General features: G+C 61.4%; 56 protein-coding genes (1 of these 56 running past the window's edge). 31 read left to right on the forward strand and 25 right to left on the reverse strand.

Annotated features, from left to right (window positions below):
• The 5 genes from mnmC to BFQ04_RS07345 all read left to right on the forward strand — a co-directional run.
• On the forward strand, positions 1-1199 hold a 1199-nt coding region (gene mnmC / locus BFQ04_RS29940), incomplete at its 5' end, for a bifunctional tRNA (5-methylaminomethyl-2-thiouridine)(34)-methyltransferase MnmD/FAD-dependent 5-carboxymethylaminomethyl-2-thiouridine(34) oxidoreductase MnmC (protein WP_256544561.1).
• 135 nt (positions 1200-1334) lie between these two features.
• Positions 1335-3107, forward strand: coding sequence for an N-acetylglutaminylglutamine amidotransferase (locus tag BFQ04_RS07330; protein WP_065950232.1), 1773 nt, complete (start codon positions 1335-1337; stop codon positions 3105-3107).
• 3 nt (positions 3108-3110) lie between these two features.
• Entirely contained in the window at positions 3111-4856 is a 1746-nt protein-coding gene (ngg, locus tag BFQ04_RS07335) for an N-acetylglutaminylglutamine synthetase (protein ID WP_065950233.1), read from the forward strand.
• 172 nt (positions 4857-5028) lie between these two features.
• On the forward strand, positions 5029-6228 hold the full coding sequence (locus tag BFQ04_RS07340; RefSeq protein WP_065950234.1) for an osmoprotectant NAGGN system M42 family peptidase: 1200 nt from the start codon (positions 5029-5031) through the stop codon (positions 6226-6228).
• A 75-nt stretch (positions 6229-6303) separates the two neighbouring features.
• Complete coding sequence (locus tag BFQ04_RS07345; RefSeq protein ID WP_065950235.1) at positions 6304-6531, forward strand: YheU family protein; 228 nt, start codon at positions 6304-6306, stop codon at positions 6529-6531.
• Positions 6532-6539: 8 nt separating this feature from the next.
• Here BFQ04_RS07345 and csrA read toward each other — a convergent pair whose 3' ends face one another.
• Together csrA and BFQ04_RS07355 are read right to left on the reverse strand one after the other, a co-directional pair.
• Positions 6540-6743: a carbon storage regulator CsrA gene (csrA, locus tag BFQ04_RS07350; protein WP_065950236.1), complete on the reverse strand. Its 204-nt coding sequence runs from the start codon at positions 6741-6743 to the stop codon at positions 6540-6542.
• 128 nt (positions 6744-6871) lie between these two features.
• Entirely contained in the window at positions 6872-7687 is an 816-nt protein-coding gene (locus BFQ04_RS07355) for an SDR family oxidoreductase (RefSeq protein WP_065950237.1), read from the reverse strand.
• A gap of 329 nt (positions 7688-8016) precedes the next feature.
• On the opposite strand from BFQ04_RS07355, the gene BFQ04_RS07360 reads away from it, so the two are divergent.
• Positions 8017-8169 (forward strand): DUF3309 family protein, encoded by a 153-nt coding sequence (locus BFQ04_RS07360; protein ID WP_003192767.1) that lies wholly within the window; start codon positions 8017-8019, stop codon positions 8167-8169.
• A 61-nt stretch (positions 8170-8230) separates the two neighbouring features.
• On the opposite strand, the gene BFQ04_RS07365 is transcribed toward BFQ04_RS07360, so the two are convergent.
• The 4 genes from BFQ04_RS07365 to BFQ04_RS07380 form a co-directional block, all read right to left on the reverse strand.
• Positions 8231-10318, reverse strand: coding sequence for an LTA synthase family protein (locus BFQ04_RS07365; RefSeq protein WP_065950238.1), 2088 nt, complete (start codon positions 10316-10318; stop codon positions 8231-8233).
• Positions 10319-10712: 394 nt separating this feature from the next.
• On the reverse strand, positions 10713-10904 hold the full coding sequence (locus BFQ04_RS07370; protein WP_003172956.1) for a PLDc N-terminal domain-containing protein: 192 nt from the start codon (positions 10902-10904) through the stop codon (positions 10713-10715).
• Positions 10905-10972: 68 nt separating this feature from the next.
• The gene (locus BFQ04_RS07375; RefSeq protein ID WP_065950239.1) at positions 10973-11503 is read right to left on the reverse strand and encodes a hypothetical protein; all 531 of its coding nucleotides are present in this window, start codon (positions 11501-11503) and stop codon (positions 10973-10975) included.
• Positions 11504-11544: 41 nt separating this feature from the next.
• Positions 11545-12060 (reverse strand): ankyrin repeat domain-containing protein, encoded by a 516-nt coding sequence (locus tag BFQ04_RS07380; RefSeq protein WP_065950240.1) that lies wholly within the window; start codon positions 12058-12060, stop codon positions 11545-11547.
• A gap of 397 nt (positions 12061-12457) precedes the next feature.
• Between BFQ04_RS07380 and BFQ04_RS07385 the strand changes: the two genes are divergently transcribed.
• Complete coding sequence (locus tag BFQ04_RS07385; RefSeq protein WP_003172952.1) at positions 12458-12736, forward strand: DUF3509 domain-containing protein; 279 nt, start codon at positions 12458-12460, stop codon at positions 12734-12736.
• Positions 12737-12796: 60 nt separating this feature from the next.
• Here BFQ04_RS07385 and BFQ04_RS07390 read toward each other — a convergent pair whose 3' ends face one another.
• The 4 genes from BFQ04_RS07390 to aroC form a co-directional block, all read right to left on the reverse strand.
• Complete coding sequence (locus BFQ04_RS07390; protein ID WP_065950241.1) at positions 12797-13066, reverse strand: response regulator transcription factor; 270 nt, start codon at positions 13064-13066, stop codon at positions 12797-12799.
• Between the two features lie 208 nt (positions 13067-13274).
• Positions 13275-13802: an acireductone dioxygenase gene (locus tag BFQ04_RS07395; RefSeq protein WP_065950242.1), complete on the reverse strand. Its 528-nt coding sequence runs from the start codon at positions 13800-13802 to the stop codon at positions 13275-13277.
• Complete coding sequence (locus tag BFQ04_RS07400) at positions 13799-14959, reverse strand: MFS transporter (protein ID WP_065950243.1); 1161 nt, start codon at positions 14957-14959, stop codon at positions 13799-13801. Before BFQ04_RS07400 ends, BFQ04_RS07395 begins: the two co-directional genes overlap by 4 nt.
• Before the next feature lie 10 nt (positions 14960-14969).
• Positions 14970-16061, reverse strand: a complete 1092-nt coding sequence (gene aroC / locus BFQ04_RS07405) for a chorismate synthase (RefSeq protein ID WP_065950244.1) — start codon at positions 16059-16061, stop codon at positions 14970-14972.
• 143 nt (positions 16062-16204) lie between these two features.
• On the opposite strand from aroC, the gene BFQ04_RS07410 reads away from it, so the two are divergent.
• Positions 16205-17167, forward strand: coding sequence for an alpha/beta hydrolase (locus BFQ04_RS07410; protein WP_065950245.1), 963 nt, complete (start codon positions 16205-16207; stop codon positions 17165-17167).
• Between the two features lie 99 nt (positions 17168-17266).
• Positions 17267-18070 (forward strand): hypothetical protein, encoded by an 804-nt coding sequence (locus BFQ04_RS07415; protein WP_065950246.1) that lies wholly within the window; start codon positions 17267-17269, stop codon positions 18068-18070.
• A 118-nt stretch (positions 18071-18188) separates the two neighbouring features.
• Here the strand turns inward: BFQ04_RS07415 and prmB are convergent, their stop codons facing one another.
• Positions 18189-19097 (reverse strand): 50S ribosomal protein L3 N(5)-glutamine methyltransferase, encoded by a 909-nt coding sequence (gene prmB / locus BFQ04_RS07420; RefSeq protein ID WP_065950247.1) that lies wholly within the window; start codon positions 19095-19097, stop codon positions 18189-18191.
• Positions 19098-19335: 238 nt separating this feature from the next.
• On the opposite strand from prmB, the gene BFQ04_RS07425 reads away from it, so the two are divergent.
• The 3 genes from BFQ04_RS07425 to BFQ04_RS07435 all read left to right on the forward strand — a co-directional run bounded on the left by BFQ04_RS07425 (position 19336) and on the right by BFQ04_RS07435 (position 21022).
• Positions 19336-19926: a cysteine hydrolase family protein gene (locus BFQ04_RS07425; protein WP_065950248.1), complete on the forward strand. Its 591-nt coding sequence runs from the start codon at positions 19336-19338 to the stop codon at positions 19924-19926.
• A gap of 142 nt (positions 19927-20068) precedes the next feature.
• Positions 20069-20389, forward strand: a complete 321-nt coding sequence (locus tag BFQ04_RS07430) for a hypothetical protein (protein WP_065950249.1) — start codon at positions 20069-20071, stop codon at positions 20387-20389.
• A gap of 75 nt (positions 20390-20464) precedes the next feature.
• The gene (locus BFQ04_RS07435; protein ID WP_065950250.1) at positions 20465-21022 is read left to right on the forward strand and encodes a Smr/MutS family protein; all 558 of its coding nucleotides are present in this window, start codon (positions 20465-20467) and stop codon (positions 21020-21022) included.
• A 52-nt stretch (positions 21023-21074) separates the two neighbouring features.
• Here the strand turns inward: BFQ04_RS07435 and BFQ04_RS07440 are convergent, their stop codons facing one another.
• Together BFQ04_RS07440 and BFQ04_RS07445 are read right to left on the reverse strand one after the other, a co-directional pair.
• The gene (locus tag BFQ04_RS07440) at positions 21075-21263 is read right to left on the reverse strand and encodes a hypothetical protein (protein ID WP_065950251.1); all 189 of its coding nucleotides are present in this window, start codon (positions 21261-21263) and stop codon (positions 21075-21077) included.
• Between the two features lie 29 nt (positions 21264-21292).
• Positions 21293-21991 carry a zeta toxin family protein gene (locus BFQ04_RS07445; RefSeq protein ID WP_065950282.1) on the reverse strand — a complete coding sequence of 233 codons (699 nt, stop codon included), beginning with the start codon at positions 21989-21991 and terminating at the stop codon, positions 21293-21295.
• A 183-nt stretch (positions 21992-22174) separates the two neighbouring features.
• Here BFQ04_RS07445 and folE point away from each other — a divergent pair, with 183 nt between their 5' ends.
• Together folE and BFQ04_RS07455 are read left to right on the forward strand one after the other, a co-directional pair.
• A complete protein-coding gene (gene folE, locus BFQ04_RS07450; protein WP_057721411.1) occupies positions 22175-22720 on the forward strand; it encodes a GTP cyclohydrolase I FolE in 546 nt (181 codons plus the stop codon).
• 101 nt (positions 22721-22821) lie between these two features.
• Positions 22822-23193, forward strand: coding sequence for a glutathione S-transferase N-terminal domain-containing protein (locus tag BFQ04_RS07455; protein ID WP_065950252.1), 372 nt, complete (start codon positions 22822-22824; stop codon positions 23191-23193).
• A 48-nt stretch (positions 23194-23241) separates the two neighbouring features.
• On the opposite strand, the gene BFQ04_RS07460 is transcribed toward BFQ04_RS07455, so the two are convergent.
• The 3 genes from BFQ04_RS07460 to BFQ04_RS07470 are packed head-to-tail and all read right to left on the reverse strand — an operon-like array spanning position 23242 to position 26192.
• On the reverse strand, positions 23242-23562 hold the full coding sequence (locus tag BFQ04_RS07460) for an AtuA-related protein (protein ID WP_065950253.1): 321 nt from the start codon (positions 23560-23562) through the stop codon (positions 23242-23244).
• Entirely contained in the window at positions 23559-24884 is a 1326-nt protein-coding gene (locus BFQ04_RS07465) for an acyclic terpene utilization AtuA family protein (RefSeq protein WP_065950254.1), read from the reverse strand. Before BFQ04_RS07465 ends, BFQ04_RS07460 begins: the two co-directional genes overlap by 4 nt.
• A gap of 15 nt (positions 24885-24899) precedes the next feature.
• Entirely contained in the window at positions 24900-26192 is a 1293-nt protein-coding gene (locus tag BFQ04_RS07470; protein ID WP_065950255.1) for a CitMHS family transporter, read from the reverse strand.
• Positions 26193-26317: 125 nt separating this feature from the next.
• Here BFQ04_RS07470 and BFQ04_RS07475 point away from each other — a divergent pair, with 125 nt between their 5' ends.
• Positions 26318-27214 (forward strand): LysR family transcriptional regulator, encoded by an 897-nt coding sequence (locus tag BFQ04_RS07475; protein ID WP_065950283.1) that lies wholly within the window; start codon positions 26318-26320, stop codon positions 27212-27214.
• 164 nt (positions 27215-27378) lie between these two features.
• Here BFQ04_RS07475 and BFQ04_RS07480 read toward each other — a convergent pair whose 3' ends face one another.
• Positions 27379-27981 carry a glutathione S-transferase family protein gene (locus tag BFQ04_RS07480; protein ID WP_065950256.1) on the reverse strand — a complete coding sequence of 201 codons (603 nt, stop codon included), beginning with the start codon at positions 27979-27981 and terminating at the stop codon, positions 27379-27381.
• 308 nt (positions 27982-28289) lie between these two features.
• Here BFQ04_RS07480 and BFQ04_RS07485 point away from each other — a divergent pair, with 308 nt between their 5' ends.
• Together BFQ04_RS07485 and BFQ04_RS07490 are read left to right on the forward strand one after the other, a co-directional pair.
• On the forward strand, positions 28290-29636 hold the full coding sequence (locus tag BFQ04_RS07485; RefSeq protein WP_065950257.1) for an NCS2 family permease: 1347 nt from the start codon (positions 28290-28292) through the stop codon (positions 29634-29636).
• Positions 29637-29816: 180 nt separating this feature from the next.
• Positions 29817-30452 (forward strand): LysE family translocator, encoded by a 636-nt coding sequence (locus tag BFQ04_RS07490; protein WP_065950258.1) that lies wholly within the window; start codon positions 29817-29819, stop codon positions 30450-30452.
• Here the strand turns inward: BFQ04_RS07490 and BFQ04_RS07495 are convergent.
• Complete coding sequence (locus BFQ04_RS07495; RefSeq protein ID WP_256544562.1) at positions 30433-35601, reverse strand: dermonecrotic toxin domain-containing protein; 5169 nt, start codon at positions 35599-35601, stop codon at positions 30433-30435. The two genes, BFQ04_RS07490 and BFQ04_RS07495, sit on opposite strands and share 20 nt — an antisense overlap.
• Before the next feature lie 145 nt (positions 35602-35746).
• Positions 35747-36100 (reverse strand): hydroxyisourate hydrolase, encoded by a 354-nt coding sequence (gene uraH / locus BFQ04_RS07500; protein ID WP_065950259.1) that lies wholly within the window; start codon positions 36098-36100, stop codon positions 35747-35749.
• A 439-nt stretch (positions 36101-36539) separates the two neighbouring features.
• On the opposite strand from uraH, the gene puuE reads away from it, so the two are divergent.
• The 7 genes from puuE (at position 36540) to BFQ04_RS07535 (ending at position 43515) form a co-directional block, all read left to right on the forward strand.
• Positions 36540-37466, forward strand: coding sequence for an allantoinase PuuE (gene puuE / locus BFQ04_RS07505; RefSeq protein ID WP_065950260.1), 927 nt, complete (start codon positions 36540-36542; stop codon positions 37464-37466).
• Positions 37463-37978, forward strand: coding sequence for a 2-oxo-4-hydroxy-4-carboxy-5-ureidoimidazoline decarboxylase (uraD, locus tag BFQ04_RS07510; RefSeq protein ID WP_065950261.1), 516 nt, complete (start codon positions 37463-37465; stop codon positions 37976-37978). Before puuE ends, uraD begins: the two co-directional genes overlap by 4 nt.
• 41 nt (positions 37979-38019) lie before the next feature.
• Positions 38020-39015, forward strand: coding sequence for an allantoicase (gene alc, locus BFQ04_RS07515; protein WP_065950262.1), 996 nt, complete (start codon positions 38020-38022; stop codon positions 39013-39015).
• Positions 39016-39139: 124 nt separating this feature from the next.
• On the forward strand, positions 39140-39643 hold the full coding sequence (locus tag BFQ04_RS07520) for an ureidoglycolate lyase (RefSeq protein WP_065950263.1): 504 nt from the start codon (positions 39140-39142) through the stop codon (positions 39641-39643).
• A gap of 51 nt (positions 39644-39694) precedes the next feature.
• The gene (locus tag BFQ04_RS07525) at positions 39695-40978 is read left to right on the forward strand and encodes a urate hydroxylase PuuD (RefSeq protein ID WP_065894001.1); all 1284 of its coding nucleotides are present in this window, start codon (positions 39695-39697) and stop codon (positions 40976-40978) included.
• A gap of 176 nt (positions 40979-41154) precedes the next feature.
• Entirely contained in the window at positions 41155-42501 is a 1347-nt protein-coding gene (locus tag BFQ04_RS07530; protein WP_065950264.1) for a nucleobase:cation symporter-2 family protein, read from the forward strand.
• A gap of 228 nt (positions 42502-42729) precedes the next feature.
• Entirely contained in the window at positions 42730-43515 is a 786-nt protein-coding gene (locus BFQ04_RS07535) for an outer membrane protein OmpK (protein ID WP_065950265.1), read from the forward strand.
• Positions 43516-43577: 62 nt separating this feature from the next.
• On the opposite strand, the gene BFQ04_RS07540 is transcribed toward BFQ04_RS07535, so the two are convergent.
• Entirely contained in the window at positions 43578-44708 is a 1131-nt protein-coding gene (locus BFQ04_RS07540; protein ID WP_065950266.1) for a patatin-like phospholipase family protein, read from the reverse strand.
• Between the two features lie 29 nt (positions 44709-44737).
• A complete protein-coding gene (locus BFQ04_RS07545) occupies positions 44738-45673 on the reverse strand; it encodes a lipid A biosynthesis lauroyl acyltransferase (protein ID WP_065950267.1) in 936 nt (311 codons plus the stop codon).
• A 119-nt stretch (positions 45674-45792) separates the two neighbouring features.
• Here BFQ04_RS07545 and minC point away from each other — a divergent pair, with 119 nt between their 5' ends.
• From minC to BFQ04_RS07575, 7 genes are all read left to right on the forward strand, one after another.
• Positions 45793-46530 (forward strand): septum site-determining protein MinC, encoded by a 738-nt coding sequence (gene minC / locus BFQ04_RS07550; RefSeq protein ID WP_065950268.1) that lies wholly within the window; start codon positions 45793-45795, stop codon positions 46528-46530.
• A 201-nt stretch (positions 46531-46731) separates the two neighbouring features.
• Positions 46732-47544 (forward strand): septum site-determining protein MinD, encoded by an 813-nt coding sequence (gene minD, locus BFQ04_RS07555; RefSeq protein ID WP_065887939.1) that lies wholly within the window; start codon positions 46732-46734, stop codon positions 47542-47544.
• Between the two features lie 3 nt (positions 47545-47547).
• Entirely contained in the window at positions 47548-47802 is a 255-nt protein-coding gene (gene minE, locus BFQ04_RS07560) for a cell division topological specificity factor MinE (protein ID WP_003175252.1), read from the forward strand.
• Between the two features lie 96 nt (positions 47803-47898).
• Positions 47899-48534, forward strand: a complete 636-nt coding sequence (locus tag BFQ04_RS07565; RefSeq protein WP_057721392.1) for an RluA family pseudouridine synthase — start codon at positions 47899-47901, stop codon at positions 48532-48534.
• 184 nt (positions 48535-48718) lie between these two features.
• Positions 48719-50008 (forward strand): M18 family aminopeptidase, encoded by a 1290-nt coding sequence (locus BFQ04_RS07570; RefSeq protein WP_065887937.1) that lies wholly within the window; start codon positions 48719-48721, stop codon positions 50006-50008.
• 215 nt (positions 50009-50223) lie between these two features.
• Entirely contained in the window at positions 50224-50391 is a 168-nt protein-coding gene (locus BFQ04_RS29620) for a hypothetical protein (protein ID WP_162515424.1), read from the forward strand.
• 66 nt (positions 50392-50457) lie between these two features.
• On the forward strand, positions 50458-52629 hold the full coding sequence (locus tag BFQ04_RS07575) for a mechanosensitive ion channel family protein (RefSeq protein WP_065950269.1): 2172 nt from the start codon (positions 50458-50460) through the stop codon (positions 52627-52629).
• 44 nt (positions 52630-52673) lie between these two features.
• On the opposite strand, the gene BFQ04_RS07580 is transcribed toward BFQ04_RS07575, so the two are convergent.
• The 4 genes from BFQ04_RS07580 to BFQ04_RS07595 form a co-directional block, all read right to left on the reverse strand.
• Positions 52674-52895, reverse strand: coding sequence for an MbtH family protein (locus BFQ04_RS07580; RefSeq protein WP_065950270.1), 222 nt, complete (start codon positions 52893-52895; stop codon positions 52674-52676).
• An 82-nt stretch (positions 52896-52977) separates the two neighbouring features.
• A complete protein-coding gene (locus BFQ04_RS07585) occupies positions 52978-54378 on the reverse strand; it encodes an aspartate aminotransferase family protein (RefSeq protein WP_065950271.1) in 1401 nt (466 codons plus the stop codon).
• 184 nt (positions 54379-54562) lie between these two features.
• Entirely contained in the window at positions 54563-55330 is a 768-nt protein-coding gene (locus BFQ04_RS07590; RefSeq protein ID WP_065950272.1) for an N-acetylmuramoyl-L-alanine amidase, read from the reverse strand.
• 123 nt (positions 55331-55453) lie between these two features.
• A protein-coding gene (locus tag BFQ04_RS07595; RefSeq protein WP_065950273.1) for an ATP-binding protein crosses the window boundary here: on the reverse strand, positions 55454-56393 show its 3' portion. Its footprint extends 383 nt past the window's final position; 940 of the gene's 1323 nt are visible here — the last part of the coding sequence; its start codon lies off the right edge, out of view; it ends in the stop codon at positions 55454-55456.

Here is a 56393-nt window from a genome sequence, read left to right on the forward strand (position 1 = left end):
GTGGCCTGGCCGGTTGCGCCACCGCCGCCAGCCTGGCGGCGCGGGGTTGGCGGGTCAGCCTGCTGGAACGGCATGCCGGCCTGGCTGCAGAGGCTTCCGGCAATCCCCAGGGCGTGCTGTACCTGAAACTGTCAGCGCACGGGACAGCACTGTCCCAGCTGATACTCAGCGGCTTCGGGCATACCCGACGCCTGCTCGAACAGTTGCACCGTGGCGTCGACTGGGACGACTGCGGCGTGTTGCAACTGGCGTTCGACGCCAGGGAGGGCGAGCGCCAGGCCCAACTGGCCGCAGCCTTTCCCCCGGAACTGCTGCACCTGGTCGATCGCGATCAGGCCCGGCAATGCGCCGGGATCGACGTGGCCCAGGGCGGTCTGTTTTTCCCCGAAGGCGGCTGGGTGCATCCACCGTCGCTCTGCCAGTGGCAGGCAACGCACCCCTTGATTAACGTGCTCACCCACCGCGAGGTGCTTGAACTCGACCGAGTGGATGATCAGTGGTGCGCGCGCGACGGTGAGCGGGTACTGGCCAGCGCCAGCGTGGTCGTGCTCGCCGGCGCTGCCGAGATCAAGCGGTTCGCACCCAGCGCCGACTTGCCGCTCAAGCGCATACGGGGGCAAATCACCTGCCTGGCGCAGACGCCGGCGAGTCAGGCGCTGGCCACCGTAGTCTGCGCTGAAGGTTATGTCGCACCGGCCCGCCTGGGCGAGCACACCCTGGGCGCCAGTTTTGATTTCAATAACCAGGACCTCGCCCCCACTCGCGCCGAACATGCCGGCAATCTGCAGAGGCTGCGCGAGATTTCCGAGGACCTGCTGCAACGCCTGGACGCCGACACAGTGGCACCGGAACACGTGCAGGGCCGTGCGGCCTTTCGTTGCACCAGCCCCGACTACCTGCCGATCGTCGGCCCGTTGGCCGACCGTGAGGCCTTTGCACAGGTGTACGCCGCACTGGGCAAAGACGCCCGGCAAGTTCCACACGTACCCTGCCCGTGGCTGCCGGGCTTGTACATCAACAGCGGCCACGGCTCACGCGGTCTGGTCACCGCGCCACTGTGCGGCGAACTGCTCGCAGCCTGGCTCTGTGACGAACCGCTGCCCTTGCCGAGCGTGGTGGCCGAGGCCTGTCATCCCAATAGATTTGCCCTGCGCGCCCTGGTTCGCGGCAAATCACAGGCCTCCAAAGTGCAGTCCTGATGACCTCATGGCAGTTTGCTTTATAACTTATTGATCTAAAACTCCGCGCATAGCACTGGGTCAGTTTCTGGGTACGCGCCCTTTAAGGCGTATTGAGTATTGACCCTCCCCAACGGAAAAACCGGTAAGGAACTTATGTGTGGATTAGCTGGCGAGTTACGCTTTGATCATCAACCTGCCGACCTGGCAGCCGTGGAACGCATCACGCATCACCTCGCCCCCCGTGGCCCCGACGCCTGGGGCTTTCATGCCCAAGGGCCGATTGCCCTGGGCCATCGCCGCCTGAAAATCATGGACCTGTCGGACGGCTCCGCCCAACCGATGGTCGACGCCCAACTGGGGCTGTCCCTGGCCTTCAATGGCGCAATCTACAATTTCCCTGAACTGCGGCAAGAGCTGGAAGCCCTCGGCTACGCCTTCTATTCCGGCGGTGACACCGAAGTGCTGCTCAAGGGCTATCACGCCTGGGGCGAAGCGCTCCTGCCCAAGCTCAACGGCATGTTCGCGTTCGCCATCTGGGAGCGCGATGCGCAGCGTCTGTTCATCGCCCGTGACCGTCTCGGCGTCAAACCACTGTACCTGTCGCGCACCGGCCAGCGCCTGCGCTTTGCCTCGGCCTTGCCGGCGCTGCTCAAAGGCGGCGATATCAACCCGATCCTCGACCCGGTGGCCCTCAATCACTACCTGAACTTCCATGCCGTGGTGCCTGCACCGCGCACGCTGCTGGCGGGCATTGAAAAACTGCCACCGGCGAGCTGGATGCGCATCGACGCCAGCGGCAAGACTGAACAGCAAACCTGGTGGACCCTGCCCTACGGCCCCCACGAAGATGAAAAACACCTGAGCCTGGAAGACTGGACCGATCGCGTACTCGACAGCACCCGCGAAGCCGTCGCGATCCGCCAACGTGCGGCCGTGGATGTCGGCGTGCTGCTCTCCGGTGGCGTCGACTCGAGCATGCTCGTCGGCCTGCTGCGCGAAGTGGGCGTAGAGGATTTGTCGACCTTCTCCATCGGCTTTGAAGATGCCGGCGGCGAGCGCGGCGACGAGTTCCAGTATTCTGACCTGATCGCCAAGCATTACGGTACCCGTCACCATCAGTTGCGCATCGCCGAAAGCGAGATCATCGAGCAACTGCCGGCAGCATTCCGCGCCATGAGCGAGCCGATGGTCAGCCATGACTGCATCGCCTTCTACCTGCTGTCGCGGGAAGTGGCCAAGCATTGCAAGGTGGTGCAGAGCGGCCAGGGCGCCGACGAGTTGTTCGCCGGTTACCACTGGTACCCGCAGGTGGACGGCGCCAGCGATCCGTATGCGGCTTATCGCGACGCGTTTTTCGACCGCAGCTACGACGACTACGCCGCTACCGTCGCGCCGAAATGGCTGACCGCCAACGACGCCGCCGGGGACTTCGTGCGCGAACATTTCGCGATGCCGGGGGCTGATGCCGCCGTCGACAAGGCCCTGCGCCTGGACAGCACCGTGATGCTGGTGGACGACCCGGTCAAACGCGTCGACAACATGACCATGGCCTGGGGTCTGGAAGCACGCACGCCATTCCTCGACTACCGCCTGGTGGAACTGTCGGCCCGCGTGCCGGGCAAGTTCAAGCTGCCCGACGGTGGCAAGCAGGTGCTCAAGGAAGCTGCGCGCCGGGTAATCCCCAGCGAAGTGATCGACCGCAAGAAAGGCTACTTCCCGGTGCCGGGCCTCAAGCACTTGCAAGGCGACACCCTGAACTGGGTGCGCGAGCTGCTGCTGGACCCGAGCCAGGACCGTGGCCTGTTCAACCCCGCCATGCTCGACCGCCTGCTGACGGACCCACAAGGCCAATTGACCCCGTTGCGCGGCTCCAAGCTGTGGCAACTGGCGGCGCTGAACCTGTGGCTCAGCGAACAAGGAATCTGATCAATGAAACCTAACGCCGCGGCGTACAGCCAACGCTTGCTCAAGGGCCAGGCGCCGACCTACGAGCGTCTGCAGGCGCGGCTTGCCGAAGACGGCAGCGCGCAAGGCCCCGAACCGATTGCCGTGCATTGCGGTTGGGGGCGTTTGTTGATCGGGCACACCTTCCCCGACCCCGCCAGCCTTGCCCTGGAACTGCTCAACGAACAGGCCGGCGAGCGCGATATTGCACTGTATGTGGCCGCGCCCCAGCAGATCCTCGGCATCGATCCACAGCAGTTGTTCCTCGACCCGTCCGACACCCTGCGCCTGTGGTTCAGTGACTACCGTCCCGCTACCCGTGTGTTCCGCGGCTTTCGGATCCGTCGCGTGCAGAGCGAAGCCGACTGGCAGGCGGTGAATCTGCTCTATCAGGGCCGCGGCATGCTGCCTATTGACGCCGAACGCCTGACGCCGCGCCATCAAGGCGGCCCGGTGTACTGGCTGGCCGAAGATGAGGACAGCGGCGCGGTCATCGGCAGCGTCATGGGCCTGAACCATCAGAAAGCGTTCCATGACCCGGAAAACGGTTGCAGCCTGTGGTGCCTGGCGGTAGACCCGCAGTGCACCCGGCCCGGCGTGGGTGAAGTGCTGGTGCGCCATCTGGTGGAGCACTTCATGAGCCGTGGCTTGAGCTATCTGGACCTGTCGGTGTTGCACGATAACCGCCAGGCCAAGAGCCTCTACGCCAAGCTGGGCTTTCGTGCGCTGACCACGTTCGCCATCAAGCACAAGAACGGCATCAACCAGCCGCTGTTTCTCGGCCCTGGGCCGCAGGCGGGGTTCAATCCTTATGCACGGATCATTGTCGAAGAAGCCCATCGACGCGGCATCGACGTGCAGGTGGACGATGCCGATGCCGGCCTGTTCACCCTCAGCCACGGCGGGCGCCGCGTGCGCTGCCGCGAGTCGCTGAGCGACTTGACCAGCGCCATCAGCATGACCCTGTGCCAGGACAAAAGCCTGACCCACAAGGTGCTCAAGGCCGCCGGTTTGAAGTTGCCGGCGCAGCAACTGGCGGGCAGCGCCGACGACAACCTGGAGTTTCTCGACGAACATCAACGCATCGTGGTCAAGCCGCTTGATGGCGAGCAAGGCCAGGGCGTGGCGGTGGATCTGCAGACTTTCGAGGAGGTGCAGCAAGCCATCGAAGCGGCGCGCCAGTTCGACAGCCGCGTGTTGCTCGAGAGCTTCCACGAGGGTCTGGACCTGCGCATTCTGGTGATTGGCTTCGAAGTGGTCGCCGCGGCGATTCGCCGCCCTGCCGAAGTGATGGGTGACGGTCAGCATTCGATTCGTGCCTTGATCGAAGCGCAAAGCCGCCGTCGTCAGGCCGCCACCGATGGCGAAAGCAAGATCCCCCTGGACGCGGAAACCGAGCGCACCCTCAAGGCCGCCGGCTACGACTACGACAGCGTGCTGCCCCGTGGCGAGCAACTGGCCGTGCGCCGCACCGCCAACCTGCACACCGGCGGGTGCCTGGAAGATGTCACGGCCATTTTGCATCCGACCCTGGTGGATGCGGCTGTGCGTGCAGCCCGCGCCCTGGATATCCCCATGGTTGGCCTGGACCTGATGGTCCCTGCCGCCGACCAGCCGGAGTACGTGTTTATCGAAGCCAATGAGCGCGCCGGGCTGGCCAACCATGAACCGCAACCGACCGCTGAGAAGTTTGTGGATTTGTTGTTTCCACACAGTCAGCCGGCCGCTTGAGGAATGTGTTGAATGTGAAACCGCTATCGGGGTCAAGCCCCCCTCCCACATCTGACGGTGTTCACCTATCAAAGGTGGGAGGGGGTTTGCCCCCGATGAGGCCGGTGAAGGCAACAACATTCCCCCTTACCTCATCGAAACCATCGATGCCCTCAACTCATCAGGAGTTTCCATGACCCGAACCATTCCCGAACCCGACCTGGCCTACCTGCAGAAAGTGCTGCTGGAAATGCTCGCCATTCCCAGCCCCACCGGCTTCACCGACACCATCGTGCGCTACGTCGCCGAACGCCTGGAAGAGCTTGGCATCCCGTTTGAAATGACCCGGCGCGGCACGATTCGCGCGACCCTCAAGGGCCAGAAAAACAGCCCTGACCGCGCCGTCTCCGCGCACCTGGACACCATCGGCGCCGCCGTGCGCGCCATCAAGGACAACGGTCGCCTGACCCTGGCGCCCGTCGGCTGCTGGTCAAGCCGCTTTGCCGAAGGCAGCCGCGTCAGCCTGTTCACCGACAACGGCGTGATTCGCGGCAGCGTGCTGCCACTGATGGCCTCCGGGCACGCGTTCAACACCGCCGTGGATGAAATGCCGGTGAGCTGGGACCATGTGGAACTGCGCCTGGACGCCTACTGTGCGACCCGTGCCGATTGCGATTCCCTGGGGATCAGCGTCGGTGACTACGTGGCATTCGACCCTCTGCCGGAGTTCACCGAAAGCGGCCACATCAGCGCACGTCACCTGGACGACAAGGCCGGCGTCGCCGCCCTGCTCGCTGCGCTCAAGGCCATCATCGACAGCGGCGAACCGCTGCTCATCGACTGCCACCCGCTGTTCACCATCACCGAGGAAACCGGCAGCGGTGCCGCCGCCGCCCTGCCCTGGGATGTGAGTGAGTTCGTCGGCATCGACATCGCCCCGGTCGCTCCGGGCCAGCATTCCAGCGAGCACGCGGTGAGCGTGGCGATGCAGGATTCCGGCGGGCCGTATGACTATCACCTGTCACGGCATTTGCTGCGCCTGGCGGCCGATAACGACCTGCCGGTGCGGCGCGATCTGTTCCGCTATTACTTCAGCGACGCGCATTCGGCGGTCACCGCCGGGCATGACATTCGCACCGCCCTGCTGGCGTTCGGTTGCGATGCCACCCACGGTTACGAGCGCACTCACATCGACAGCCTGGCGGCGCTGAGTCGGCTGCTCGGCGCGTATATCCTCAGCCCGCCGGTATTCGCCAGCGACGCGCAACCGGCACAAGGCTCCCTGGACCGCTTCAGCCATCAGATCGAACATGAGACGCAGATGGAGAGCGATACCCGGGTGCCGTCGGTGGACAGCCTGGTCGGGAACAAGGCCGACGCCGGCAACAGCTGATACTGGAAACGCCCGACACTGGAAACAAAAGTCCCGGCACAGTAGCATCGCCGGGACTTGACCCCTGAGGCTTATATGCTGATCCCCTACGACGCGCTTGAAGTCGACACCCTGACCCGCCTCATCGAAGACTTCGTCACGCGCGATGGCACCGACAATGGCGACGACACACCGCTTGAAACCCGGGTACTGCGCGTGCGTCAGGCACTGACCAAGGGCCAGGCGCTGATTGTGTTCGACCCGGAAAGCGAGCAATGCCAACTGATGCTCAAGCACGACGTGCCCAAGCAAATGTTTGATTGACGGGGACGCTACGGGTTGGGCACCGGCACCGCGCGAGCGGCCCTGGCCTGGCGTTCGAGGATTTTGCGGTACACCTCGGCGCGATGCACGCTGACGCCTGCCGGCGCTGCGATACCGAACTTCACGTGGTTGGCACTGACTTCAAGAATGTGCAAAGCGATATCATCGCCGATGGAAATGCTTTCGCCTAAAACCCGGCTCAAGACCAGCATGGCGGTTGTCCTTTTTCGAATATCAGGACCCTGACCTTGCGTGTTTGTAGCGCAACCAGCAATGGCTCGCGGCCAAATCAGGCATCACCTACAGGCATAGGTAATTTGCCTGACAGACCGCACCCCTATCAGCCCTTTAAGGCCTGCGCCTTGGCGCGCATCTTGTCCGCCATCAGCGTCATCTCGTCATACAGCAACTGCGGGTTTTTCTGCTTGAGTGTCCACGCCATTCGCCCCTGTTCGTGGGGCAGAATCATGAACTCGCCCTCACTCACGCGCTGATAAATATAGTCGGCGATATCCGTCGCCGAGATCGGCGAACTCTCGAGCAACTTGCCCACCTGCACCTTCATCGCCGGGGTCGGCCCACGAAATGAATCCAGCAGATTGGTCTGGAAAAACGACGGGCAGACCACATGCACGCCGATTTCCTGCTGCTTGAGTTCTACCAGCAAGCTTTCCGACAGCGCCACCACGCCGGCCTTGGCCACGTTGTAGTTACTCATGGCCGGCCCCTGCATCAGCGCGGCCATCGAGGCGATGTTGATGATGCGGCCCTTGCTCTGTTCCAGCAGCGGCAGGAACGCTTTGCAGCCCTTGACCACACCCATCAGGTTGATTGCGATCTGCCAGTCCCAATCCTCGAGCGACAGCTCGGCAAAGAACCCACCGGACGCCACACCGGCGTTATTGACGATCACATCGATGCCGCCAAGCTTCACTTCGCACGCCTGCGCCAGCGCCGTGAGCTGGCTGTAGTCACGCACATCGCAGCGCTGGATGAAACCGTCGCCACCGGCCTGGCGCACCAACCTCAGGGTTTCCTGCAAGCCGGGCTCGCTGACATCCGACAAGGCCAGCTGCCACCCCTCACGGGCCCAGCGCAGTGCGATTTCACGACCCAGACCGGACCCGGCGCCCGTGATCATCATGCGGTTTTGCATAGGAAGTAGCCTTGTGGTTCACGATGGAAGTGACCGGCAGTGTAGCGAAGGTTCCCGCCTCGCCCATGTACCATCAGAGTGATGAATGCCCCAGGCAAACCGCGGGCCCGGTCGGATACTTGCATATAGCCTAAGTTCAATCTTTTTCAACTAACTTGACGCATTTGCGCAGGTGTTAAAAGAAATAAGCGAGCGACCGAAATGCTTTAAAAAAATAAGGAATCTTTTATCAGGTGACAGAGTCGGAGTTGATAAGCCGTCCATTATCAGATGGACGAGACTCCCGCTGAATAACCGGTCTTTACAGAAGGCCTATAAGGAATAAAACCATGAGCCTGATTCTGATCATTATCCTGATCCTCCTGTTGGTCGGTGGCCTGCCGGTCTTCCCGCACTCGCGTAACTGGGGTTATGGCCCGTCGGGTATCCTGGGTGTGGTGCTCGTCGTTCTGCTGGTGCTGTTGTTGCTCGGCAAGATATAAGCCCCCTTCCAAGGGTAAAAAAAAGAGGCCTCAATGAGGCCTCTTTTTTATTGCCGATCCGTTAGTCCGGCTTACCGTCCACGACACCTGCGGTGTTATCCAACAGGCTCTTGGTGGCGGTTTGCAGGAACGACTCGAGTTTCTGCTTGAGTGCCGCTTCGTCCGGCGATTCAGCGATGACCTTGCCGGTCGGGTTGGCGCCCAGTTCGTATTGCCACAACTTCGGTGGCATTTCCTTGGGCAGGACCAGTACGCGGTCAGCCGTCAGCAAGGCGACGGTCTGGTCGCTGCCCGATGGCTTGATCACGCCGAAGCCCTTGTCGCCTTCCGGCAGGTTCAGCAGGTCACGGCCCCAGCACTGGTGCAGCGTGTCACCGCCGAGGCGGCCCATGATGGTCGGCACGATATCGATCTGGGTGCCCACGGTGTGGTCACGCTCACCGAACTTTTCCTGCATGCCCGGTGCGATCATCAGCATCGGCACGTTGAAACGGCCCAGGTCCATTTCGGTGATCTGCTGCTCGTTGCCGAAGCCGTGGTCGCCCACCACCACGAACAGGGTTTCCTTGAAGTACGGCTCCTTGCGGGCCTTCTCGAAGAATTGGCCCAACGCCCAGTCGGAGTAACGCATGGCCGTCAAATGCTCGTTGAGGCTGCCACGGTCGGTGACCTGCTCAACCGGCAATGGCGTCGGCAACGCGTACGGTGTGTGGTTGGACAGGGTCTGCAGCAGTGCATAGAACGGCTTGCCGCCTTCGCGGGCCTTCAGTTCCTCCAGGCCACGGTTGAACATGTCCTGGTCGGACACGCCCCATGTCGGGTCGGAAAACACCGGATCGACGAAGTCGTTGCGGCCAATGAAGTTGGTCATGCCCTGGTTGCTGAAGAAGCCCGACTGGTTGTCCCAGGCGAAGTCGCCGTTGTAGACGTACACGTCGTCGAAATCACGCGCACTCAGCAACTGCGGCAGGCCCGACAGCTTGTGGCTGCCTTCGGGGGTCTGCATCAGGTATTCGAACCCCGGCAGGTTGGGGAAACACGCCATGGTGGCGAACATACCCTGGTGGGTGTGGGTGCCGTTGGAGAAGAAGCGATCAAACAGCAGGCCTTCCTTGGACAACTTGTCGAAGTACGGCGTGATATTGCCTGGACGGCCCAGCGCGCCCACCGAGTGGCCGGCGAAGCTCTCCATCAGGATCACGACCACGTTCTTGATCGGCAGGGTTTTCTCGGCCGGCGGCGTGAAATCACGGCGCACGGCAGCGGTGTCGGTATCCACCAGTTTCTCGCTCGGCAGTACCAGCATGTCACGCACGGTCTGGGTGGCCAGCGGTTGTTCCAGGGTCGCTTTCCAGACGTTGTCGCGATGCGCGGAGAAACGCGCCTTGGCCGCGCCGATCAACGACAGCGTCCCGTTAAGGCCCAACTGGTTGGCGAAGTTCGAGTCGGTGGTGTACACGTCACCCCAACGCAACGGCGGGCCCTGGCGCAGGGTGCCACGGATGGCGACCACGGCGACCAGCAGGCACACCACGAATACCGCAATGCGGCTGTACCACGGCGCCACCTGGCGCGTACCGATGCTGCCGCCACTGAACGGGCCGCGCGGGCGCGTTGCGCGGTCGGCGCCCTTGAAGGCCATGCTCAGGATCAGCGTGCCCACGGCCCAGGCCAGCAGGTAGCGCACCACCGGGAAGCCGTACCAGAGCATGCTCACCACGGTTTTCGGGTCTTCCTTCACATACTGGAAGACCAGGCCGTTGAGGCGCTGGTGGAACTCGCGATAGAAGTCCATCTCCATCAGGCCCAGGAACAGCGCAATGCTGGACGCAACGGTCAGCCACAACCGGAAAAACCCGCGCGCCGCCATGGCCCGGACGCTGAACAACGCCAACAGCAGCGGGACCAGCAGGTACATCACCAGGCGGATATCCAGGCGCAGGCCGTTGGCGAACGCTTCCAGGAAGGTGGAGGCCGGTGTGTCGAGGATCATCTCGCGGTTGTAAACCAGCAACGCCAGGCGCAGCAGGGAGAACATCACCATCATGACCAGTGCGCAGAGCAGCGTGTACGCCAGATGGGATTTGACGGTCGGTTGCAGCAGGCGATTTGAAGCTCGCTGCTGATTCAGGGCGTCCGGGTTTGCCATGTCGTTTTAGGACCCATTGGAAGTTGAAGTTGCGAAATAAATGCAGTGGCGTCCGCCCTCGCCCAGGCTGGCCGGGGTGGGTGGTTAACGCGGCGGGGCAAATGGTGCCCGATCAAGGCCGGCAAGGCTATTAATTACTGAACGTGCGAGCTTGCCACCGCTTTAAATGCCCCAGGGATTGGGGCCCTGGCAGAGGCACAAAGCGGGCGAATTGTCTTGGACGGGATGTGAAAATTTCGTGCAGCGAATACTTTCGACACACAAATTCAGCGGCGGTAATCAAAACCAATGTGGGAGGGGGCTTGCCCCCGATTAGCGGTGGGTCAGCACTGTATCCGTTGCTGACTCACCGCGATCGGGAGCAAGCCCCCTCCCGCATTGACCGAGTGCGGCGTTAGATTCGCACGTTACCGCGTGGCCCGGCGATCGCCCAGATGATCAGGCCCAGTACCGGCAGCAGCAGGATCAACAGAATCCACAACACCTTGGCGCCCGTGCTCGCGCCGCTTTTGAACACGTTGATGATCGCCCAGATATCCAGCGCGAGGATGATCAGGCCAATCAGGCCATTGAAAGTCGAACCCATGGTGTCGCTCCTAAGTGTGGGGGCATGCCCTTGTAGGATAGTCAGCCCTGGCGGGGGTTCCGTATTATTTAAACGTGAACGGCAATCTTCAGGGCTTCCAGCGACGGCTCAGCCTTGATGCCGACCTCGGCGCACAATTCCAGCACCCGCGGCAGGTCGTTGCCGAACACCAGGACGGCCTGGATTTCGTCATCGAGCAGTTGGCTGAAGTTGAGCAGCACGTAGCCACCGTCTTCCGGGCTCAGGGCGCTCATCTGGATCTGGATGCGATTGAGCGCCGTCAGGTCTTCGGTCTTGGCCAATTGCTTGGGCTTGAGGTTGAACGCCACGCCCGGGCCGAACGAGGCAACGATCTGGGCAAACAGATCGGCGTAGGTATCGGCCTGGAACAGCACAGTGTCCGGCAGGCTGCCGACCACCACCCACTCCCCCAGGGGAATCGGAAAGCTGTCGTCGTAGTTGATATCCGGATTGGCCGCCAGAAAAGCCGCAGGATCTGCGTAGGCCTGAGCCGCCTCATCGGCGATACGCGCCACCTCGTCCGTCCCCATGACGCCGCTGCTGATTTTGCTGATGAGTTCGACGAGAACGGTTTTCATGGGCGGGTCCTGTGGGGGGCGGGTTTTCGAGGGCGCGTAGCCTACACCAGTTTTTGCAACAGCGCCCCGGTATCCACGGCCCCCATGGTCTGCGCCGCCGCCAGCGCCGTCGCGCCCTGGGCATCGGTCGCCTTGGGATTGGCACCCTGGCCGAGCAGGTATTCGAGCATTTCGACACGGTTGAACATGGCTGCCATCATCAACGCCGTGCGCCCATCCGAAGACGCCGCCTCAACCGGGGTGCCGCCTTCGATCAGCGCCTTGACCACAGCCAGGTGGCCCTTGAATGCCGCACCGGCAATCGGCAGTTGGTTCTTGTCGTTGGCAATCAGGGGATCGGCCTTGAACTCCAGCAGCACTTTTACCGCCTCGGCATGACCGTGATAGGCGGCGAGCATCAACAGCGTGTCGCCATTGTGGTTACGAAAGTTGGCCGGCAAGCCTTTGGCCAACAGCGCTGCGAGCATGGCGGCGTCGCCTTTGCGGGCGACGTCGAAGACTTGCTCGGCAAATTCGGCGGCTTCGTCTTCGGTCATCTGTTTGGGCTGGGTCGACATGTAAGGCTCCTTCTTCTGATGCTTTATATGGCGCCCAGTGTCGCGATGGAGTTCCCCGCTGTCATGGCTTTTTTGTCGAAAGCGCCCATAGCCAGAATCAATAGTGGCAGTCCGCTCACCGGTATCTCGGACACCGCCAGCAGCCGGAATGGAATTTATCCGGGAATAATGCGGTCTGAATCGTCAGGAAAAGGGGACCTGCGCGTAAGAATTAACCGCCTGGATAACGCAAAATGCAGGATGCACGATGGCCTTTCATGCAAATTGCACGAAAATGAAAATCTGAAGAATTTATAACTCACTGATTTATAAAGATTTTTTATAAGACTCAATACTGGCACAATCGCTGCACCTATCACTCCATGCTTGCCAACTTGAGCCAATGGAGCTGATAGACATGAGCCTGATCCAAGATAAATTCGCTTCGGTATTTTCCAACTACGACGTCACTACCCAACCACGTCCGGACGGCGGCATTCTGTTGACCCTGCGTAACAGCGAAGGCAAACAAGTCAAGCGCTCGATCTCGTATCAGCAGCTGCACACCGCCGACCAACTGACCTGGGTGATCAGCGCCATCCGCCGCGACCTGGCAGAACAGGCCAGTGAGCTGCCGCAAATTTCGATGCTGCAAAGCCAGAACCGCTTTGCTCTGCCGACTTACCATTCGGCATAAGCTGCACCTTTAAAAAAGGGCCGCGACGCCGTTGAGCGTCGCAGCCCTTTTTTTATGCCGTCAGCACAGCCCCTGACGCGTCGCCTCATTCATCGCCTGCACCCGGTTATTCACGTCGAGCTTGCCGTAGATATTGCGCAGATGGAATTTGACCGTGGCCTCCGAGGTGCAGCGAATCCTGCTCATCTCCCAAATGGTTTTGCCCTCGGAGGCCCATCGCAGAATCTCCAGCTCCGTCCGGGTGAGGGGCTTGCCGAGCAGACTCAAGCGTCTTCTGATGGCCGTCGGCACGATTTCCAACGGGTGAGATATCTCCTCTGGGCGACTCATTGCTCTCTCCTTTTTATATGCCGATGCGCTGCCACCCTTCGGATTCCTCCTATTGACAGGCGCTATGAACATTGAACAAAGCGAGAGTTACACAACCTGAGCAATGAGGGGCCAAGGCTGAGGATAAACAGCCAAGCCCTACGCGTTATGAGGCTTCTTCCCACAGCAAATTCCAACTTGCCCGGGTTGAACATTTAAAAGATTTGTTTTAGTCATCCAACCTCGCAGAGCGCCGGGCGATGTCACTGCCGGTCAACTTCGGCACCGAGCCCTCGACGGTGTTGAACATATGCAGCACGACACAATAAGCATGCTCACCCATGTCGAACCAATGGGGCATGTCGGCGGGCACGATCAGCAGATCGTTCTTCTCACACCGCACGCCGTAGACATACTCGCCAATGCGCATCGAGCACAGCCCCTGGCCGGCGATGAAGAATCGCGCCTGGTCTTCAGCGCAGGTGTGTTCATCCAGGCGCTCGGCCGGCAGCGCTTCTTTGGAGTCAGCACCGTTCACGCGGATCACCTCGGCACGCGCGTAGCCAAGCGCGTCAATCTGCGTCTGATACGCCGCAATCAGTTGCGCCTCGTCGGCATCCTTTTCGAGTGTGCCGGGCTGCCAGCGCTCAAAGCGCACGCCGTGTTCGGCCAGGGTCGACTGAATGTCGTCGAAGTGGGTCAGCACCTTGTCAGGGGTGGCCGGTGTAGTGAGGTCATAGACAGCGACATAGCTCATTGCACGGTTCCTTGGTTTGGCTCTTGCAATCGAAAGCCAATGATAACGGCGGCAGCCAGGGCCGCGATGCTCGCAATACTGAACGTCAGCGTGGGCCCCAGCAGGTTCCAGCTGTAACCGGCATAGAGCGCACCCAGCGCACCACCGGTGCCGGCCAATGCGGCGTAAAGCGCCTGGCCCTGGCCTTGCTGGCGATCACCGAAACTGCGCTGCACGAAAGCGATGGCCGCCGCATGGAAACTGCCGAACGTGGCGGCATGCAGCACTTGCGCCAGCAGCAACACCCAGAAAAATTCGGCAAATGCGCCGAGCAGCAGCCAGCGCAGCGCCGCCAGCAGGAAACTGGCCAGCAGCACCCGTCGCACCGAAAAGCGCGCCAGGAGGCGACTCATGGCCAGGAACATCAAGACCTCCGCCACCACCCCGAGGGCCCACAGCAAGCCGATCACGCCACGGCTGTAGCCCAGGTGTTCAAGGTGCAGCGTGAGAAAGGTGTAATACGGGCCATGGCTCATCTGCATCAGCGCCACACAGGCATAGAACGCCAGCACGCCGGGGTTGCGTAACTGCCGCAGAAATCCGTCGCCGGCCAGGCGCTGGCCCTGGCTGGCGGGCTGCGCATTCGGCACCCATAGGCTGGCACCGATGATACCGGCCATGATCACCACGACCACCACCGGGTAGATGTCCACGCTCAGCCAGTCGAACAGGCGGCCCATGATCACGACGGTGAGGATAAAGCCGATGGAGCCCCACAGGCGGATCTGGCTGTAGCGCGATGTCTGTCGTTGCAGATGAGCCAGGGTGATCACTTCGAACTGCGGCAGTACAGCGTGCCAGAAGAACGCATGCAGGGCCATGACCAGGGCCAGCCAGGCGTAGGTCTTGCTGACGAAAATCAACGAGAAACTCAACAGCGTGCACACCGCGCCGAACCGCACGATGGCCAGGCGGCGACCGGTGTAGTCGCCCAGCCAGCCCCACAGGTTGGGCGCCACGCAACGCATCAGCATGGGAATGGCCACCAGCTCGCCGATACGCGCGCTGGAGAAGCCCAGGTGATCGAAGTACAACGCCAGGAACGGTGCCGTTGCCCCGAGCAGGGCGAAGTAGAACAGGTAGAAGCTGGAGAGGCGCCAATAAGGGAGGGCTGTCACTGTCAGCCCGTCACAGCTGGCCCAGCACCGGCGTACTCACCTGCACATCGGCATTTTGTCCACGGTTGCGCAGCAGATGGTCCATCAACACGATAGCCATCATCGCCTCGGCAATCGGTGTGGCGCGGATGCCGACGCACGGATCGTGACGGCCCTTGGTGATCACGTCGACCGGGTTGCCATGTACATCGATCGAGCGGCCCGGCGTGGTGATGCTCGATGTGGCCTTGAGCGCAAGGTGCGCAACAATCGGCTGGCCCGAGGAGATGCCCCCGAGGATGCCACCGGCATTGTTGCTGAGGAACCCCTGCGGGGTCATCTCGTCGCGATGCTCGGTGCCGCGCTGGGCCACACAGGCGAAACCGGCGCCGATTTCCACGCCCTTGACCGCGTTGATGCTCATCAGCGCGTGGGCCAGTTCGGCGTCGAGACGGTCGAAGATCGGCTCGCCCAGGCCCGGCTTCACGCCCTCGGCCACGACGGTGATCTTCGCACCGACCGAATCCTGGTCGCGGCGCAACTGGTCCATGTAGGCTTCCAGTTCCGGCACCTTGTCCGGGTCGGGGCAGAAGAAGGCATTGTCTTCGACGCTGTCCCAGGTTTTGAACGGGATTTCAATCGGGCCGAGCTGGCTCATGTAGCCACGAACGACGATGCCCTGGGTCGCCAGGTATTTTTTGGCAACGGCGCCGGCCGCCACGCGCATCGCGGTTTCACGGGCCGAACTGCGGCCGCCGCCGCGGTAGTCGCGTTCGCCGTATTTGTGATGGTAGGTGTAGTCGGCGTGGGCCGGGCGGAACAGCTCCTTGATCGCCGAGTAGTCCTTGGACTTCTGGTCGGTATTACGGATCAGCAGGCCGATGGCGCAACCGGTGGTGCGGCCTTCGAACACTCCGGAGAGAATCTCGACTTCATCGGGTTCCTGGCGCTGGGTGGTATGACGGCTGGTGCCGGGCTTGCGGCGATCCAGATCACGCTGCAGGTCTTGCACCGCCAGCTCGAGGCCGGGCGGGCAGCCGTCGACAATGGCGACCAACGCCGGGCCATGGCTTTCGCCCGCGGTGGTGACAGTGAACAGCTTGCCGAAGGTGTTGCCGGACATGCGGAGCGCTCCGTGAAATCAGTTGAATCAAGTCAACCGTAATAACTTAAGGCGGCCAGTATACGCAGGCTAACCGACTAGTTCATCCTCGAAACCTTACCGGTAGACGTTGGTCCAACCGGCACCTCTCCAATGATGGCGCGATGATGCTGCGAGTTCTGCTGTTCACCCTCACCTTGTTTACCGCCGCGGTCCAGGCCGCCTCCCCTGTCGTGCTGCAACGGCCCATCAGCCTGGACACCGGCAGCGGCGAGCTGTTTGGCTCGCTGCTGTTGCCGCAGTCCGACCAGCCCGTGCCGGTGGTGCTGATCATCGCCGGTTCAGGCCCCACCGACCGCAACGGCAACAGCGCCGACGGCGCGCGCAACGACAGCCTCAAGCGCCTGGCCTGGGTGCTGGCCCGACACAATATCGCCAGCGTGCGCTATGACAAACGCGGCGTGGCCGCCAGCCTTGCCGCGACCCCGGATGAGCGCAACCTGACCCTCGACGCCTACGTGGCCGACGCCGTGGCCTGGGGCAAGTTGCTCAAGGCCGACAAGCGCATGGGCCCGTTGATTGTGCTGGGCCACAGCGAAGGCGCGCTGGTCGCCGCCCTCGCCGCGCCGCAGTTGAACCCGGCCGGGGTGATTTCGTTGTCCGGCAGCGCCCGCCCGGTCGACCAGGTGATTCGCCAGCAACTGGCCGATCACCTGCCACCGGCCCTGTTGCTGCGCAGCAACGAAATTCTCGACCACCTCAAGGCCGGCCAGGTGGATGACGATGTGCCACCCCCGCTGGAAGGTATTTTCCGACCCAGCGTGCAGCCCTATCTGATCAGCCTGTTCCGCGCCGACCCCTCGGCAGCCTTTGCCCGCTTGAGCATGCCGGCATTGATCATCCAGGGCACCAACGACATACAGGTCGGCGTAGGCGATGCCCGGCAGCTGAAACAAGCCAAGCCCGACGCACAGTTGACCGTGATCGAAGGCATGAACCACGTGATGCGCATCGTGCCCAACAACGTCAAGCAACAACTGGCGTCCTACAACGACCCGAAATTGCCCCTCGCCGCCGAGCTGGGCGAGCGGGCAGTGCGCTTTATCAACGAACTTGCCCCCCGTTAAGCGGCAATTGGCCTCCAGTCCTGGGGAAAACGGCCGATAAGCCCAGGGTCGACAGTAAAAAGACTGTCGGCCCGCAGGGCTTGGACAGGATCGCGCCGCATGACAACCACTGAAGCAACACCAGAATCCAACGCCGATATTCCGGCTGAAACCGAGGCCGCCGCCGCAGCAGCGCTGCCATGGGCGGACGTACACGCCGAACATTTCAAGATGCTGCGCCTCGCCCCGTTGGCCATCGACCGTGCGACCGGCGCGCGGCCCTTGCGGTTTGTGCAGTTCGGTTACGCCGAGCGCCATGATTCGCATCACAGTCTGTTGCGCCTGGTGATCCAGTTGCCCGGCCAGCGCGTACGGCGTGAGCAGAACCAGCTGGATATCTGGGTGGATCACGATAAACATCGCGTGCACTTCGGCCCGGGCAACAGCCTGGAAATCGAACCGGCCAACCGCGGTCTCGGCCGCTTCCTGGTGGCCCAGGCCGCCGCATGGGCCAAAAAGAAGTGGTCACACTACCGCGTCGATGGCGTGGACCTGGCCAACAAGGACGCGCTCAACGAAGCCACGCGCCTGCGCCGCGATCACTTCCTGCGCGTCCAGGGTTTTGACGTGGCCTATGCCGACGTGCAACACCTCAAGGGCAACGTACAGCCGGGCAAAGTCAGCGATGTGCTGGACAGCTGGAACACCGAGAAGGTGCAATTCGTGGAAATCCTCGAAGCTGCGCAGATGCTGCAACAGGCCGAGCACAACCTGGCCGAGCAGGAGGTGAAGCTGCGCAAGGAAGAGGAAAAGGTCCTCAAGTTCAAACGCGAGGACAGCGGGCTGCGCTTTACCATCACCTGTCTGGTGGCGTTTACCGTGTTTCAGGCGGGGCTGTTGATCTGGATTGCCACGCACCGGTAACAGACTGGAATGCAATCAAATGTGGGAGGGGGCTTGCCCCCGATAGCGGTGTGTCAGTCAACAATGCATTTACTGACACTGCCTCATCGGGGGCAAGCCCCCTCCCACATTGACCGAGTTAAACGCGCGCGGCAAAGACGGCCTGATGCTGGCGGCACTGCTCAGCGGTGAGCATGAACACCCCATGCCCACCCCGCTGGAAGTCCAGCCAGGCGAAATCCACTTCCGGGTACAGCGCTTCAACATGCACCTGGCTGTTGCCCACTTCGACAATCAGCAAACCCTTCTCGGTCAGGTGGTCCGCCGCTTCAGCCAGCATCCGCCGTACCAGATTCAAGCCGTCGTTACCGCACGCCAGACCCAGTTCCGGTTCGTGCTGGTATTCGTCCGGCATATCGGCAAAGTCCTCGGCGTCCACATACGGCGGATTGGACACAATCAGATCGAAGCGCTGAGCCGGCAGCCCGTCAAACCCGTCGCCCTGCACGGTATAGACGCGCTCATCGACGCCATGGCGCTCGATGTTCTGGTTGGCCACCTCGAGGGCTTCGAAGGACAAGTCGCCCAGCACCACTTCAGCCTCGGGGAATTCGTAGGCACAGGCGATGCCGATGCAACCGGAGCCGGTGCACAAGTCGAGAATGCGCGCCGGCGGCTGGGCCAGCCAGGGTTCGAAGCGGTTTTCAATCAGTTCGCCAATCGGTGAGCGCGGAATCAGCACGCGCTCGTCGACAATAAACGACATGCCGCAGAACCACGCCTCCTTGAGCAAGTAGGCCGTGGGCACGCGCTCATGGATACGTCGATGCAACAAACGCTGCACGTGGGAGATTTCCTCTTCTTCCAGATTGCAGTCCAGGTAGCTGTCGGCAATTTCCCACGGCAGATGCAGGGCGCCGAGCACCAGTTGCCGGGCTTCGTCCCAGGCATTGTCGGTGCCGTGGCCAAAAAACAGGTTTTCCCCATGGAAACGGCTGACAGCCCAACGGATATGGTCGCGCAAGGTGCGCAGGCGGGAAGTGATCACGGGGCAGACTCCTGGAAAAAACGACTGGCGATTCTAACAGCGTTCATCTGTACCGACGATGTACGAAACACCGCTGCCGTATGTCGGATTTCATCCAAATCACCCCTAATGACTTAAACAAGCCACCCTCTTGACATGGCTGCACGCCAGCAACGGCGTACCTTACGATGGTAGCGATTCACAGAACCGCTCAGCCAGTGGACAATGTCGCAAAAGCCCCCCTCACAGGAGCCCCAGAATGTCCGTTCCAAAGACGATGTTTCAACTCAGCGGTCGTGGTTACGCAGCTGCCAACCTTGCCCATGCGACCCTCGTGATCATCGACGCCCAGAAGGAATACCTCAGCGGCCCACTCGCCCTCTCGGGCATGGACGCGGCGGTCGGCAACATCAAGCAACTGGTGACCGCTGCGCGCAACGCCGGACGGCCGATTGTGCATGTGCGCCACCTGGGCACCGTCGGCGGCCTGTTCGATCCGCAAGGCGAGCGCGGCGAATTCATCCCCGGCCTCGAGCCTGAAGGCGACGAAACCATTATCGGCAAGCTGCTGCCCAGCGCCTTTCACGGCACCGGCCTGGAAAAACACTTGCAGGACCTGGGTTCGCTGGACCTGATCGTCTGCGGATTCATGAGTCATTCAAGCGTCAGCACCACGGTACGTGCCGCCAAGAACCTCGGCTTTCGCTGCACCCTGGTGGAAGATGCCTGCGCTACACGCGACTTGCCCTACACGGGTGGCGTGCTCAGTGCCGAACATGTGCAGCAAACTGAAATGGCCATCATGGCCGACAACTTTGCGACCCTGGCATTGACCAAAGATCTGATCTGATCGTCTCTCTGATGAGCGGTGTGCCCCAGTTCATTGCCCCGCTCATCCGCAAAGCCTGCTCATTTCGCGCATTTGCCTCGGGCACAGGAACAACCTGTGTATCTTCCGGTCGAAGGGCCGATACCCTGGAGGAAAGGTCGGAATGAAGATATCCGATGGTTTTGATGCTCGTCGCTTGCGCCCCAAGGGCCCGAGCAATTGGCGTCTGCGCCTGGTGGCGGGCATTGCCGCGCTGCTGGCGATCGTAGGTCTGCTGTTGGCTGGCGCTGGTGGCGCCGGTCTGTTTGGGCATTCGCCGGCACTTGGCGAACTGAATGCCAGCCCTGGTGGTTCAGCGATCCTGCTGGGGATCGGGCTGTTGGTGCTGTGGTTGGGTGTATGGCTATGGCGCAGCAGCCGTCGGAAAATGCGCCAGCCGTTGTCGTTGAATATCGCCTCGCACCTGATGAAAAAGCACGACTAATGGCGCTTGGATAGTATTTGCCACGCCGCAGCCGCCGCGATTTAGGTAAACTGCCCGCCCTGCGCGGAGGCTGCCATGCAAGACGACGATTTTTCCCTGTTCAAGAACGAGCTGCGCGGCGTCAAGCCGATCAAGCACGACCGCGCCGACACCGGCAAACCCAAGGCTGATCGGGCGCAAATCGCCAAGCTGCGTCAGGCCGCGACCGTGCGCACCGATGCCACCACCGTGGATGGTTTGTCGGATCAGTTCGTGATCGATGTCGGCCCCGAAGACGAGTTGATGTGGGCCCGCGACGGGGTGCAGGAAAGCCAGATGCGCAAGCTCAAGGCCGGCCAGATCCCGTTCGAGGGCAGCCTCGACCTGCACGGCATGACCGTGGAGAAGGCCCGGGAAACCCTGTGGGCCTTCCTCGCCGAAGCCACCAGGTTCGAAATCCGCTGCGTGCGCGTCACCCACGGCAAGGCCGTGCGGCTGGACGGCAAGCGGCCGATGATCAAGAGCCACGTCAACACCTGGCTGCGCCAGCACACCCAGGTGCTCGGCTTTACCTCCTGCCAGGCCCGCCACGGCGGGGCCGGCGCGGTGTATGTGATGCTCAAGCGCACCATGATGGAGGGGCGCGACGAGTAACAGACAAAAAGCCCAGCACTCGGGCTGGGCTTTCAATCAGAAAATCCGGGCTTTATTCGCCGGCGAACTCTTTAGCCTTCTTCTCTCTTGCCAGTGAAATCACGGCTTTTTGCATCGTGATTGCAGTATTGGCTGCGCTTCGATAGACCGCACGCTTCTCCTCCACCGAACAGCTTCGGAAAAAGTCGGACATGGTTGTAGAAGGGTATTTTTCCAGTGTTTCCGTAATTTCGCCTTTCATGGGGCTACTCCGGCCAACATTTGCTCAAGTTATTCAGGATGGTAGGGCTGCCTGACCAGTTCGTCAATTTCGTCGGTTGACAGGTCAATACCAACCTCTGCATCGGTCCCGTCAGTATCCTTGAGAATCACATCGACCTGGATGTTCCCCAGAAGCTCGCGCTTCAATTGGCACACCGTCGCCTTGGATGCATAGAACTGGCGAACAAATTCCACGCAAGGGATATTTCTGCCTTCAATGGCCTCCCGTGCAAGCACGAATTCCCATGCCAGTTCCGGCTTTTGATACACATACATGATTTGAACTGACCGGTTTTTCTTGCCGAGCGCACGCTGGATGTTTTTTCGCGCAACGTCGAGATTCGCGAGAGTCCCATCCAGAAGAAATGACTGTCGCTGCTGATAAACGAGGTCGATGGCCCGCTCCACCATGACGGTTACGCCGCGCTGAAACAGGCTCGAATTCGCACCGTTATACTCAGGAAAATAATCCCTGAAGTCGTCAGGGTCGATACGAAGCGTTTTGGCCCCATGCGCCTCCATCAAATTGACAAAGGACTTCGAGACCTCAGTCTTACCGGCGCCAGGAGAACCCGCCATAAAAACCGAGACGGGATATTCTTCACCGGGATAGCGAGTCAAGCAGGCCAAATCCATGGCAATTCGTGTCCGATTCGCCTTGGCGAAGCCAACGGCACGCTCAGCAATACTTCGTTCCCGTGGCGTCATCACATACTCCTCACTGGAGGCCGACTTTAACATCGGCTTCGTCCGGGAATACACCTGTCGCCATACCTACGCTACTATGTGCGCCAATCACCAGCGCACACTGCGATATCGGCGCGGTAACAACGCTTCATATTGGTACAGGCATACACCGTACCGCTCTGAAACCCATACGGAAACAGTCCTGTGACATTGGAACAAAACTACACCGCGATTCTCGGCCAACTCGGCGAGGACGTCTCCCGCGAGGGTCTGCTCGACACGCCAAAGCGTGCCGCCAAGGCAATGCAGTACCTCTGCCGCGGTTATGAACAGACGCTCGAAGAAGTCACCAATGGCGCCTTGTTCAGCTCCGACAACAGCGAAATGGTGCTGGTCAAGGACATCGAGTTGTACTCGCTGTGCGAACACCACTTGCTGCCGTTTATCGGCAAGGCTCACGTGGCGTACATCCCGAGCGGCAAAGTGCTGGGCCTGTCGAAGGTCGCGCGGATTGTCGACATGTATGCGCGTCGCCTGCAGATCCAGGAAAACCTCAGCCGCCAGATCGCTGATGCGGTGCTGGAAGTGACCGGCGCCCTCGGCGTGGCGGTGGTGATCGAGGCCAAGCACATGTGCATGATGATGCGCGGTGTGGAAAAACAGAATTCGTCGATGATCACGTCGGTGATGCTCGGTGAGTTCCGTGACAACGCGGCCACCCGCAGCGAATTTCTCAGCCTGATCAAGTAAGTGGCTGTGTAGGAAAAACCGGCGTTCATCGCCGGTTTTTTTTCGCCCGCAAAATTCAGGTAAGCTGCGACCCCTTCTCCATGGGCAAGAGGCTTTCAGCCATGTTCGTCAAAGCACTTCGAGTCGGCCTCGGCCAGATCATCATCGCCGGCGACTTCCTGACCCGCCCGCGCAAAAAGCAGCGCCCCGCTGAACAACAGGCGCAGGTGAACGCAGCGGCCAAAGACCTGACCTTGTATCAGTTCCATGCCTGCCCGTTCTGCGTGAAGACGCGGCGCACCCTGCATCGCCTGAATGTGCCGGTCGCGCTCAAGGATGCGAAAAACAACGCGCAGGATCGCCAGACCCTGCTGGAGCAAGGCGGCAAGATCAAGGTGCCGTGCCTGCGCATCGAAGAAAACGGCCAGACCACCTGGATGTATGACTCCAAGGTGATCATTGATTACCTGGACAAGCGCTTCGCCGCGATCTGACAGACCTGCGAAGATCCATTGTGGGAGGGGGCTTGCCCCCTCCCACATTCAGTTCGGTGTTGGCAACTCCAGGTCCAGCAACGCCGACCCAAGACATTTGCCATGGGCATCCAGCGCCAGCGAGCGGGTCACGCCGCCGCGCAGGATGCCCGGCAACACAAAATTCAGCGCCTGTACATTGGGTAACTCGTAACGCCGGACCGGCGCAGCGCCTGGTTCCAGCAAATCGGCGAAGAACTCGGTAACACGCGCCACCGTAAGCTGCTGGCACAGCCACGGATAATCTTCGGCGCGATAGGCAATGATCGAGATGTTCGACGTGTCGCCCTTGTCCCCGGTGCGGGAATGGGCCAGCGTGTGCAGTTTCATCCTTCAATCCTCGGTTTGACGTCGCCTCGGGGCAGCAGCAACGACGCCACCGCCACCACCTGGCGCACGCTCTTGCTCGCTCCACCACCGCCGGCCGGGCCGTTGGTGTAGAGGGTTTCCACTTCATTGCCGACGCGCACGGCGTCGCCGCGATCCGCACAACGAGCAGCGACGCGCAGGCGCACCTCCCAGGGCTCGACAGTGCTGCGCGGACCATGCAATGAGTCCATGCCGATCAACTCGGCGCGCACGTCCTGCATCTTCACGCCGGTCAGTTCCAGACGCTTGAGCACCACCTTCCGCGCCAATTGCGCCCGCGCGACAGCGCCTGGACCGCCGTAGGACATCTGTCCTTCGCCAATCCAGCCATCCAGATAACCGACACTGACCTTCAGCTGCTCAGGCCGGGCACGACCGTCGGCCCCCTGGGCACGCACCTGATCAATGCCCTCCTCGACGAAGCCCACCCGTGAAAAATCGGCCGTGACATCCGGGGTCAAATAGGCCGCCGGGTCGTGCACTTCGTAGATCAATTGTTCGCTGCAGGTGGCGCGGCTGACCTGCCCCCCGGAGCCCGCCACTTTGGTAATCAAGGCATTACCGTCGGCGTCGACCTCGGCCAACGGAAAGCCCAGGCGTGCCAGGTCATCCACGTCCTTGCAGCCTGGGTCGGCGAAATAACCACCGCTGACCTGCCCCGCACACTCGAGCAAATGCCCGACCAGAGTGCCCCGGCCCAGGCGCAGCCAATCATCGGCGGCCCAGCCGAATTCAAACATCTGCGGCGCGAGAAACAGTGACGGGTCGGCCACACGCCCCGTAATCACTACATCGGCGTCAGCGCGCAAGGCCTCAAGGATGCCCTCCACGCCCAGGTAGGCATTCGCCGAAACCAGCCGTTCACCCAGTGCGCCCAGGGTCTGGCCGTTGTCCAGCAACTGCTCGGGCCGCAACACCTGCAACACGTCGTCGCCCACCACCGCCACCACCTTGAGGTTCACGCCCAACTCATTGGCGATACGCCGCACTTCGGCGGCGGCCGACACCGGGTTGGCCGCGCCCATATTGGTGATCACGCGCAGACGCCGACGACCTGGGTGACGCCCGACAAAGGGCAGCACCCGGTGCATGCGCTCACTCAACAAGGGGTCGTAGCCACCTGCCGGATCGCTGATACGCGCCTGTTGCGCCAGGGCAATCGTGCGTTCGGCCAGGCACTCGAACACCAGGTAATCCAGGTCGCCCTGTTCGGCCAGTTCCACGGCGGGTTCGATACGGTCACCGGAGTAGCCGGCGCCGGCGCCGATGCGCAAGGTTTTCATCTCAGATAACTCCTCTTAGATAACGCCCAAAAGCAGCGCGGTCAGGGTCATCAGCACCGACGCGGCAAACAGAAAAGGAATGGTGAAGCGCTGGTGATCGGCCAGTTCGATCTTGCACAGGCCCACCAGCAGGAAGGTCGCGGGGGTCAGCGGGCTGACCGGGAAGCCGGTGGTGTGCACGCCCAGCAACGAGGCCTGTGCCACTTGCAGCGGGTCGACGCCCAGCGCCTTGCCGACTTCGGCGATCACCGGCATCACGCCGAAATAGTAGGAATCGGGATCGAACAACATGCTCAATGGCATGGAAATAAAGCCCACCACAGCCGGAATCAGCTTGCCGTGGCCGGCCGGAATCTGCGCCACCGCCACTTCGGCAATCGCCTTGAGCATGCCGGTGCCTTGCATGATCCCGGTAAACACCCCAGCGGCGAGCAGGATACTGGCCATGGTCAGGGCCGTTTTCGCATGGGCGTCGATACGCGCGCGCTGGGCCTCGACATTGGGGTAGTTGATGCACAGCGCGACGACGGTGCCGAGCATGAACATCACCACCGGGTCGACCCAGCCGGCGATCATCACCACCATCACCAGCACGGTGAGCACCAGGTTGACCCAGAACAGCCGTGGACGGCGCAGCTTGATATCGTCGTCACTGAGCACCCGTTGCGGCACCGCGTCCACGCGGGAACCGACGCCCAGGCCCAGGCGTTTTTCTTCCCGATGGCCCAGCCACCAGGCGCAGGCGAACACGAAGATCAACCCGACAATCTGCACCGGGATCAGCGGCTGGAACAGGTCGGCCACCGGCACATGCAAGGCCGCTGACGAGCGCAGCACCGGCCCGGTCCACGGCAGGAAGTTGACCCCGGCGGCCATCGCACAGACGCAGGCCAGAATGCGCTTGTCGATGCCCAGCCGGGTGTACAACGGCAACATCGCCGGCACCGTTACCAGAAAGGTCACCGCGCCGGAACCGTCCAGGTGCACCAGCAGCGCCAGGGTCGCGGTGCCGACGACAATCCGTGTAGGACGCGTGCCGACCGTGCGCAGGATGCGATCGATGATCGGGTCGAGCATGCCGGCGTCGGTCATGATCCCGAAGAACAGGATCGCAAACACAAACATGCCCACTACCGGGGCGACGTTTTTGATGCCAGTGATGATGAACCCACTGGTTTGCAGGCCGAACCCACCGATCAGCGCGGCGATGATCGGCAAGGCAATCAGGGCCACCAGGGGCGAGAGGCGCTTGCTCATGACGGCGGCAAGCAGGCAGAGGATGGTAATGACACCCAGGGTTGCGAGCATGGGGTACTCCAGAGCGGCCTTGGTGGCCGGTTATTGTTTTCCCTGGAGTATTGGAAGCGGGTCAGTCTTTGTAAATTGGAATATTCGGCATGGTATGTTCGGAAAAACAAAACGAAGCGGCCCTTATGAAAAACAGCATTCAGCACATCCAGGCCTTCCTCGCCGTTGCGCGCACCGGCAGTTTCACCAAGGCCGCCAACGAGCTGCACCTATCTCCCTCAGCCCTCACCGTGCAAGTCCAGCAGCTGGAAGACTGGCTCGGCGTCGCGCTGCTCGACCGCAGCCCGCGCCATGTGAGCATCACCGCCGCCGGCCAGGCGGCGCGTGGTCCCATGGAAAAATTGCTGCTGGACCTGGACAACATCGTCACCGGCTCGCGCGACCTGGCCGCCCTGCGCCGGGGTGTGGTCACCATCGCCGCCCTGCCCTCGGTGTGCGCCGGCAGCCTGCCGCCGGTGTTGCGCCTGTTTCGCGAGCGCTTCGCCGGGATTGAAGTGCGCCTGCATGACCTCGTGGCCCATCGCATACATGCCCAGGTGCGTTCCGGCGACGTGGATTTCGGCATCGGCGTGCGCGCGCGCCTGAGTCATGGCCTGGACTTCGTGCCGGTGTTGAACGATCGGTTGTGCGCGTTTGTGCCGCTGAACCATGGGCTGACGCGCTATCGATCACTGACCCTGGAGCAACTGGCAGACCAACCGATCATCCTCACCGGACGCGACAGCAGCGTGCGCGAGCAAGTGGACGCGCTGTTTGACCAGACACGGCTCACACTGAACGCGGGCATGGAAGCCAACTATATGTCGACAGTATTGGCATTGGTGCGCCAAGGGTTGGGCATCAGTGTGCTGCCGGAATCGGCGGCGGACAGCCTGGAGGGGTTGAAGCGGATCAACATCGATCATCCCGGCGTGAACCGGGAGATCGGGTTGATCAGTCGCAGTGGGATGGCATTGAGCCCGGCAGCGCAGCGCTGCTTTGACCTGCTGAATAAAAAATTAGCTGACTCACCATTGAGCTAAAGGTCGGAGAGGGCTTGGCGAACACCACCCTCTGTAGGAGCGAGCTTGCTCGCGAAAAACGTCAACGATAACGCGTGCTTCCTGAATGAACGCGGTGCCTGTGAGTTTTTCGCGAGCAAGCTCGCTCCTACATCAGGGCTTGCCCGCGCCTTTTAATTGCATGATCAGTCCAGCATCGGGACATGCCGAGGATGGCTGGCCACCCGCTTCAACCACGCCTGCACCGCCGGATACTGCGCCAGGTCAAACCCGCCTTCATGGGCCACATGGGTATAGGCATACAACGCGATATCGGCAATCGAATAGTGCTCGCCCACCAGATACGGCGTGGCTTGCAGCTGGCGCTCCATCACTCGCAACGCCTTGTAGCCGCCCTTGTGGGTCGTCTTGTATTCCTCAAGACGATCCGGCGGCATGTTCAGGTAGAACTGAATGAACCGCGCCACGGCAATATACGGCTCGTGGCTGTATTGCTCGAAGAACTGCCACTGCAACACTTGTGTGCGCAAACGCGGTTCGCTCGGCAAGAAGTCGCTGCCATCGGCGAGGAAGTTGAGAATCGCGTTGGACTCCCACAGGCAGGTGCCGTCTTCCAGCTCCAGCACCGGGATCTTGCCGTTGGGGTTCTTGGCCAGAAACTCAGGGGTCTGGGTGTCGCCCTTGAGAATATCGATATCGATCCATTGATACGCAATACCCAACAGGTTGAGCATCAATTTGATCTTGTAGCAGTTGCCCGATTTGTAATCGCCATAAACCTTGTACATGGGCTCCCCTTATGCCGCTTGACGCGCCCTGAACGAACGCTTGCGCCCACAAAGTGCGGGTATCGACGGTTTGTTTCAAGACATCGCACAGAATAAATCCGCTCGCCCGCTGTGAAGATGGCCTTTCATCCCTTTCCGCGTCAATAATCGAAAACATTATTTGCTTTATTTGTATACAAAAGCATAATTCGCTTCGTGCGAGTTCCTGACCTATCAGTCAACAAAACCCGCCAGCACCTCAAAGCGCTGTCGCCCACTCATGTGATCGGCGCTGGAAATAACAATAAAACGATTGAGGAGTACTCGCTGTGGATAGCCGCAAAACCGAAGCCCCAACCCTGGATCTCAGCCCGCCGCAGCACGGCTGGCTCGAACGCCTGTTCAAACTGCGCTTGCATGGCACCACAGTGAAGACCGAGCTGATCGCCGGCCTTACCACCTTCATCACCATGGCCTACATCATCTTCGTCAACCCCAACATCATGGCCGATGCGGGCATCGACCACGGTGCGGCGTTCGTCGCCACCTGCATCGCCGCCGCGCTGGGCTGCCTGTTGATGGGCCTGTACGCCAACTGGCCGGTGGGCCTGGCGCCGGGCATGGGCCTGAACGCGTTTTTCACCTACACCGTGGTGGGCACCATGGGCTACAACTGGGAGACCGCCCTCGGCGCGGTATTTATCTCCGGCGTGCTGTTCATGATCCTGACCCTGTCGCGCATCCGCGAATGGCTGCTCAACAGTATTCCCGTGAGCCTGCGCCACGCCATGGGCGCCGGGGTAGGCCTGTTCCTCGGCGTGATTGGTCTGAAAACCGCCGGGATCATCGTCGACAGCCCGGCGACCCTGATCAAGCTTGGCTCCCTGCACGAACCCGCGCCGTTGCTGGCGGCGGTGTGTTTCCTGCTGATCGCCATTCTCAGCTATCACCGCGTGTTCGGCGCGATCCTCATCAGCATCATCGCCGTGACGCTGGCGGGCTGGGGCCTGGGCCTGGTGCAGTACAACGGCATTCTCTCCACCCCACCGAGCCTGGCGCCGACCTGGATGGCGATGGACGTGATGGGTGTGTTCAATGTGAGCATGATCAGCGTGGTATTCGCTTTTCTTTTTGTACACATGTTCGACACGGCGGGTACACTGATGGGCGTTGCGCAACGTGCAGGCCTGGTGAACGCCGACGGCAAGATCGACAACCTGTCCCGCGCGCTGAAGGCCGACAGTGCTTCCAGTGTATTCGGTGCCATGGTCGGCGTGCCGCCAGTGACCAGCTACGTGGAAAGTGCCGCCGGCGTTGCAGCCGGTGGCCGTACCGGGCTGACCGCTGTAACGGTAGGCGTGCTGTTTGTGGCGGCGATGTTCTTCGCGCCGCTGGCCGGCATGATTCCCGCCTACGCCACCGCCGGGGCGTTGATCTACGTGGCAATGTTGATGATGGCGAGCATGGCGCATATCAACTGGGATGAAGCCACCGACAGCATTCCGGCGATCGTCACCGCGATCATGATGCCGCTGACGTTTTCGGTCGCGGACGGTATTGCCCTGGGCTTCATCACCTACGTGGCGCTCAAGGCCGGCACCGGCAAGTACCGCGAGATTTCCGTGAGCCTGTGGGTGCTGTGCGCGATCTTTATTGCCAAGTTTGTGTTTTTGTAAAAGCAGCGGCAAGTTTTCAGCTGCAAGCTGCAAGCTGCAAGCTGCAAGCTGCAAGCTACAAGCTACAAGCTACAAGCTATAACTTGCAGCTTGAAGCTTGCGGCTTGAAGCTTGCCGCTTGCCGCTTGCCGCTTGCCACTTGCCACTTGCCACTTGCCGCCGACAACTGGAGCTCACAACATGACGATCGAAACCTGGCTGCTGTTCAGCGGCGCCGCGCTGGTGGTGATCCTGATCCCGGGCCCGCTGTCCCTGCTGATGATCAGCAACAGCCTCAACTACGGCCTGCGCCGCTCGTACCCGGCATTCCTGGGCGGGGTGTTCGCCTCGATCTGCCTGCTGAGCGCTTCGGCCCTGGGCCTGGGCGCACTGCTGCTGGCGTCCGAGCAAGTGTTCAGCGCATTGAAGATCGTAGGTGCGCTGTACCTGTTCTACCTCGCCTGGCAGAGCTGGCAGCAATCGCGCCTGCCGGCCCAGGGTGCACACGTGCCGCAGACGCCTGCCGTGCCGCGCTTTCGCGCCTTGTTTGGGCGTGCCTTTGTACTGGGTGCGAGCAACCCCAAGGACATCCTGTTTTTCGCCGCCTTCCTGCCGCAATTTCTCAGCAGCCAGCAACCGTTCCTGCCGCAATTGCTGACCATGATTGCCACGTGGACGGTGCTCGACCTGCTGTGCAAACTGGCCTATGGCGCGGGCGCCCATGGCGCCGCACGGTATTTGCGCAGCGGTTCGGGCCAGAGCTGGTTCAACCGCATCAGCGCCGCGCTGTTCGGCGGTGCCGGGATTGCATCATTGATCAAAGCTCCGCTGGCCTGATGAAGTAGATCGTGGGCGTTTTAACGTTTTGCACGCCCGCGATCAGCTTGACCAACCTCCCCTCGTTCAAGGCCTCGCTGAACTGTCGATAGAGCGCCGGGTACACCCGGCTTTTATTCAGGAACCAGTCATCGGAAAGCAGTCGCCTGGCGCCCACTTTCATCGCCATGCTTTTTCCGTCCAGCCATTTGGGCACGATGTAATAGAGCTTGTTGGAGGCTGGATGTGTCGCTAAAAGATGGGGATAACGAGGCGCATAGACAAGTTTCAAACGTTCTACAACAAACCCCTGTTGCTGCAGTACCCGGGTCACCTCGTCGAGGCTGGCGGTCACCCGTCTGTGGGTTACCTCCTTCTGGCCTTTGGCTTTGACGAACAGGGAACGGTCAAACGTCGACGGCAGGGTGAAATCCATGCGCTCAAAACTGCCAACCTGCCCGTCTACGCCCACATACAGACTGAACTGCATGCGCGGCCGCATAGGCTGCAACATGCTCATCAAGTCATCGGTTCGAGCCATTTGCCCCGGTACTTGGGGCGTCCACTCGTCCAGGGCTGCGCGGATGCTTAACAACCGGGTGCTCGTCAGTGCGGGTTGACCAGGATCAGCCAATTCAACCAGCCTGCGCGCCGCATACCTGGCGCTGGCCGGCGTCAGGTCCGGAAACCGCGCGCTGATCGAGGCAGCCAACGGCCGGTTGAACAGCGACTGCCTGGCGGTCCAGCGCAGGTCCTCGCCATAGGTGAACAGCACGGGTTGCGGCGCGGTAGCGTCCCCAAGCCGCATACTGATGCTGTCAATACTGTCGATCAGCGATCCTGGCGGCTTGAGAAAAACCACGTCGGCATGGACCTGGGACCCACTGGGCAGGATTTCATAATACCGCTCGCCCACCTTGAGGCTCGGCTGGCTGACCTCCTCGATCGTAAACACTTTGCGGTACGGCGCAATTTCCACGGCCTTGCGCGAACCCTGCGGTTGCCCCCAGTCTCGCCAGGCGCTCGTCAGATTATGCGGGCGCCTGACCAATTGCTCCGTCGACGCAACGGGCGGCGGCGCCCAACTGACCGGGACCTTCGAGGGGGGCAGTGTGTGCTGCCATAATGGCGTGGCTATCGAGCTGGGCCCCGGTTGCGGCTCGGGTGCGTCGGCCCCCAACAGCCACTGGCGCGGCTCCTCGATGTTCAGAATCAGTTCGTTGTCCCCGGGTGTTCGCGTGTTCCTGAAGCGCAGTTGCCGTTCGCCATCGCGCTGATACACGCCATAACGTCCCCCCTCGGCGTCGATGACGAATTGTTCGCCGTTTTTAACGCGCGAGCCTCTGCTGACCGGTCCTTTCAATTCAATCGCATCACTGGCCAGCCCCGAGAGTTTGTAGGGTTCCAGGCCCTTGAAGGTCATGGGGGAGGAAGGCGGCCGCAACGACAGCGGGCTATAAATATGCTGGCGTCGATGCAACTGAGTGAGGGCCAATCTAATCGGCCTTACGGTGACCGGCTTCAGCGGTTTAGCGGCGGGGCCGATCTTGAACGGTGCGAATGTCAGGGCCACATCCAGCACAAGCTGATGAATCGCAATCGCCAGGTCAACGCCGTCGCCTGCGCCGTGATAAAGGCGTCGCGCGGCCAACAGGACTTCATGCAGCAGCACGCCTATGGACACGAAGGGGATCATGGACAGCAGCCCTTTGATCGTTCGAGCCTTTTGCTCACCCAGTCGCCAGAGACGATAAACCTCCAGCGAAGCCTGGGAATTGGATTCGGCACGCCCCTGGCGCTGCACCTTCAGCACCTGGGCATGGGCCAGCGCTGCGAGCATGTCGCGTGCGTCGGTTTCGGTGATACCCAACCATCGCGCAGGCATCACCTCCTGCTGTTCACGGATCTCCAGCTCGATCTCACTGAGTGAGGTGGCCGGAAACACTCGCTTGCTTTTAAACCAGCGATACAGATGCCGGGCAATGAATAACTCCTTGGGCTCGGTAACCCCCAGGACAAACATTCGCAGTTGCTCCAACATGCTGCGCCAGAGCGTTGCGGGGGTTGTCACGGGTGTGATTACGCCCGGATAACCGGCGAGCGCTTGCGTCTCCGAGCCGGGGGCAACGTATTTCGCAAGCTCGGCCATGTTTTCCTGCGCCTGCCAATGCTTCATCAGCACCTCACGCAGAGCATCGAGGCTGTCGTGCTCCGAGAGCGCCGGGAAACTCGTTGCAGCGGGCCAGTAAAAAAGACAGCGCTGCACCTGGGGATCCTGGATCACCACCATCCCGGCAATATGACGTGCCCAGGGCACCGTCAACGCCTCGATCCTGAGAAAATACAGGCGCAGTGGTGAGGGTGCGCCCGTCTGTATCGCTGTTGCGCGCTTGAACAGCTGTTGCCCTTGCTCGCTCAGCGTGCGCTGTTGGGCATCGATCAGGTCTATTTTCGTCTGGCGTCGTACCGGCCGGCGCAACAATTCATGGCGAAGCGGCGCGTGCGTCGCGGCATCCGCGATATCGTCCTCGCCGTAGCAAACGCTGAAGATTTTTTGATCGTACTGACCACCAATATCCAGGCTGGCAATGGTCTTGATCAAATAGTCCACGCCCAAACGCTCCTTCCAGGCCGGGACCAGATACCGCATGCTTTTCAGGCGCCAGGCGGTCCAGGGCGCTTCGGGGTCGAGGTTAGTCAGCGCGAGCTGCAAAAAGCTGTAGGTCGTGCGCTCTTTGCTGACCACGGCTTTGGGCCCCGCCTCACCGGGACGACGCTCCGGATGGCCGACCCATACGCTGCTCACATCATCGGGAATGTCGAACAACGGCTGATCGATATCCAATGCAGGATAGAGCCCATCCAGGGTCAACTGCTGGATCAGCAATGGACGGGCGAATTGCTCCACGCTCCCCAGGACACCCACCAGCTCGCGCTGCAGGTTCAGCGCACTGCGTTGCTGGCGATTGACCAACCGCGCGTGCCGCCTGCTGCTCGACACCGGCGCCTGGCTGTACCAGGCCGGCATTCTGGTTGCCAGCGCGGCCCCGGCCATGACCATTTGCAGGTTGTTCAGGGCTACCTCCCTGGCATCGTGAGCCGGTATCTGCAGGCTTTGGGCAACCTCGGCCGCCAAGAGCGTCTTTGCCAACGTGGCGTCGCCGACCTCGGTAAACACCCGCTCGCCCGCCACGATTTTCTGGCGTGCGTCAGCGAAGCCCTTGACTTGCTCCCTTAAACCGGCCAACAGCACATCGCCATCGATATCCGCGAAGCACAGGGTGACCGCCTCGCTCGCTGGCAGGTTGCGCACCCACCTGCGCGCAGCATTGCGCTCGGCACGCCCGATGCACAGCCACAGCGGGTTCGGTTCGCGCGCCATGAAACTGGCCTGCAAGCGCTGCGTCAGCACCGCCAGGGATTTGAAGCGTTGCAACCCACCCTCCAGCCCCGGCATGTACAACAACACCGCACGATTGGCATGGCCCGAAGCACCCGCCACCACGAACACGCCCAGCAATCGGAAGGCTGGCTGCGCTCCCCCGCCCAGGGTCACAGACATCACTCTACCCACACCGAGGCCGCGCGCTTGCAACGGTGTCTCGACCACCGCCCTGACCCGCACCAGCCAGTGTTCGTCAATGAACCCAAGCCGGTGCATCAACTGCGCCTCGTGGATCAAGGCCGCACCGCGCGCCGCCAGCAGACGCTCCTGCCGGCTCGGCACGCCGCTGGCAGGGCCCACCCAAAACGACTCGTCATCCAAGCGATGCTCATGGCCATCGAGCAAGCTCGAGCAATGCTGACGTTGCTCCAGCCATTGCTTGTGCAAGGCAGCGACCGCTTTATAGTCCGCCGTTTCCTCGCTCGGCTTATCGTCATCGAGCAAACGTGTCAGTGCCCGTTCATACTGCTGCTGTTTCTGCTCCCGAATCCGCAATGGCAGACTGTGGGACAGGCTGGCGAAGCTGATTTGCAAAGAACGCTCGTGCTGGTCGCGGCTCAGCAATTGCGCCAGCGCCGAGTTCAAACCCGCCGGCATGCTCAACAGCCTGCGCCCCTGTTCCACCTGCAGTAGACGCTCGAGCGGTTGCATGTAGGCGCCTTTGATCGCATCGCCAGGAAACAGATAAGCACTGTTGATATCCAGCAAGGTTGCCATCTCGTTGTCCCACTGCACGTGCAAGAGTGCCCTGGCGCTATGCTCCAGCGCATGGCTTTCGATCAGCGGGCCCAACTGCCCTTGCGCCATGGGCAACGCTGAGGATGCGTTGAAATCGGGTAACTCATGGCGCCTGCGCACTGCCAGCAACGGCCATAATGCATGTGCCTGCGCCGCCACCCGCTCAGGGAAACCGCTCTGCCAGGCCTGGCGCGTTTCGAACTCATGAAACAACGGCTCCAGGCCCGGCAGGAACAGCACCTGTCGGGGGTGATCAGGATCCGCTTCGTAGTACAGATGCAGCGCGCCACAGAAGGGAATGGTGGCGCCCGACTTGCCCGGGCACACCACCTGCGCCACCCGCAGGTCGGCGCGCAGGCCGCCCGCCCGCGCGCGGTGCTCGGCGGCAGGCGCCTCGACCATCGTCATGACCATCGCTAATCCATCCTCGGATAACTGGTTGAGGCCATGAGCCAGCAGCGCTTGATCGCCGATCAACCCGTGGTACGACTCACACCAGTACGCCTCGCGCGTCGCCAATCGATCTTCCGCCAGCACTTGCCAGAACGCCGGCGCCGCAGACTCGATGCGCGCCAATAGGTCCACCTTCAGCACCCGACTCAAGGCCGCGTCGGCCAGTTGCCCGGACTGACACGCCTGCTCACTCAGCTTGCCCTCGCGGACACACGCGCGCTCGGCCAGCAAGCGCATTACCGTGTCGGTCAGGCTGCGACGCCAGTGCGTCTCGTCAGGGGTCAAGGGCACATTGAGCAACAAGGAATCGGGGTCCATTTCAAAGGTGTCGCGCAAGGTCTGGCGGATCAGGCGACTGATACGTGGCGCGCGCACCTGCATTTGTTGCAGCAAATGCGTCTGGTGTGCACACCGTGCATGAGCCAGATAAAGCTCGTTGAGCTGGCGGCTGGATTTGACGCTAGCGTCGAGGTGTTCGAGCAGAAGGGTGCTGTGTGGCTGAGCGTCAGCCGCCACCAAGGGTTCGGATCCCATGTCTACGTCCATTTTTTCTGAAAAAAAAAGACTAGGCAGTTGGAGCGAACCGCTGGGGTTACATAGTTGACGGTCGAAAAAAAGCCCGCAGTGTGCGCGGGCGAAACCAACGAAGAGCATTGGGGGGGTGAAGCGAGGTGACGGCTCAGCTACCGCGATAAGTGGAGTAGCTGTAAGGCGAAATCAACAGGGGTACATGGTAATGCTCTTGCTCGGCGCTGATGCCGAAGCGTAATACCACCACATCCAGAAAAGCCGGTTCGGGCAACTGCACACCGCGGGCGCGGTAATAATCACCGGCATTGAATTGCAACTGGTAGACACCGCTGCGGTAGTCGTCGCCTTGCAACAGGGGCGCATCGCAGCGGCCGTCGCCGTTGGTCAACGCGGTGGCGACGAGTTCAAGCTGCGCGCCTTCGACGCGGTAAAGCTCGATCTTGATCGCGCTGCCGGGGCAGCCGTGCGCGGCGTCCAAAACGTGTGTGGTCAAACGTCCCATGGCGTCATGCGCCTCCCGAAGTCAGTAGAAAGACAACCCGCACTCTTTCAGGGCAGCGAAAAAGCCGGCGATGGCTGATTAAGACACTTTTCATTGAAATTGTACACAATAAATTCGATGAGATTCTCATCTACTGTAGGAGCGAGCTGGCTCGCGAAAAACTTCAACGATAACGCGGGCTTTCGAGATGAAAATGGCGCCCTCAGGTTTTTCGCGAGCAAGCTCGCTCCTACAGTGGAGTTTTTCGCCTTTAGCTGACCAGTCAGGCAAGTTTCTTGCAAGGCAGGACACGGAGACCGTCTAGAAAAAATGCAGAAATGCAGGCTTACAAAGTTTGCGATAAGTTGTATACAATCACTCATCGCTGTGACGCCACCCAGTCTTTCCACTGCCCGGCTGCCACACACATCTGCTACCACGCACAAGAAGGAAGACTGCAGTGAGCGCTGACTACCCACGCGACCTGATCGGTTACGGCAGTAACCCTCCTCACCCCCATTGGCCGGGCAAGGCACGCATCGCGCTGTCGTTCGTACTCAATTACGAAGAAGGCGGCGAGCGCAATATCCTGCACGGCGACAAAGAGTCCGAAGCGTTTCTCTCGGAAATGGTCTCGGCCCAGCCGCTGCAAGGCGCGCGCAACATGAGCATGGAGTCGCTGTACGAATACGGCAGCCGTGCCGGGGTGTGGCGCATCCTCAAGCTGTTCAAGGAATTCGATATTCCGCTGACCATCTTCGCCGTGGCCATGGCCGCCCAGCGCCATCCGGATGTGATCCGCGCCATGGTTGCCGCCGGCCACGAGATCTGCAGCCACGGCTACCGCTGGATCGACTACCAGTACATGGACGAGGCCCAGGAGCGCGAGCACATGCTCGAAGCGATCCGCATCCTCACCGAACTGACCGGCGAGCGCCCGCTGGGCTGGTACACCGGGCGCACCGGCCCCAACACCCGGCGCCTGGTGATGGAGGAAGGCGGCTTCCTGTACGACTGCGACACCTACGACGACGACCTGCCCTACTGGGAACCCAACACCCCCACGGGCAAGCCGCACCTGGTCATCCCTTATACCCTGGACACCAACGATATGCGCTTCACCCAGGTGCAGGGTTTCAACAAGGGCGATGACTTTTTCGAATACCTCAAGGATGCCTTCGACGTGCTGTACGCCGAAGGCGCCGAGGCGCCGAAGATGTTGTCCATCGGCCTGCATTGCCGCCTGATCGGTCGCCCGGCGCGCCTGGCTTCGCTCAAGCGCTTTATCGAGTACGCCAAGAGCCATGAACAAGTGTGGTTCACTCGCCGCGTCGACATCGCCCGTCACTGGCACGAAACCCACCCCTGCACGGGAGCGGCGAAATGACTGCGTTCAACACCGTCAAACCCTCGACCTTGAGCCGCGATGCGTTTGTCGCCGCCTTCGCCGATATCTACGAACACTCGCCATGGGTAGCCGAACAGGCTTACGACCTGGGCCAGGACGCGTCGATCGACCAGATCGAAACCCTGCACCAGCGCATGAGCGATATCCTGTTGAGCGCTGATCACACCCGCCAGTTGGCGCTGATCAACGCTCACCCGGACCTGGCCGGCCGTGCGGCCGTCCAGGGCCAACTGACCCAAGCCAGCACCGATGAACAGGCTGGCGCGGGGATTCACCAATGCACGGCCGAAGAGTTCTCGCGCTTCACCGAGCTGAACGAGGCCTACAAGGCCAAGTTCAAGTTTCCCTTCATCATGGCGGTAAAAGGCAGCAACCGGCACCAGATCCTCGCCGCGTTCGAAACGCGCATTCACAACTCTGCAGACGCTGAGTTCAAGTGCGCACTGGACGAGATCAACAAGATCGCGTTGTTCCGTTTATTGACCCTCTAAACGACCATCCCCAGCCACTCTATCCAAGGCAGACAAGAAGAATGAAAGCGCAACCCGTACCTTTCGAGAAGTTCGTCAACCTCGCCGACGCCCGCCTGGGCACCAAAATCATCTCGGTGACCGATGACTGGTTCGCCGACGCCAACCGCCTGTTCCAGCCGACCCCGGCTGTGTGGAAGGAGGGCGTTTTCGATGACAACGGCAAGTGGATGGACGGCTGGGAGTCGCGCCGCAAGCGCTTCGAAGGCTACGACAGCGCGGTGATCCGCCTGGGCGTGCCGGGTTCGATCAAAGGCGTGGACATCGACACTTCATTCTTCACCGGCAACTATCCGCCGTCGGCTTCCCTGGAAGCCTGCTTCCTGGCCTCGGGCGAGCCTGACGCCAATACCCAGTGGGTGGACGTGCTGTCGGCCGTCGAACTGCAAGGCAACAGCCATCACTACCACGAGATCAACAACGACCAGGCCTTCAGCCACCTGCGCTTCAACATCTACCCGGATGGCGGCGTGGCGCGTCTGCGTGTGTACGGCGTGCCGTTCCGTGACTGGTCCGCGGTGGGCGACAACGAACAGGTCGACCTGGCCGCCGCGCTCAATGGCGGTCGTGCCCTGGCCTGCTCCGATGAACACTTCGGCCGCATGAGCAACATCCTCAACCCGGGCCGTGGCATCAACATGGGCGACGGCTGGGAAACCGCGCGTCGGCGTACGCCAGGCAATGACTGGGTGATCGTCGCGCTGGGCCATCCGGGCGAGATCGAACAGATCATCGTCGATACCCTGCACTTCAAGGGCAACTACCCGGACACTTGCTCGATCCAGGGCGCGTTCGTCAAAGGCGGCACCGACAGCCAGATCGAGACCCAATCGCTGTTCTGGCGCGAACTGCTGCCGGCGCAGAAGCTGGAAATGCACGCTGAACACACGTTTGCCGAGCAGATCAAGGCGCTGGGGCCGATTACCCATATCCGCCTGAACGTGTTCCCGGATGGCGGTGTGAGCCGCCTGCGAGTATTGGGCAAAGTAGCCAGATAAGCGGTGACCCCATCGCAGGCAAGCCAGCTCCCACACTTGAATGTATTCACACATCAACTGTGGGAGGGGCTTGCCCCCGATAGCAATAGACCCGACAACACAGCATCCGGATAAGAAGACAGCCATGCGCACACTGATGATCGAACCCCTGACCAAAGAAGCCTTCGCCCCCTTCGGAGACGTTATCGAAACCGATGGCAGCGATCACTTCATGATCAACAATGGGTCGACCATGCGCTTTCACAAACTGGCCACGGTCGAAACGGCACAGCCCGAGGACCACGCCATCATCAGCATTTTCCGCGCCGACGCGCAGGACATGCCGCTGACCGTGTGCATGCTGGAACGACACCCGCTGGGCAGCCAGGCCTTCATTCCGCTGCTCGGCAACCCCTTTCTGATCGTGGTCGCGCCCCTTGGCGATGCACCTGTATCAGGCTTGGTCCGCGCCTTCGTCACCAACGGCAGGCAGGGCATCAATTACCATCGCGGCGTCTGGCACCATCCGGTGCTGACGATCGAAAAGCGGGATGACTTCCTGGTGGTTGATCGCAGTGGCACAGGCAATAACTGCGATGAGCATTTTTTCCAAGAGGATGAGCGTTTGATCCTCGCCCCCCACCAATAAGAGAAGGCCGGATCACCCGACAACAAGGGTGACAGGCGAGAGGTAAAGACTGTGGAAGCACATCTGTTGGAATGGCTGAACCTGAGCGTGCGCTGGGTTCACATGATCACTGGCGTCGCCTGGATCGGCGCTTCGTTCTACTTCGTCTGGCTGGAAAACAACCTCAATCGCGTCAACCCCAAAAGCGGCCTGGCCGGCGACTTGTGGGCAATCCACGGTGGCGGTATCTACCACCTGGAAAAGTACAAACTGGCCCCGCCGACCATGCCGGACAACCTGCACTGGTTCAAATGGGAAGCCTATTTCACCTGGATGTCGGGCGTCGCGCTGCTGTGCGTGGTGTTCTACTGGAACCCGACCTTGTACCTGCTGGCCCCCGGCAGCAGCCTCAGCGGCACCGAAGGCGTATTGCTGGGCATCGGCTCACTGTTCGCCGGCTGGTTCATCTATTCCTTTCTCTGCGACTCGGCCCTGGGCAAGCGCCCTGCCCTGCTCGGTCTGATCCTGTTCGTGCTGCTGATCGCGGCGGCCTATGGCTTCAGCAAAGTGTTCAGCGGCCGTGGCGCCTACCTGCATGTGGGTGCGGTGATCGGTACGATCATGGTCGGCAACGTGTTCCGCATCATCATGCCCGCCCAGCGCGCACTGGTGGCGGCCATTGCCGAGAACCGCACGCCCGACCCGGCACTGCCGGCCAAAGGCTTGCTGCGCTCACGGCACAACAACTACTTCACCTTGCCGGTGCTGTTCATCATGATCAGCAACCACTTCCCGAGCACCTACGGCAGCCAGTACAACTGGCTGATCCTGGCCGGGATCGCCGTGGCGGCGGTGTTGGTGCGGCACTACTTCAACACCCGGCATAACAGCCAGAAGTATGCCTGGACCTTGCCGGTGGGCGCGCTGGCGATGATCAGCCTGGCCTATGTGACCGGACCCAAGCCGGCGCCGGAAGTGGCCAAGGCACCTGCGGCGATCGAGTACCAGCCGTTGCCGGAAACCGCCCTGGGCGGTGGCTTGAAACCGGCTGCGCCCGCCGCACCGGCCGCTGAACCGGCACCGGCCCAGGCCGGCACCGACTTCGGCCAGGTGCACCACGTGATCGAACAACGCTGCACGGTGTGCCACTCGGCCAAACCCACCAGCCCGTTGTTCAGCACCGCCCCGGCGGGCGTGATGTTCGACACACCGGAGCAGATCCAGCAGCAGGCTGCACGCATTCAGGCGCAGGCCGTGGCGAGCCAAATCATGCCGTTGGGCAACATTACTCAAATGACCCAGCAGGAGCGGGATCTGATCGGCACCTGGATCAATCAAGGGGCCCGCACCAACTGACTGATTCACAGAGATCCAATGTGGGAGGGGGCTTGCCCCCGATTGCAGTGTGCCAGGCAGCACACCTGTAACTGATCAACCGCCATCGGGGGCAAGCCCCCTCCCACATTTGGTACTGCAGTGTTTTGAATATTGCGCTCCACACAACACAACAATAAAAAGATCCGAGGTGTTGCATGTCCCAGTTAGAAACGCAGACTCCTGCCGCGCCCGCCATGGTGCGGCTCCCCCTCTTGCAACTGATTCTGGTAGGCCTGCAACACGTCTTGCTGATGTACGGCGGCGCTGTCGCCGTCCCCTTGATCATCGGCCAGGCTGCGGGCTTGAGCCGTGAAGAAATCGCCTTCCTGATCAACGCCGACCTGTTGGTCGCCGGCATCGCCACCGTCGTGCAGTCGGTCGGCATCGGCCCGGTGGGTATTCGCATGCCGGTGATGATGGGCGCCAGTTTCGCCGCCGTCGGCAGCATGGTCGCCATGGCGGGCATGCCCGGTATCGGGTTGCAGGGCATCTTCGGCGCGACCATCGCCGCCGGGTTCTTCGGCATGCTCATCGCCCCCTTCATGTCCAAGGTGGTGCGCTTTTTCCCGCCGCTGGTGACCGGTACGGTGATTACCGCCATCGGTTTGTCGCTGTTTCCGGTGGCCGTGAACTGGGCCGGTGGCGGCAGCGCGGCCGCTACGTTCGGCTCGCCGGTGTACCTGGCAGTGGCCGCGCTGGTGCTGGCCACTATCCTGCTGATCAACCGTTTCATGCGCGGCTTCTGGGTGAACATCTCGGTGCTGATCGGCATGGGCCTGGGTTATGCATTGTGCGGCGTTATCGGCATGGTCGACCTCAGCGGCCTGGCCCAGGCGCCGTGGGTGCAGGTGGTGACGCCGCTGCACTTCGGCATGCCCAGGTTCGAGCTGGCGCCCATTTTGTCGATGTGCCTGGTGGTGGTGATCATCTTTGTCGAATCCACCGGCATGTTCCTCGCCCTGGGCAAGATCACCGGCCAGGAGGTCACGCCAAGGATGCTGCGTCGCGGCCTGCTGTGTGATGCCGGCGCGTCATTCTTCGCCGGGTTCTTCAACACCTTCACCCACTCCTCGTTCGCGCAGAATATCGGCCTGGTGCAGATGACCGGCGTGCGCTGCCGCTCGGTGACAATCATGGCCGGAGTGTTTTTGATTGTGCTGAGCCTGTTGCCCAAGGCCGCCTACCTGGTTGCCTCGATTCCGCCGGCGGTACTGGGCGGCGCGGCCATTGCCATGTTCGGCATGGTGGCGGCGACCGGTATCAAGATCCTGCAGGAAGCCGACATCGCCGACCGGCGCAACCAGTTGCTGGTGGCGGTAAGCATCGGCATGGGCCTGATCCCGGTGGTGCGCCCGGAATTCTTCGCGCAATTGCCGGTGTGGATGAGCCCGATCACCCACAGTGGCATCGCCATGGCCACGCTCAGCGCGTTGTCGCTGAATATCCTGTTCAACATTCTCGGCGGTGCCGAGCGCCCTGCCGTTGAGCACGCCCACACCTGACGCATGCCCCATTGTCGCCCTGTGCGCGCTGTAACGGCGCACTTGAGCCCCGACGTGGGAGCCAGTATTCTCCGCGCCCGCTTGAATCGACGGTTTCTTACCGCCTTGGCGCGGCTTTTGCTGTAGCCATAAAGCTGACCAATCAGACGAGTTTTTCAGCAAATCCAAAGGCGCCGCCTCAGAGCGCCACATTAGAAAAAACATAAAACTTTAACTCGGGAGCACCGAATGAAACCTATGTTCAAAGGCCTGATGCTGGCGGGATCCCTGCTGGCCGGTGGTCAAGCCGTGGCCGGTGATGTGTTGCAGTGGCAAAACAACAGCCTGACGTATCTGTGGGGCAAGAGCTTTACCGTCAACCCGCAGATCCAGCAAACCGTCACCTTCGAGCATGCGGACGCGTGGACGTACGGCGACAACTTCTTCTTCCTCGACCGCATCTTCTACAACGGCAAGGAAGACGGCAACGTCGGTCCGAATACCTACTACGGCGAGTTCAGCCCGCGTTTGTCGTTCGGCAAAATCCTCGACAAGGACCTGTCATTCGGCCCGATCAAAGATGTCTTGCTGGCCTTCACTTACGAGTTCGGCGAAGGCGATAACGAGTCGTACCTGCTGGGCCCGGCGTTTGACTTGAATATTCCGGGTTTCGACTACTTCCAGTTGAACTTCTACCAGCGCCAGACCGAGGGCAACCGCCCGGGTGACGGCGTGTGGCAGATCACTCCGGTGTGGTCGTACACCATTCCCGTGGGCAGCTCCGATGTCTTGATCGACGGGTTCATGGACTGGGTGGTGGACAACGACAAGAACGCCCGTGGCACCTATCACGCCAACCTGCACTTCAACCCGCAGGTCAAATATGACCTGGGCAAGGCGCTGCATTGGGGCGACAAACAGCTGTATGTGGGTTTTGAATACGACTATTGGAAGAACAAGTACGGGATCGAGGACTCGGGGGCGTTCAAGACGACCCAGGACACGGCAAGCTTCCTGGTCAAGTACCACTTCTGATCAAGCACCGCAGTTCAAATGTGGGAGGGGGCAAGCCCCCTCCCACATTCAGCTCTCCCCATTCAGTTCTGCGTCAGCCCGAGGAATCGGATGATTTCCTCACGCTTGGCCAGTGCATCCTTACGCCCCAATTCGATCAGTTCGCTGCAATACCCCGCCTCGAACAGCAAGTAACTCAACACCCCCGCCCCACTGGTTTTGGTCGCCCCAGGCCCACGCAGGAACACGCGCAACGCCGCCGGCAATTCCTGGCGATGGCGTGCCGCGATTTCGTCGATCGGCTGGCTGGGCGCAATCACCAGCACTTCCACGGCCGCCAGATCGGGCGAGACATCGCTGAATTGATTCAAGCGCTCCAGCAATTCGATATCGCTTTCCAGGCTGTCAATGAACGTGCTGTTGAGCATGTGCCCGCCGATCTGCGCCAGGGTCGGCTCCTGGCCGGTATAGGTGCGCGGCATCGAGGGTTCATTGCCGCGCGGGTTACCGCTGACGCCTACCACCAGCACGCGGCTGGCGCCCAGGTGCAGCGCCGGGCTGATCGGGGCCGACTGACGCACGGCGCCATCACCGAAGTATTCCTGGTCAAGTTTGACCGGGGCGAACAGCAGGGGAATCGCCGAGCTGGCCAGCAAATGTTCCACTGTGAGTTGCGTCGGCACGCCGATGCGCCGATGGCGCAGCCAGGCGTCGATGGTCGCGCCGCTTTGATAGAAGGTCACCGCTTGCCCGGATTCATAGCCGAATGCGGTGACCGCCACGGCGTGCAGATGTTTACGCTGGATGGCTTCGTCGATGCCCGCCAGATGCAGTTTGTCCTGCAACAAATCGCGCAGCGGTGCACTGTCGAGCAACGCCACCGGAAACCGCCTGCCCAGGCCCAGCAGGCTATGAAAGAGAAAGCGACTGGCCTGGCGAATCACGCCCGGCCAGTCGCTGCGCAGTACCAGATGGCTGCGAAAGCCCTGCCAGAACGCGGTGAGGCGTTGGACAGCGGCGGTGAAGTCAGTCGCGCCACTGGCCAGGGTGACCGCATTGATCGCCCCGGCCGACGTGCCGACGATCACCGGAAAGGGATTGGGCGCCCCCGGCGGCAGCAACTCGGCAATCGCCGCCAACACCCCTACCTGATACGCCGCACGCGCCCCGCCGCCGGAAAGAATCAAGCCTGTGACCGGTTCAGCTGGGCGCATTGCGTCACTCCATGTGGGAAAGGTATGCCTTACCGACGGCGTTTTTCGTACAGCTTGGGTTCGCCCGGTGGCCGGCTCTTGAAGCGGCGATGGGTCCACAGGTATTGCTCGGGGCAGTCGCGCACCGAGGCTTCGACCCACTGGTTGATGCGCAGGCAATCGATTTCGTCGGTTTCCCCTGGGAAGTCGGTCAACGGCGCATGAATCACCAGACGGTAGCCGCTGCCATCGGCCAGGCGCTCCTGGGTGAATGGCACCACCAAGGCCTTGCCCAGACGCGCAAACTTGCTGGTGGCCGTGACAGTGGCGGCCTGGATGCCGAACAGCGGCACGAAGATACTTTGCTTGGCGCCGTAGTCCTGGTCCGGCGCGTACCAGATCGCACGGCCGGCGCGCAGCAGCTTGAGCATGCCGCGCACATCGTCGCGCTCCACTGCCAGGGAATCGAGGTTGTGGCGTTCGCGACCACGGCGCTGGATAAAGTCGAACAGCGGGTTGCCGTGCTCGCGGTACATGCCATCGATGGTGTGCTTCTGCCCAAGCAGGGCAGCGCCGATTTCAAGCGTGGTGAAATGCAGGGCCATCAGAATCACGCCCTTGCCCTCCAGATGCGCCTGCCTCAGATGCTCCAGACCCTCGACATGGGCCAGGCGTGCCAGACGCGGCTTGGGCCACCACCAGCTCATCGCCATCTCGAAAAAGGCGATACCGGTGGAGGCAAAATTTTCCTTGAGCAGGCGTTTGCGCGCTTGGGCGGACTTTTCCGGAAAGCACAGTTCAAGGTTGCGTGCCGCAATACGGCGACGCTCACCGGCCACGCGGTACATGCCCGCGCCCAGCAGGCGACCAATGGTCAGCAGCACGCGGTACGGCAGTTGGGTGACCAGCCACAACAGGCCCAGCCCCAGCCATAACGGCCAAAAACGCGGGTGAAGAAATACAGCTCGAAAACGCGGGCGATCCATTACAGATTCCGGTAAAGACAAGGGCCGCGCATTCTACAACGGTTCGACTCGGCTTGCGGCGGGTGAGTGTTCTCGTTATAAGTCTCGACACTTTTCGTGACAAGCCGCTTTCGCCGACCATGAGCCAAACCGAACCGCTAGACCAAGATCCCGTGTTCCAGCTGAAAGGCAGCATGCTCGCCATTACCGTGCTGGAACTGGCCCGCAATGACCTCGATGCCCTCGACCGCCAACTGGCCGCCAAGGTCGCCCTGGCGCCGAATTTTTTCAACAATGCCCCGCTGGTGCTGGCCCTGGACAAACTGCCAGCAGGCCAAGGCGCCATCGACCTGCCCGGGCTGATGCGCGTGTGCCGCTCCCACGGCCTGCGTACCCTGGCGATTCGCGCCAGCCGTATCGAAGACATCGCCGCCGCCATCGCCATTGAACTGCCAGTACTGCCGCCGTCCGGTGCACGCGAGCGTCCGCTCGAACCATCGGTCGGTGAAGAGAAGAAAAAACCGGAAAAACCACCTGAACCCTTGATCAGGCCAACAAAGATCATCACCTCGCCCGTACGCGGCGGGCAGCAGATTTACGCCCAGGGCGGCGACCTGGTGGTGGTCTCCTCGGTCAGCCCTGGCGCGGAACTTCTCGCCGATGGCAACATCCATGTATACGGCCCGATGCGCGGCCGTGCCCTGGCCGGCATCAAGGGTGATACCAAGGCGCGTATTTTCTGCCAGCAGTTGACCGCTGAACTGGTTTCCATCGCGGGTCAGTACAAGGTTTCCGAAGATCTGCGTCGTGATCCGCTGTGGGGCGGTTCGGTACAGGTCAACCTGTCGGGCGATGTGTTGAACATCATCCGTCTTTAACGGATACTGCCGCATTTTCCAAGCATCTCTAGACTCTGATAGCAAAGCGAAACTGGCAATACTTGCGTAGGACTATTTGGAAGTTGGCGTTTCCCCTGGGCAAACCCTGGCTTTTTCCCTACAAAGGCTGTCCGCCTGCAGCGAGTTTCAAGAGATGTTTTTCAGGGACTGAACGTCCTTTTTCCTTAGGGGTGAAACACCTTGGCCAAGATTCTCGTGGTTACATCCGGCAAGGGTGGTGTGGGTAAGACCACCACCAGCGCCGCTATCGGTACCGGCCTCGCTTTGCGCGGCCACAAGACAGTCATCGTCGACTTCGACGTCGGTTTGCGTAACCTCGACCTGATCATGGGCTGCGAACGCCGCGTGGTGTACGACTTCGTCAACGTGGTGAACGGCGAAGCCAACCTGCAGCAGGCCCTGATCAAGGACAAGCGCCTTGAGAACCTGTACGTGCTGGCCGCCAGCCAGACCCGTGACAAAGACGCGCTGACCAAGGAAGGCGTAGGCAAAGTCCTCGCCGAGCTGAAAGAAACCTTCGAATACGTGGTGTGCGATTCCCCCGCCGGTATCGAAACCGGCGCTCACCTGGCGATGTACTTCGCCGATGAAGCCATCGTGGTGACCAACCCGGAAGTGTCCTCGGTACGTGACTCCGACCGCATGCTCGGCCTCCTGGCCAGCAAGTCCAAGCGCGCCGAAGAAGGCCAGGACCCGATCAAGGAACACCTGCTGCTGACCCGCTACAACCCTGAGCGTGTCAGCAATGGCGAAATGCTCGGCGTTGAAGACGTCAAGGACATCCTCGCCGTGACCCTGCTGGGTGTGATCCCGGAATCCCAGGCCGTCCTGAAGGCTTCCAACCAGGGCGTGCCAGTGATTCTCGACGACCAGAGCGACGCCGGCCAGGCGTACAGCGATGCCGTTGATCGTTTGCTGGGCAAGACCGTGGAACACCGCTTCCTCGATGTGAAGAAGAAGGGATTCTTCGAGCGTATCTTTGGAGGCAACTAAACAATGAAATTTCTCGACTTCTTTCGCGCCAACAAAAAACCCAGTACCGCATCGGTCGCGAAAGAGCGTCTACAGATCATCGTGGCGCACGAACGCGGCCAACGCAGTACCCCGGACTACCTGCCAGCCTTGCAGAAGGAACTGGTCGAGGTGATCCGCAAGTACGTCAATATCGGTAACGATGACGTGCATGTCGCCCTGGAAAATGACGGCAGCTGCTCGATTCTGGAACTCAATATCACCCTGCCTGATCGTTGATCGAACAGGCGGCCGCCACGGCGGCTCGGTCACCTTGATCCCTTGCCGGGAACCGGGTGGGCGAGCCGCCGTTGGCGTTTGTTACGAGGCTGTTTAATGCCGCTGTCCAACATCCATATCCTGCATCAGGACGACGCTGTCCTGGTGGTGAACAAGCCGACCCTGCTGCTCTCGGTGCCGGGCCGCGCCGACGACAACAAGGACTGCCTGATCACCCGCCTGCAGGAAAACGGCTACCCCGAAGCCCGCATCGTCCATCGGCTCGACTGGGAAACGTCCGGCATTATCCTGCTGGCCCGGGACGCGGATAGCCACCGCGAACTGTCCCGCCAGTTTCACGACCGCGAAACAGAAAAGGCCTACACCGCCTTGGCGTGGGGCCAGCCGGAACTGGACAGCGGCAGCATCGACTTGCCCTTGCGCTATGACCCACCGACCAAGCCACGCCATGTGGTGGATCACGAATTCGGCAAACATGCGCTGACCTTCTGGAAAGTGCTGGAGCGTTGCGGCGACTGGTGCCGCGTGGAACTGACGCCGATCACCGGGCGTTCGCACCAGTTGCGCGTACACATGCTGTCGATCGGCCACCCGCTGTTGGGTGACGGCCTGTATGCCCACGAACAGGCTCTGGCTGCCTGGCCGCGCCTGTGCCTGCACGCGAGCATGCTCAGCTTCACTCATCCGCAAAGCGGCGAACGCCTGCGCTTCGAGTGCCCAGCCCCCTTTTAAGTTGTGAATGCAGTCAAATGTGGGAGGGGGCTTGCCCCCGATAGCAGTGGATCAGTCACCAGATGCAGTGACTGGAACTCCGCCATCGGGGGCAAGCCCCCTCCCACATTTTGTTCTGTGTCAGTTCTCGACACCGAGTCAAATCAATACGGTAAACTCCGCGCATTGCTGTCTGGAGCTATTTATGCGCGAAGCGTTGAATCAAGGCCTGATCGACTTCCTCAAGGCCTCCCCTACTCCTTTTCATGCCACAGCCGCCCTCGCCCAGCGCCTGGAAGCGGCCGGTTACCAGCGTCTCGACGAGCGCGACACCTGGACCACCGAGGCCAACGGTCGCTATTACGTGACCCGTAACGACTCCTCGATCATCGCCTTCAAACTGGGCCGCCACTCGCCGCTGCAAGACGGAATTCGCATGGTCGGCGCCCACACCGACAGCCCATGCCTGCGGGTCAAGCCGCAGCCCGAGCTGCAGCGCCAGGGTTTCTGGCAGTTGGGCGTGGAAGTCTATGGCGGCGCCTTGCTGGCCCCGTGGTTCGACCGCGACCTGTCCCTGGCCGGCCGTGTGACGTTCCGGCGCGATGGCAAGGTCGAAAGCCAACTGATCGACTTCAAGCTGCCGATCGCGATCATTCCCAACCTGGCCATTCACCTGAACCGTGAGGCCAACCAGGGGTGGGCGATCAATGCCCAGACCGAACTGCCGCCGATCCTCGCGCAATTTGCCGGTGACGAGCGCGTGGACTTTCGTGCCGTGCTTACCGAGCAACTGGCGCGCGAGCATGGGCTCAATGCCGACGTGGTGCTCGACTACGAGCTGAGCTTCTACGACACCCAAAGCGCAGCAGTAATTGGCCTGAACGGCGACTTCATCGCCGGCGCACGCCTGGACAACCTGCTGTCGTGCTATGCCGGGCTGCAGGCGCTGCTCACCAGCGACACCGAAGAAACCTGCGTGCTGGTGTGCAACGATCACGAAGAAGTCGGCTCCTGCTCGGCGTGCGGCGCCGATGGCCCGATGCTGGAACAGACCCTGCGCCGCCTGCTGCCGGAAGGTGAGGAATTCGTACGCACCATTCAGAAATCCCTCTTGGTGTCTGCCGACAACGCCCACGGCGTGCACCCGAACTACGCCGAGAAACACGACGCCAACCACGGCCCCAAGCTCAACGCCGGCCCGGTGATCAAGGTCAACAGCAACCAGCGCTACGCCACCAACAGCGAAACCGCCGGGTTCTTCCGCCACCTGTGCATGGCCCAGGAAGTACCGGTGCAGAGCTTTGTAGTGCGCAGCGATATGGGCTGCGGCTCGACGATAGGCCCCATCACCGCCAGCCACCTGGGCGTACGTACGGTGGACATCGGCCTGCCGACGTTTGCCATGCACTCCATTCGGGAGCTGTGCGGCAGTCATGACCTGGCGCATCTGGTGAAGGTGTTGGGTGCGTTTTATGCCAGTCGTGACCTGCCCTGATCTGCCAGGCTAACTCGGTCAAATGTGGGAGGGGGCTTGCCCCCGATGCGGTGGATCAGTCAATAGATGTACTGACTGACACACTGCTATCGGGGGCAAGCCCCCTCCCACATTAGGTTTGGCGTACACCTGATCTGCGTCACCGACACTTTTAATAATCCGACCTAGACTTGTCAGAACTTCCACTCCGACAAGGCCGTCGCCTGATGATCTCCATGTCCTCTTTCCACGCCATGCTTATCCCCATCCTGATCGGCATGATCATGCTCGCCGCCGGCTTCAACTTTCGTGACAACCCCCTTGGCGTGTTCGGCATGTGGATCGGTATGCTGCTGATTCTCGGCACCGTGGTGTACAAGATCCTCGCCAAATTGGCGCAATGACACTCGCATCTGGCATAGCGGCCTCGTACACTCGGTCAATTCATCGCTTTCAAGGTTGACCGCCTCGTGCTTTCCCGTCTGTGTGCCCTGCCCCGCTACCTGCTGATCACCCTGCTCATGCTCCTGCCGCTGACGTCCGCCCAGGCTGTCGGCTTGCCCGGGATGCTGGGCGGCTCCAACAAGGCCCAACCCCAGGCCGAGGTGCCCCTGGGGCAGTCGCTGGACGAGGTGATCAAGACCCTGGAGAACGACCAGCAGCGCACCCAACTGCTGAGCGACTTGAAAAAGCTGCGCGCCGCCACGCAAAAAGCCCAACCGGCGGCCGAACTCGGTGTGCTCGGACTGATTGGCAGCACGTTGTCGGGCTTTGAACAGCAGTTCTCCGGCGCCGACAGCCCGCTGGGCCGCTGGGCCAATGAAGTCGACCTGGCCAGGGATGAACTCGGCGCGCTGATGCTGCCCGCCAACGAATGGTTGCCGATCATCTTTGGTTTTGCGGTGATCCTGGCGGTGTGGAGCCTGCTGGCTGCCGCGCTGATCTGGCTCAGCCACCGCGTGCGCGAGCGCTTCGGCCTGCCCGAGGAACTGCCGCAACACCCGCGCACCTGGGACATGCTGCGCTTTGCCCTGCGCAAGTTGGGCCCGTGGCTCATCGCCTTGGTGATCACGGTCTACCTGAGCTACGCCCTGCCTTCGTCCCTGGGCAAGTCCCTGGCGATGGTGCTGGCTTACGCGCTGGTGGTCGGCACCTGTTTCTCGGCGATCTGCGTGATTGCCTTCTCCGTGCTCGACGGCCCGCACCGCCACCGCGCCCTGTATATCCTGCGCCACCAGGCCTTCCGCCCGCTGTGGTGGATCGGCAGTTTTGCCGCCTTTGGCGAAGCCTTGAGCGACCCGCGGCTGGTCGCGGCGCTCGGCCAGCACCTGGCCCACACCGCCGCGACCGTCGCCAATGTCATGGCCGCGCTGTCCACCGGCGTCTTCATCCTGCGGTTTCGCCGGCCGATTGCGCACCTGATCCGCAACCAGCCGCTGTCGCGCCGTTTGACGCGTCGCGCCCTCACCGACACCCTCTCGATCATCGGCACCTTCTGGTACTTGCCGGCGTTGTTGCTGGTGGGCATTTCGCTGTTCGCCACCTTCCTCTCCGCCGGCGACAGCAGCACCGCCCTGCGCCAGTCGCTGCTGTGCACGGTGCTGCTGGTGTTGTGCATGGTGATCAACGGGCTGGTGCGACGCCACGCCCTCAGACCGCAACGCGGACACAAGCGCCATGCGCTGTACTCCGACCGCCTGAAAAACTTCGTTTACACCCTGGTGCATCTGGTGGTGTGGCTGGTGTTTATCGAGTTGGGGCTGCGGGTCTGGGGCCTGTCGATGATTCGCTTTACCGAAGGCGATGGCCATGAAGTCAGCGTCAAGCTGTTCGGCCTGGGCGGGACCCTGCTGTTCGCCTGGCTGATCTGGATCCTCAGCGACACCGCGATTCACCATGCCCTGACCCGCTCACGCAAAGGCCTGGCCAATGCGCGGGCGCAGACCATGATGCCGCTGATCCGCAACGTGCTGTTCGTGACCATCTTTATCATTGCCGCCATCGTCGCCCTGGCGAACATGGGCATGAACGTCACACCGCTGCTGGCCGGTGCGGGTGTCATCGGTATCGCCATCGGTTTTGGTGCGCAGTCACTGGTGGCGGACTTGATCACGGGCCTGTTCATCATTATCGAAGACTCCCTGGCCATCGATGACTACGTGGACGTCGGCGGCCACTTGGGCACTGTCGAAGGCCTGACCATTCGTACCGTGCGCCTGCGCGATATCGACGGCATCGTGCACACCATTCCGTTCAGCGAAATCAAGAGCATCAAGAACTATTCCCGCGAGTTCGGCTACGCGATATTCCGCGTGGCGATCCCCTACAACATGGAGATCGACGACGCGATCAAGCTGATGCGCGATGTCGGCCAGGCCATGCGTAATGACCCGCTGCAACGCCGCAATATCTGGTCGCCGCTGGAGATCCAGGGTGTGGAGAGTTTTGAATCAGGCAGCGCCATCCTGCGCGCGCGGTTCAAGACTGCGCCGATCAAGCAATGGGAAGTGTCGCGGGCGTTCAACCTGTCGCTCAAGCGGCACCTGGATGAAGCCGGGCTTGACCTGGCGACACCGCGCTTAAGCGTGCAGGTGGTGACGGGGGGACAGGAGAAAGAAAGGCCTGAAGTCAACGCGAATTAATTGTGGGAGGGGGCTTGCCCCTCCCATATTCTGATCGGCGGTGTTCAGGCGAGTGAAGCGCCATCCATCTTTTGACGCAAGCTCAGCGGACGCATATCCGTCCAGTTCTCTTCGATATAGGCCAGGCACTCTTTCTTCATGCCGCTCTTGCCCACGGTGCGCCAGCCCTCCGGCACGGCCTTGTAGTCGGGCCAGATCGAATATTGCTCTTCGTGGTTGACCACTACCTGAAACAGGATGTCGTCGCGGTCAAATACTGAGGTCATTGCTGTTCTCCGTCGCTCAAAGGCCGGCCGCGCACCATGCGCAGCACTGATATCTGTAGAAACGTATCAAGGGCCAGGAAAATTAGACGCTGGCGACCGCTGCCGCCAGGGCGCGCCCGAAGATCTCGGCGACGCGGTCGATCTCGGCGGCGGTGATCACCAGCGGCGGCAGGAAGCGCACCACACTGCCATGCCGCCCACCCAGCTCGAGGATCAGGCCGCGCTTGAGGCACTCACGTTGCAGCACAGGCGCGAGCTGGCGATGCACCGGCGGATGGCCCTGGATGTCGCGTGGGCCATTGGGGTCCACCAGTTCCACGCCGAGCATCAGCCCACGTCCGCGAATATCCCCCAGGTGCGCAAAGTCGCGCTGCAGGATATGCAGATGTTCGCCCAGGCGCTCGCCCATCGCCGCCGCGTGCGCGGCCACGTCGTGCTCCTTGAGGTAGCGCATCACCGCGGAACCGGCCGCCATCGCCATCTGGTTGCCACGGAAGGTCCCGGCATGCGCACCCGGCAGCCAAGTGTCGAGCCAGTCGCGGTACACCACCACCGCCAGCGGCAAGCTGCCACCAATGGCTTTGGACATCACCACCACGTCCGGGATGATCCCCGCGTGCTCGAAGGCAAACATTTTGCCGGTGCGGCCAAAGCCACTCTGGATCTCATCGACAATCAGCGCTACCCCTGCCTGTTCGGTAATGCGCCGCAAGCCGCGCAGCCAGTCGAGATCCGCCGGCACCACACCGCCCTCGCCCTGCACCACTTCGACAATCACCGCCGCTGGCAGCAACACGCCGGCTTCGGGATCGTTGAGCAGGTTTTCCAGATAATGCAGGTTGACCCGCACCCCTTCCGCGCCCCCCAGACCGAACGGGCAGCGGTAGTCGTAAGGGTATGGCAGAAATTGCACACCATTGGCGAGCAACGCGCCCAGGGGTTTCTTCGGCCCGAGGCTGCCCATCAGGCTCAACGCGCCCTGGCTCATGCCGTGATACCCCCCCTGGAACGACAACACCGTACTGCGCCCGGTGGCGGTGCGTACCAGCTTCAAGGCCGCTTCCACCGCATCGGTGCCGGTGGGGCCGCAGAACTGGATCTTCGCTTCCCGCGCCAGCTCCGGCGGTAACAGGCCGAACAGGTCCTGCACGAACTGATCCTTGACTGGCGTGGTCAGGTCCAGGGTGTGCAACGGCAACTCGTCGCTCAATACCTGTTGAATCGCCTGGATCACCACCGGGTGGTTATGTCCAAGGGCCAACGTGCCGGCGCCGGCCAGGCAATCGATGAAACTGCGGCCTTCCACGTCTTCCACGTAGATACCCTTGGCACGCTTGAGCGCCAGAGGGATGCGCCGCGGGTAGCTGCGGGCGTTGGATTCCTGCTGGCGCTGACGGGCCAGCAGCGGGGTTTCGTCGAACTGATAGAGCGTCTCGCTGGCGTGCACAGGCGCGGCTTCAATGGGGCTGGTAGCGACTGACATCTCTCGATCCCTCAATACACGGGTGATGGTGGTCATCCGTGGGGGTGGAAATGCGCACGGACTTCATGTTCTGAAGACGCATCAGCGAGAAGAGGATTTAGGGGGCGGTGGTGGCTAACTGATGAATGAAGATCCAAATGTGGGAGGGGGCAAGCCCCCTCCCACAGTTAAATTGCGCTCGGCTTCAGAGTCCCCGGTACTTTTCATTCAGCGCATACAGGATCGCGCAGGTCTCGGCATCCAGAAACCCGGCATACTCGCGCGCCCGAAAGTGCATCTGAAACGCCCGGGTGCGCTGTTCAAAGGCCTGGCGATTCCAGGCCGGTTTGTAGCCATAGCGCTGAAACGCCCGCTCGACTTCCACTTCCGGCGGCAAGCCCATGCAAAACCGGCGTTGGTACATCGCCCGAGCGGTTTCGTCAAACCAGGCCCCTATTCCGGCCTCATGCAGGCAGCGCCAGGGCAGACGAGGGCCCGGATCGCTCTTGCGCCAGTACGCCACATCCGAATGCCCGAGAATATCGACCGGGCCGATGTGCGGGTAACGCTCGAGAATGTCGCGCACCAACGCAATCAACACCCGCACCTGTTCCTCGCGATACGCGGGAAAAGTGAACACGCCTTTGTCGTCACGGGCCAGGTTGACGATTTCGATGCCGATCGCGCGGCTGTTGAGGTTATCCCGCCCGTCCCAATAGCTCGCCCCGGCATGCCAGGCACGCTTGTCCTCGCCCACCAGGCGAAACACGCGCAGTTCGTCATAGCCGGCGGCGCGATAGGCGGGTTCATCGGGATCGGGCAGCAGGTAGTGAGCGCTGACCCCATTCTGCGTCAGGGTGCGCAAGGACGATTTAAAGGGTGCCGCGGTGTAATGCAGGATCACCTGCCCCACGGGCTCGCCACTACGTTCGTTGAAATCCTTGGCAGGGAAACTGGTATCGATGACCAACATAAGATCCGTCCTTTTCAATACGGGCCGAATCATTCGGCCCGTTCAAGCACAAAAAAATTACCGCCATCCTGACGACTTGCAGGTCAGGCGGGCGGTAATTATTTGGCACTTGCACAAAAGCGATCAGCGTCGCAACGGCATGCCCAGGTCAACGCGCAGGCCATCGGCCTGGCTGTCGAATGTCAGCGAGCACGAGCAGCGCTGCACGATCGCCTGAACGATCGCCAGGCCCAGGCCACAGCCGTCGCTGCTGCCATTGCGCCAGAAGCGCTGGGTCAGGTATTGCAGGTCATCGCTGGAAATCTGCGTGCCATGGTCGCGCACGCGGAACACCACCTTGTCAGCGCTGGAGGACACTTTCAATTGCACCCGGGTATCGGCCGGGGTGTGGCGCAAGGCGTTGTCCAGCAGGTTGCGCAGGGCTGCCACGGCCAACCCCACGGGCATATCCACCGGCGTGTCGGCGAGGCTGTCCGCCAGGATCAGGTCGATGCGCGAATTGTCCCCGGCGTGGGCATCCTGGATCGCCAGGCGTGCGACTTCCTCGGCGCTGGACTGCAACCCATCGTCAAACGACAGGCTGCCCTCCACCCGTGCCAGCAGCAACAGTTGCTCCAGGGTGCGGTGCAGGCGGTCGGCGCCTTCCTCGGCATGAGCCAGGGACTGGTCACGCGCCGCGCCCTCGGTCATGCGCGCCACCTGCAGGTGCGTCTTGATCGCCGTCAGTGGGCTGCGCAGCTCATGGGCGGCGTCACCGGTGAGGCGGCGCTCGCGCTCGATGGTCTTGGCGATGCGTTGCAACAGCTGGTTCTGGGTGTCGAGCAATGGCTTGAGTTCGCTGGGCAGCGGATGGATCTGCAACGGTTCAAGGGAGTCGGCGCTGCGGCGCATCAAGGCGTCGCGCATGCGATTGAGCGGCACCAGACTCTGGCCGATGCCCAGCCACAGCAGGCACAGGCACCCCAGCAAGGCCACGCCGACCGGCACCGAGGCCGCCAGCAGGATCGACAGGTTCAGCGCCTCACGCTCTACCTGACGGTCGGCGGTGGTGATCAGCAGGTCG

The organism is Pseudomonas sp. 37 R 15, assembly GCF_900004865.1.
Lineage (GTDB): Bacteria > Pseudomonadota > Gammaproteobacteria > Pseudomonadales > Pseudomonadaceae > Aquipseudomonas > Aquipseudomonas fluorescens_AM.

Coding starts and splice junctions, on each gene's coding strand:
- BFQ04_RS07330 (WP_065950232.1), top strand. CDS start 1,335: ATGTGTGGATTAGCTGGCGAGTTACGCTTTGATCATCAACCTGCCGAC.
- ngg (WP_065950233.1), top strand. CDS start 3,111: ATGAAACCTAACGCCGCGGCGTACAGCCAACGCTTGCTCAAGGGCCAG.
- BFQ04_RS07340 (WP_065950234.1), top strand. CDS start 5,029: ATGACCCGAACCATTCCCGAACCCGACCTGGCCTACCTGCAGAAAGTG.
- BFQ04_RS07345 (WP_065950235.1), top strand. CDS start 6,304: ATGCTGATCCCCTACGACGCGCTTGAAGTCGACACCCTGACCCGCCTC.
- csrA (WP_065950236.1), bottom strand. CDS start 6,743: ATGCTGGTCTTGAGCCGGGTTTTAGGCGAAAGCATTTCCATCGGCGAT.
- BFQ04_RS07355 (WP_065950237.1), bottom strand. CDS start 7,687: ATGCAAAACCGCATGATGATCACGGGCGCCGGGTCCGGTCTGGGTCGT.
- BFQ04_RS07360 (WP_003192767.1), top strand. CDS start 8,017: ATGAGCCTGATTCTGATCATTATCCTGATCCTCCTGTTGGTCGGTGGC.
- BFQ04_RS07365 (WP_065950238.1), bottom strand. CDS start 10,318: ATGGCAAACCCGGACGCCCTGAATCAGCAGCGAGCTTCAAATCGCCTG.
- BFQ04_RS07370 (WP_003172956.1), bottom strand. CDS start 10,904: ATGGGTTCGACTTTCAATGGCCTGATTGGCCTGATCATCCTCGCGCTG.
- BFQ04_RS07375 (WP_065950239.1), bottom strand. CDS start 11,503: ATGAAAACCGTTCTCGTCGAACTCATCAGCAAAATCAGCAGCGGCGTC.
- BFQ04_RS07380 (WP_065950240.1), bottom strand. CDS start 12,060: ATGTCGACCCAGCCCAAACAGATGACCGAAGACGAAGCCGCCGAATTT.
- BFQ04_RS07385 (WP_003172952.1), top strand. CDS start 12,458: ATGAGCCTGATCCAAGATAAATTCGCTTCGGTATTTTCCAACTACGAC.
- BFQ04_RS07390 (WP_065950241.1), bottom strand. CDS start 13,066: ATGAGTCGCCCAGAGGAGATATCTCACCCGTTGGAAATCGTGCCGACG.
- BFQ04_RS07395 (WP_065950242.1), bottom strand. CDS start 13,802: ATGAGCTATGTCGCTGTCTATGACCTCACTACACCGGCCACCCCTGAC.
- aroC (WP_065950244.1), bottom strand. CDS start 16,061: ATGTCCGGCAACACCTTCGGCAAGCTGTTCACTGTCACCACCGCGGGC.
- BFQ04_RS07410 (WP_065950245.1), top strand. CDS start 16,205: ATGATGCTGCGAGTTCTGCTGTTCACCCTCACCTTGTTTACCGCCGCG.
- BFQ04_RS07415 (WP_065950246.1), top strand. CDS start 17,267: ATGACAACCACTGAAGCAACACCAGAATCCAACGCCGATATTCCGGCT.
- BFQ04_RS07425 (WP_065950248.1), top strand. CDS start 19,336: ATGTCCGTTCCAAAGACGATGTTTCAACTCAGCGGTCGTGGTTACGCA.
- BFQ04_RS07430 (WP_065950249.1), top strand. CDS start 20,069: ATGAAGATATCCGATGGTTTTGATGCTCGTCGCTTGCGCCCCAAGGGC.
- BFQ04_RS07435 (WP_065950250.1), top strand. CDS start 20,465: ATGCAAGACGACGATTTTTCCCTGTTCAAGAACGAGCTGCGCGGCGTC.
- BFQ04_RS07440 (WP_065950251.1), bottom strand. CDS start 21,263: ATGAAAGGCGAAATTACGGAAACACTGGAAAAATACCCTTCTACAACC.
- BFQ04_RS07445 (WP_065950282.1), bottom strand. CDS start 21,991: ATGACGCCACGGGAACGAAGTATTGCTGAGCGTGCCGTTGGCTTCGCC.
- BFQ04_RS07455 (WP_065950252.1), top strand. CDS start 22,822: ATGTTCGTCAAAGCACTTCGAGTCGGCCTCGGCCAGATCATCATCGCC.
- BFQ04_RS07460 (WP_065950253.1), bottom strand. CDS start 23,562: ATGAAACTGCACACGCTGGCCCATTCCCGCACCGGGGACAAGGGCGAC.
- BFQ04_RS07465 (WP_065950254.1), bottom strand. CDS start 24,884: ATGAAAACCTTGCGCATCGGCGCCGGCGCCGGCTACTCCGGTGACCGT.
- BFQ04_RS07470 (WP_065950255.1), bottom strand. CDS start 26,192: ATGCTCGCAACCCTGGGTGTCATTACCATCCTCTGCCTGCTTGCCGCC.
- BFQ04_RS07475 (WP_065950283.1), top strand. CDS start 26,318: ATGAAAAACAGCATTCAGCACATCCAGGCCTTCCTCGCCGTTGCGCGC.
- BFQ04_RS07480 (WP_065950256.1), bottom strand. CDS start 27,981: ATGTACAAGGTTTATGGCGATTACAAATCGGGCAACTGCTACAAGATC.
- BFQ04_RS07490 (WP_065950258.1), top strand. CDS start 29,817: ATGACGATCGAAACCTGGCTGCTGTTCAGCGGCGCCGCGCTGGTGGTG.
- BFQ04_RS07495 (WP_256544562.1), bottom strand. CDS start 35,601: ATGGGATCCGAACCCTTGGTGGCGGCTGACGCTCAGCCACACAGCACC.
- uraH (WP_065950259.1), bottom strand. CDS start 36,100: ATGGGACGTTTGACCACACACGTTTTGGACGCCGCGCACGGCTGCCCC.
- uraD (WP_065950261.1), top strand. CDS start 37,463: ATGACTGCGTTCAACACCGTCAAACCCTCGACCTTGAGCCGCGATGCG.
- alc (WP_065950262.1), top strand. CDS start 38,020: ATGAAAGCGCAACCCGTACCTTTCGAGAAGTTCGTCAACCTCGCCGAC.
- BFQ04_RS07520 (WP_065950263.1), top strand. CDS start 39,140: ATGCGCACACTGATGATCGAACCCCTGACCAAAGAAGCCTTCGCCCCC.
- BFQ04_RS07530 (WP_065950264.1), top strand. CDS start 41,155: ATGTCCCAGTTAGAAACGCAGACTCCTGCCGCGCCCGCCATGGTGCGG.
- BFQ04_RS07535 (WP_065950265.1), top strand. CDS start 42,730: ATGAAACCTATGTTCAAAGGCCTGATGCTGGCGGGATCCCTGCTGGCC.
- BFQ04_RS07540 (WP_065950266.1), bottom strand. CDS start 44,708: ATGCGCCCAGCTGAACCGGTCACAGGCTTGATTCTTTCCGGCGGCGGG.
- BFQ04_RS07545 (WP_065950267.1), bottom strand. CDS start 45,673: ATGGATCGCCCGCGTTTTCGAGCTGTATTTCTTCACCCGCGTTTTTGG.
- minC (WP_065950268.1), top strand. CDS start 45,793: ATGAGCCAAACCGAACCGCTAGACCAAGATCCCGTGTTCCAGCTGAAA.
- minE (WP_003175252.1), top strand. CDS start 47,548: ATGAAATTTCTCGACTTCTTTCGCGCCAACAAAAAACCCAGTACCGCA.
- BFQ04_RS07565 (WP_057721392.1), top strand. CDS start 47,899: ATGCCGCTGTCCAACATCCATATCCTGCATCAGGACGACGCTGTCCTG.
- BFQ04_RS07570 (WP_065887937.1), top strand. CDS start 48,719: ATGCGCGAAGCGTTGAATCAAGGCCTGATCGACTTCCTCAAGGCCTCC.
- BFQ04_RS29620 (WP_162515424.1), top strand. CDS start 50,224: ATGTCCTCTTTCCACGCCATGCTTATCCCCATCCTGATCGGCATGATC.
- BFQ04_RS07580 (WP_065950270.1), bottom strand. CDS start 52,895: ATGACCTCAGTATTTGACCGCGACGACATCCTGTTTCAGGTAGTGGTC.
- BFQ04_RS07585 (WP_065950271.1), bottom strand. CDS start 54,378: ATGTCAGTCGCTACCAGCCCCATTGAAGCCGCGCCTGTGCACGCCAGC.
- BFQ04_RS07590 (WP_065950272.1), bottom strand. CDS start 55,330: ATGTTGGTCATCGATACCAGTTTCCCTGCCAAGGATTTCAACGAACGT.